Source organism: Vibrio sp. G-C-1, assembly GCF_021728015.1.
Classification (GTDB): domain Bacteria; phylum Pseudomonadota; class Gammaproteobacteria; order Enterobacterales; family Vibrionaceae; genus Vibrio; species Vibrio splendidus.
The window spans coordinates 57242-114912 of record NZ_JAKKCR010000017.1; the positions used below are offsets into that span (position 1 = coordinate 57242).

General features: G+C 44.0%; 51 protein-coding genes and 1 pseudogene (2 of these 52 running past the window's edge). 25 read left to right on the plus strand and 27 right to left on the minus strand.

Features of this window, described 5'->3' with window-relative positions:
- Positions 1 to 621: the 3' portion of a methyl-accepting chemotaxis protein gene (locus L3V36_RS20895; RefSeq protein WP_102452655.1), read on the plus strand. It extends 1425 nt beyond the left edge of the window; the window shows 621 of its 2046 coding nt (coding positions 1426-2046); the start codon falls outside the window, past its left edge; the stop codon is at positions 619 to 621.
- Between the two features lie 240 nt (positions 622 to 861).
- On the opposite strand, the gene L3V36_RS20900 is transcribed toward L3V36_RS20895, so the two are convergent.
- Positions 862 to 1665 (minus strand): sterol desaturase family protein, encoded by an 804-nt coding sequence (locus L3V36_RS20900; protein WP_017093012.1) that lies wholly within the window; start codon positions 1663 to 1665, stop codon positions 862 to 864.
- Positions 1666 to 1733: 68 nt separating this feature from the next.
- On the opposite strand from L3V36_RS20900, the gene L3V36_RS20905 reads away from it, so the two are divergent.
- Together L3V36_RS20905 and nagK are read left to right on the plus strand one after the other, a co-directional pair.
- Positions 1734 to 2480, plus strand: a complete 747-nt coding sequence (locus L3V36_RS20905) for a tRNA-uridine aminocarboxypropyltransferase (protein WP_017080483.1) — start codon at positions 1734 to 1736, stop codon at positions 2478 to 2480.
- Positions 2481 to 2643: 163 nt separating this feature from the next.
- A complete protein-coding gene (gene nagK / locus L3V36_RS20910; RefSeq protein ID WP_004733781.1) occupies positions 2644 to 3552 on the plus strand; it encodes an N-acetylglucosamine kinase in 909 nt (302 codons plus the stop codon).
- A 194-nt stretch (positions 3553 to 3746) separates the two neighbouring features.
- Here the strand turns inward: nagK and L3V36_RS20915 are convergent, their stop codons facing one another.
- From L3V36_RS20915 to L3V36_RS20940, 6 genes are all read right to left on the minus strand, one after another.
- Positions 3747 to 4013 carry a DUF2960 family protein gene (locus L3V36_RS20915; RefSeq protein WP_004733780.1) on the minus strand — a complete coding sequence of 89 codons (267 nt, stop codon included), beginning with the start codon at positions 4011 to 4013 and terminating at the stop codon, positions 3747 to 3749.
- Positions 4014 to 4293: 280 nt separating this feature from the next.
- On the minus strand, positions 4294 to 6111 hold the full coding sequence (locus L3V36_RS20920) for a bifunctional molybdopterin-guanine dinucleotide biosynthesis adaptor protein MobB/molybdopterin molybdotransferase MoeA (protein ID WP_208775471.1): 1818 nt from the start codon (positions 6109 to 6111) through the stop codon (positions 4294 to 4296).
- Positions 6111 to 6695 (minus strand): molybdenum cofactor guanylyltransferase MobA, encoded by a 585-nt coding sequence (gene mobA, locus L3V36_RS20925; protein ID WP_004733776.1) that lies wholly within the window; start codon positions 6693 to 6695, stop codon positions 6111 to 6113. Before mobA ends, L3V36_RS20920 begins: the two co-directional genes overlap by 1 nt.
- Positions 6673 to 7392: an energy-coupling factor ABC transporter ATP-binding protein gene (locus tag L3V36_RS20930; protein ID WP_004733775.1), complete on the minus strand. Its 720-nt coding sequence runs from the start codon at positions 7390 to 7392 to the stop codon at positions 6673 to 6675. Before L3V36_RS20930 ends, mobA begins: the two co-directional genes overlap by 23 nt.
- A 10-nt stretch (positions 7393 to 7402) precedes the next feature.
- Positions 7403 to 8101, minus strand: coding sequence for an ABC transporter permease (locus L3V36_RS20935; protein ID WP_017068184.1), 699 nt, complete (start codon positions 8099 to 8101; stop codon positions 7403 to 7405).
- Between the two features lie 189 nt (positions 8102 to 8290).
- Positions 8291 to 9097, minus strand: a complete 807-nt coding sequence (locus L3V36_RS20940; RefSeq protein ID WP_017077255.1) for a substrate-binding domain-containing protein — start codon at positions 9095 to 9097, stop codon at positions 8291 to 8293.
- Between the two features lie 303 nt (positions 9098 to 9400).
- On the opposite strand from L3V36_RS20940, the gene L3V36_RS20945 reads away from it, so the two are divergent.
- From L3V36_RS20945 to L3V36_RS20955, 3 genes are all read left to right on the plus strand, one after another.
- Positions 9401 to 10864, plus strand: a complete 1464-nt coding sequence (locus tag L3V36_RS20945) for a sigma-54 dependent transcriptional regulator (protein WP_208775469.1) — start codon at positions 9401 to 9403, stop codon at positions 10862 to 10864.
- Positions 10854 to 12881, plus strand: a complete 2028-nt coding sequence (locus L3V36_RS20950) for a cache domain-containing protein (RefSeq protein WP_004733766.1) — start codon at positions 10854 to 10856, stop codon at positions 12879 to 12881. The genes L3V36_RS20945 and L3V36_RS20950 overlap by 11 nt, the downstream gene beginning before the upstream one ends.
- A 286-nt stretch (positions 12882 to 13167) precedes the next feature.
- On the plus strand, positions 13168 to 14787 hold the full coding sequence (locus tag L3V36_RS20955; RefSeq protein ID WP_065682421.1) for a methyl-accepting chemotaxis protein: 1620 nt from the start codon (positions 13168 to 13170) through the stop codon (positions 14785 to 14787).
- A gap of 178 nt (positions 14788 to 14965) precedes the next feature.
- Here the strand turns inward: L3V36_RS20955 and L3V36_RS20960 are convergent, their stop codons facing one another.
- Together L3V36_RS20960 and L3V36_RS20965 are read right to left on the minus strand one after the other, a co-directional pair.
- Complete coding sequence (locus L3V36_RS20960; protein ID WP_004733762.1) at positions 14966 to 15853, minus strand: mechanosensitive ion channel domain-containing protein; 888 nt, start codon at positions 15851 to 15853, stop codon at positions 14966 to 14968.
- A gap of 1 nt (position 15854) precedes the next feature.
- Positions 15855 to 18200 carry an AAA family ATPase gene (locus tag L3V36_RS20965; RefSeq protein WP_208775467.1) on the minus strand — a complete coding sequence of 782 codons (2346 nt, stop codon included), beginning with the start codon at positions 18198 to 18200 and terminating at the stop codon, positions 15855 to 15857.
- A gap of 451 nt (positions 18201 to 18651) precedes the next feature.
- Between L3V36_RS20965 and L3V36_RS20970 the strand changes: the two genes are divergently transcribed.
- The gene (locus L3V36_RS20970) at positions 18652 to 20235 is read left to right on the plus strand and encodes an ABC-F family ATPase (RefSeq protein ID WP_017077249.1); all 1584 of its coding nucleotides are present in this window, start codon (positions 18652 to 18654) and stop codon (positions 20233 to 20235) included.
- A 187-nt stretch (positions 20236 to 20422) separates the two neighbouring features.
- Here the strand turns inward: L3V36_RS20970 and L3V36_RS20975 are convergent, their stop codons facing one another.
- Entirely contained in the window at positions 20423 to 22312 is a 1890-nt protein-coding gene (locus tag L3V36_RS20975; RefSeq protein ID WP_102502754.1) for a methyl-accepting chemotaxis protein, read from the minus strand.
- A 336-nt stretch (positions 22313 to 22648) separates the two neighbouring features.
- Entirely contained in the window at positions 22649 to 23488 is an 840-nt protein-coding gene (fdhD, locus tag L3V36_RS20980) for a formate dehydrogenase accessory sulfurtransferase FdhD (protein ID WP_017091083.1), read from the minus strand.
- Positions 23489 to 23858: 370 nt separating this feature from the next.
- Here fdhD and L3V36_RS20985 point away from each other — a divergent pair, with 370 nt between their 5' ends.
- From L3V36_RS20985 to cobB, 11 genes and pseudogenes are all read left to right on the plus strand, one after another.
- Positions 23859 to 24323: a DUF3305 domain-containing protein gene (locus tag L3V36_RS20985; protein ID WP_004733736.1), complete on the plus strand. Its 465-nt coding sequence runs from the start codon at positions 23859 to 23861 to the stop codon at positions 24321 to 24323.
- Positions 24313 to 24984: pseudogene (locus tag L3V36_RS20990) on the plus strand (DUF3306 domain-containing protein). Before L3V36_RS20985 ends, L3V36_RS20990 begins: the two are co-directional and overlap by 11 nt.
- A 299-nt stretch (positions 24985 to 25283) precedes the next feature.
- A complete protein-coding gene (locus L3V36_RS20995) occupies positions 25284 to 26945 on the plus strand; it encodes a 4Fe-4S dicluster domain-containing protein (protein ID WP_017094054.1) in 1662 nt (553 codons plus the stop codon).
- Between the two features lie 3 nt (positions 26946 to 26948).
- Positions 26949 to 27623 carry a molecular chaperone TorD family protein gene (locus L3V36_RS21000; RefSeq protein ID WP_017077244.1) on the plus strand — a complete coding sequence of 225 codons (675 nt, stop codon included), beginning with the start codon at positions 26949 to 26951 and terminating at the stop codon, positions 27621 to 27623.
- A gap of 76 nt (positions 27624 to 27699) precedes the next feature.
- Entirely contained in the window at positions 27700 to 27900 is a 201-nt protein-coding gene (locus L3V36_RS21005; protein ID WP_004733728.1) for a twin-arginine translocation signal domain-containing protein, read from the plus strand.
- Positions 27901 to 27910: 10 nt separating this feature from the next.
- Entirely contained in the window at positions 27911 to 30766 is a 2856-nt protein-coding gene (locus L3V36_RS21010; protein ID WP_004733725.1) for a formate dehydrogenase subunit alpha, read from the plus strand.
- A gap of 11 nt (positions 30767 to 30777) precedes the next feature.
- The gene (gene fdh3B / locus L3V36_RS21015) at positions 30778 to 31386 is read left to right on the plus strand and encodes a formate dehydrogenase FDH3 subunit beta (RefSeq protein WP_010440854.1); all 609 of its coding nucleotides are present in this window, start codon (positions 30778 to 30780) and stop codon (positions 31384 to 31386) included.
- A 13-nt stretch (positions 31387 to 31399) separates the two neighbouring features.
- Positions 31400 to 32473, plus strand: a complete 1074-nt coding sequence (locus tag L3V36_RS21020) for a formate dehydrogenase subunit gamma (RefSeq protein ID WP_102448265.1) — start codon at positions 31400 to 31402, stop codon at positions 32471 to 32473.
- Entirely contained in the window at positions 32457 to 32873 is a 417-nt protein-coding gene (locus L3V36_RS21025) for a hypothetical protein (protein ID WP_017077240.1), read from the plus strand. The genes L3V36_RS21020 and L3V36_RS21025 overlap by 17 nt, the downstream gene beginning before the upstream one ends.
- A 453-nt stretch (positions 32874 to 33326) precedes the next feature.
- On the plus strand, positions 33327 to 34547 hold the full coding sequence (locus tag L3V36_RS21030; RefSeq protein ID WP_004733716.1) for an ammonium transporter: 1221 nt from the start codon (positions 33327 to 33329) through the stop codon (positions 34545 to 34547).
- A 204-nt stretch (positions 34548 to 34751) separates the two neighbouring features.
- On the plus strand, positions 34752 to 35486 hold the full coding sequence (gene cobB, locus L3V36_RS21035; RefSeq protein ID WP_017087790.1) for a Sir2 family NAD+-dependent deacetylase: 735 nt from the start codon (positions 34752 to 34754) through the stop codon (positions 35484 to 35486).
- A 132-nt stretch (positions 35487 to 35618) separates the two neighbouring features.
- Here the strand turns inward: cobB and L3V36_RS21040 are convergent, their stop codons facing one another.
- From L3V36_RS21040 to potA, 6 genes are all read right to left on the minus strand, one after another.
- Positions 35619 to 36416 (minus strand): GGDEF domain-containing protein, encoded by a 798-nt coding sequence (locus tag L3V36_RS21040; RefSeq protein WP_208775465.1) that lies wholly within the window; start codon positions 36414 to 36416, stop codon positions 35619 to 35621.
- 84 nt (positions 36417 to 36500) lie between these two features.
- Entirely contained in the window at positions 36501 to 37538 is a 1038-nt protein-coding gene (locus L3V36_RS21045) for an extracellular solute-binding protein (protein WP_102445321.1), read from the minus strand.
- A gap of 227 nt (positions 37539 to 37765) precedes the next feature.
- Positions 37766 to 38800, minus strand: coding sequence for an extracellular solute-binding protein (locus L3V36_RS21050; protein WP_017080468.1), 1035 nt, complete (start codon positions 38798 to 38800; stop codon positions 37766 to 37768).
- Positions 38801 to 38948: 148 nt separating this feature from the next.
- The gene (gene potC / locus L3V36_RS21055; protein WP_004733706.1) at positions 38949 to 39719 is read right to left on the minus strand and encodes a spermidine/putrescine ABC transporter permease PotC; all 771 of its coding nucleotides are present in this window, start codon (positions 39717 to 39719) and stop codon (positions 38949 to 38951) included.
- Positions 39719 to 40576: a spermidine/putrescine ABC transporter permease PotB gene (gene potB, locus L3V36_RS21060; protein WP_004733704.1), complete on the minus strand. Its 858-nt coding sequence runs from the start codon at positions 40574 to 40576 to the stop codon at positions 39719 to 39721. The genes potC and potB overlap by 1 nt, the downstream gene beginning before the upstream one ends.
- Positions 40560 to 41675, minus strand: coding sequence for a spermidine/putrescine ABC transporter ATP-binding protein PotA (potA, locus tag L3V36_RS21065; protein WP_102448266.1), 1116 nt, complete (start codon positions 41673 to 41675; stop codon positions 40560 to 40562). Before potA ends, potB begins: the two co-directional genes overlap by 17 nt.
- Before the next feature lie 329 nt (positions 41676 to 42004).
- Here potA and L3V36_RS21070 point away from each other — a divergent pair, with 329 nt between their 5' ends.
- The 4 genes from L3V36_RS21070 to ttcA all read left to right on the plus strand — a co-directional run bounded on the left by L3V36_RS21070 (position 42005) and on the right by ttcA (position 45716).
- The gene (locus L3V36_RS21070) at positions 42005 to 42859 is read left to right on the plus strand and encodes a membrane protein (RefSeq protein ID WP_004733700.1); all 855 of its coding nucleotides are present in this window, start codon (positions 42005 to 42007) and stop codon (positions 42857 to 42859) included.
- On the plus strand, positions 42852 to 43700 hold the full coding sequence (locus L3V36_RS21075; protein WP_102448267.1) for a glucosaminidase domain-containing protein: 849 nt from the start codon (positions 42852 to 42854) through the stop codon (positions 43698 to 43700). The genes L3V36_RS21070 and L3V36_RS21075 overlap by 8 nt, the downstream gene beginning before the upstream one ends.
- Before the next feature lie 123 nt (positions 43701 to 43823).
- Positions 43824 to 44474: a DUF2987 domain-containing protein gene (locus tag L3V36_RS21080; protein ID WP_102448268.1), complete on the plus strand. Its 651-nt coding sequence runs from the start codon at positions 43824 to 43826 to the stop codon at positions 44472 to 44474.
- Between the two features lie 348 nt (positions 44475 to 44822).
- Positions 44823 to 45716, plus strand: a complete 894-nt coding sequence (gene ttcA, locus L3V36_RS21085) for a tRNA 2-thiocytidine(32) synthetase TtcA (protein WP_004733695.1) — start codon at positions 44823 to 44825, stop codon at positions 45714 to 45716.
- Positions 45717 to 45815: 99 nt separating this feature from the next.
- Here ttcA and uspE read toward each other — a convergent pair whose 3' ends face one another.
- From uspE to ccoN, 10 genes are all read right to left on the minus strand, one after another.
- Positions 45816 to 46763, minus strand: a complete 948-nt coding sequence (gene uspE / locus L3V36_RS21090) for a universal stress protein UspE (protein ID WP_004733693.1) — start codon at positions 46761 to 46763, stop codon at positions 45816 to 45818.
- A gap of 132 nt (positions 46764 to 46895) precedes the next feature.
- Positions 46896 to 47642: an FNR family transcription factor gene (locus tag L3V36_RS21095; protein WP_004733691.1), complete on the minus strand. Its 747-nt coding sequence runs from the start codon at positions 47640 to 47642 to the stop codon at positions 46896 to 46898.
- A gap of 86 nt (positions 47643 to 47728) precedes the next feature.
- Entirely contained in the window at positions 47729 to 48403 is a 675-nt protein-coding gene (locus L3V36_RS21100; RefSeq protein WP_102448269.1) for a sulfite exporter TauE/SafE family protein, read from the minus strand.
- On the minus strand, positions 48393 to 48629 hold the full coding sequence (gene ccoS / locus L3V36_RS21105; RefSeq protein WP_017087782.1) for a cbb3-type cytochrome oxidase assembly protein CcoS: 237 nt from the start codon (positions 48627 to 48629) through the stop codon (positions 48393 to 48395). The genes L3V36_RS21100 and ccoS overlap by 11 nt, the downstream gene beginning before the upstream one ends.
- Positions 48629 to 51001, minus strand: coding sequence for a heavy metal translocating P-type ATPase metal-binding domain-containing protein (locus tag L3V36_RS21110; protein ID WP_208775463.1), 2373 nt, complete (start codon positions 50999 to 51001; stop codon positions 48629 to 48631). Before L3V36_RS21110 ends, ccoS begins: the two co-directional genes overlap by 1 nt.
- Positions 51002 to 51006: 5 nt before the next feature.
- Positions 51007 to 51486 (minus strand): FixH family protein, encoded by a 480-nt coding sequence (locus tag L3V36_RS21115; RefSeq protein WP_004733683.1) that lies wholly within the window; start codon positions 51484 to 51486, stop codon positions 51007 to 51009.
- A gap of 108 nt (positions 51487 to 51594) precedes the next feature.
- A complete protein-coding gene (ccoP, locus tag L3V36_RS21120) occupies positions 51595 to 52569 on the minus strand; it encodes a cytochrome-c oxidase, cbb3-type subunit III (protein WP_004733681.1) in 975 nt (324 codons plus the stop codon).
- On the minus strand, positions 52569 to 52742 hold the full coding sequence (locus tag L3V36_RS21125) for a CcoQ/FixQ family Cbb3-type cytochrome c oxidase assembly chaperone (RefSeq protein WP_004733679.1): 174 nt from the start codon (positions 52740 to 52742) through the stop codon (positions 52569 to 52571). The genes ccoP and L3V36_RS21125 overlap by 1 nt, the downstream gene beginning before the upstream one ends.
- Positions 52743 to 52751: 9 nt before the next feature.
- Positions 52752 to 53372 (minus strand): cytochrome-c oxidase, cbb3-type subunit II, encoded by a 621-nt coding sequence (ccoO, locus tag L3V36_RS21130; protein ID WP_004733677.1) that lies wholly within the window; start codon positions 53370 to 53372, stop codon positions 52752 to 52754.
- Positions 53373 to 53383: 11 nt separating this feature from the next.
- Positions 53384 to 54811 (minus strand): cytochrome-c oxidase, cbb3-type subunit I, encoded by a 1428-nt coding sequence (gene ccoN / locus L3V36_RS21135; protein WP_032497766.1) that lies wholly within the window; start codon positions 54809 to 54811, stop codon positions 53384 to 53386.
- Positions 54812 to 55069: 258 nt separating this feature from the next.
- On the opposite strand from ccoN, the gene L3V36_RS21140 reads away from it, so the two are divergent.
- The 3 genes from L3V36_RS21140 to L3V36_RS21150 all read left to right on the plus strand — a co-directional run.
- The gene (locus L3V36_RS21140; RefSeq protein WP_004733675.1) at positions 55070 to 55435 is read left to right on the plus strand and encodes a hypothetical protein; all 366 of its coding nucleotides are present in this window, start codon (positions 55070 to 55072) and stop codon (positions 55433 to 55435) included.
- Positions 55436 to 55550: 115 nt separating this feature from the next.
- On the plus strand, positions 55551 to 56735 hold the full coding sequence (locus L3V36_RS21145; RefSeq protein ID WP_017088518.1) for an FIST N-terminal domain-containing protein: 1185 nt from the start codon (positions 55551 to 55553) through the stop codon (positions 56733 to 56735).
- Positions 56735 to 57671 carry the 5' portion of an ATP-binding protein gene (locus L3V36_RS21150; RefSeq protein ID WP_017080463.1) on the plus strand. Its footprint extends 788 nt past the window's final position, so the window shows 937 of its 1725 coding nt (coding positions 1-937); it begins with the start codon at positions 56735 to 56737; its stop codon lies off the right edge, out of view. The genes L3V36_RS21145 and L3V36_RS21150 overlap by 1 nt, the downstream gene beginning before the upstream one ends.

Below are 57671 nucleotides of genomic sequence, written 5' to 3' on the forward strand. Positions count from 1 at the left end.
AGCCAAGTAGTCGGCCTTAATCAGAAGCGATTACAAGCACTCGAGCAATCTCTTAGCCTGAATCAAGAATCGATGACGGACTTGGATATTCGCGTTAAACAGATTCGTGAAATGGTTGACGTGATCAGTGGTATTGCTGAAAACACCAACTTACTCGCATTGAATGCCGCAATAGAAGCAGCGCGAGCAGGGGACCAAGGTCGCGGGTTTGCCGTGGTTGCCGATGAAGTACGAAAACTGGCGAGTGGTACCTCCCAGCAAACCACTAATATTCGTAATATGATGAACGAGCTAGTAGCGGCAGCTGATCGCTCACGTGCTTCTGTAACAGAATCGAGAAGCGAAATGGCGAATGCACTGGAAACCAGTGGCGATGTAAAACAAGCCTTCGAGAAAATCGAATTCGCGGTTAACCAGATCAAAGGACGTGTTGAGCAAATCATGGTGGCAACCGAACAACAAGCCCGTGCGACTGTCGATGTAACGCATTCTATCACTCGCGTGTCTGAGCAGGGTGAGAACACTAAACTGCAACTTGAATCCATGATCGAGAGTTCAGAGCAAGTTGGTGAGATAGCAGGGCACCAACAAGCTATGCTTCATAAATACGTACTGAAATAAACGAGCGTGCTGAAATAAACAAGCGTGAGAGGTAAGCTAGATAACGCAAGAGTTTAAGCACTAGCAGCACTTAATCACTAACTACGCTTATAACAACTATCGACACAGAAACGCCCTTAAATTCTCACAAGAATCTAAGGGCGTTTGCTTTCGGATTCAGATAACTTTGTTATTAAGATAAGTTTGACTTTAAGGTAATTTTGGCCTCAAGATAAGCTTGAGCCTCAAACGGCTTCAAACCTAGTTTTTCGTCGTCGGGAATTGAGTAAATGGCTGACGTAGCATCAGATCTAACCGTTGTTCTTTACCATCTTGAATCTCTGGAACGCCAATATGCACCTTATCGTGGCCAAGCTTTGGTTGAGCGCGGTAAGTCTTAAACCAGATGTCCCACACAGATAAAAAGAAGCCGAAGTTAGAGTGGGTTTCTTTCACAATGACCGAGTGATGAACGCGGTGCATGTCTGGGGTCACAATCACTTTTCTCAATCGCTTATCCACCCATAGCGGAAGACGTCCATTACTGTGGTTAAACATCGCACTCGCATTAAGAACAATTTCAAATATCACGACTGCGATAACAGGGACACCAAGTGCGATCACCAAACTCACTTTGATGAGCATTGAAAGAATCATCTCAATAGGGTGAAAGCGCGTTCCGGTTGTGACATCGATATCTAGGTCCGCATGGTGAACTCGATGTAGCTTCCACAACCAAGGAACACGGTGAAACACCAAGTGCTGCAGGTAAATGGCGCAATCTAACAGTAATACGCAGACCAGAATGGTGAGTTCTTTCGGAAGTGACAGGGTATTGAACAGACCCCATTGGTTTTCTTGTGCAATGACCGCCGCTTGGAATGCTGCGATAGGAATTAGAGTGGCTAATAGAAAGCTGTTCAAAGCAACCAACGCAAAGTTATTCCCCCAACGAAACCATTTGCTTTGAGTCAGTGTTTTACGCGGAAAACGGTATTCCCAAAGCGCACACAATCCAAAAACGACAATAAAACAAACAAGGCGAAGCAGTGATGGGTCTTGCATGGGAATTCCTTCTATCATTCTAAGGACACTGTAAGTACAATCGTGCCACTTTTCTAGAGTTATCGTTATTGTCCATGAGAATCCACGCTTTTCACCGTTTATATCAACATCGTTTATCCATTGCTACCAAACCGTTTAATGCGCGCGGGTGTAAAGTCGTGCGATGTGAATTCTGTAAAATCAAACAAGACAGCTGTATCTGTGAACATCAACCTAACGTTGATACGAACGTCGCGACTATGTTGATCTTGTCAGACAACGAAATCTTAAAGCCAAGTAACACTGGTCGTTTGATTGTTGATACGGTTAAAGACAGTTACGCCTACCTTTGGCATCGTACTGAGCCAAATCAAGAGATGTTGGATGTCCTCAAAGATGACAAATACCAACCTGTGATCGTATTCCCTGAAGACTATACCGACGACAAAACGCGTGTTGTTCAAGATCTGCCACAAATGCGTGACCCAAACAAAACACTATTGCTGATTTTCATTGATGGCAGTTGGCGCGAAGCACGACGTATCTTCCGTCGTTCAGAGTATCTGCAAGATTTACCGGTGTTGTCGATTGAACCGGAATCGGTTTCTCAATACATGATGCGTAAGTCAGACAACGAACAACATCTATCAACAGCCGAAGTAGCGAGCTTAGTTTTGAAACAAGCCGGTGAAGAGCAGGGCGCTAAGACTTTACAGCTATGGTTTGAAGCATTTCGTGAAAGCTACATGTTGAGTAAGACACGTTATAAATCGGATCCAACCAAACCAAGCCTGAATGCTTTCATAGAGCATACTAAAAGTGAGACGTCACTCTAACCTTTAACCGCTTTGTGCTGACTTGTTGTTCAAACAGATTCGAACACAAGATAAGTTTGTTATCTATCACGGTTTGTAGGGGGAGTGTTATGGATAATGCTTCCTAGTTGTTTAATTTAAAAATTTTATTTGCCCGAATTTAGGGAAAAATTGGAGAGATTTCATGTATTACGGCTTTGATGTTGGCGGCACAAAAATTGAGTTTGGTGCGTTCAATGAAAAACTTGAGCGAGTAGCAACCGAACGCGTACCAACGCCTACTGAAGATTATCAACTGCTACTTGATACGATTGCCGGTTTGGTAAAAAAATACGATAGCGAATTCTCTTGCGAAGGCAAAATTGGCCTTGGTCTTCCTGGTATGGAAGATGCGGACGACGGCACTATGCTTGTTGTTAACGTACCGGCTTCAACAGGTAAGCCATTACGCAAAGACTTAGAAGCGCTGATTGGTCGTAGTGTTAAAATCGAGAACGATGCGAACTGTTTTGCGCTGTCTGAAGCGTGGGATGATGAATTGAAAGATGAACCATCAGTAGCGGGCCTAATTTTAGGTACTGGTTTTGGTGGTGGTTTGGTTTTTGATGGCAAAGTATTCTCAGGACGTAACCACGTTGCTGGCGAGCTCGGCCATATGCGTCTTCCTATTGATGCATGGTTCCACCTTGGCGACAACGCACCGTTACTAGGCTGTGGTTGTGGCAAGAAAGGTTGTTTAGACAGCTACCTATCTGGTCGCGGCTTTGAACTGATTTATGAGCACTACTTCGGTGAGAAAAAGAAAGCGATTGAAATCATCCAAGCGTACAACGAAGGCGAAGCAAAAGCAGCTGAGCACGTTGACCGTTTCATGGAACTATTGGCTATCTGTTTCGCAAACCTATTTACTGCACTTGACCCGCATGTTGTAGCACTAGGTGGTGGACTTTCAAACTTCGAACTTATCTACGAAGAGATGCCAAAGCGTGTTCCTAAATACCTATTGTCTGTAGCGAAATGTCCAAAGATCATCAAAGCGAAGCACGGTGATTCAGGCGGCGTTCGTGGTGCTGCATTCCTTAACATTAAGTAATCGTCACTTACCGTTAAGCTAATTAAGGTTAGATAGTTAAAAGCATAAATAAAAATGCCGCAATCTCTAAAGAGGTTGCGGCATTTTTTATTGTTCAGTGTTTTCGTTTCTTTAGCTCTTAATTCTTAGCTCTCAAGTGCAAACGAAAAGCTAGAAGCTAGAAGCTACAGATCGAGAAAAAGAAGCCAGAGGGCTTACTTCTTCTTTTTACCAACACCAAGGTTGTCTTTTTGCTTCAACGTAAGCTTAGTAAAGCCTAGCTTACGGAAATAGTTGTCTTGGTAGTTACGAACCGCTTTAGTATCAGAAATAAACTCAAGCTGTTGCTCAGTTTTTAGATACTCAGTGATGTCGATACCTTCAGCTGCAGCGACAGCTTCTTGGATCGTGCGGTGTTCTTGTTTCGAAAACAGTAACTCTTTGTCTTCGTCTTTGTAAGTGTACAGAATGGTACGAGCCATGATGCTCTCCAATAGAATTATTACTCTGCGCGCACTCTACATAAAAACAGTACGTGGCTCAAGGTTATGATAAAAAATCTTAAGATTATCGTTCTAAACGTTTGGCGTCATTTAAGCTTTTGTCTTTAAGGAAACGAACAGGTTGTCTTTCACGAAACAAACACAAAAGAAAACCCCTTAACATCGAAAGCTCGATAGAAGGGGCTTCATCTATTCATGACAAAGGTCCGCTAAGTCAATTAAAGATCTGGTAAGTCAACTTAGCTGATTAAGCTGTGAATTAAACGCGCCCCTGCAGAGGTATGATCGTCACTGTTTCGCCAACTTTCACGGTATCAACTGCTGGTGAGATTTCGATTAAACAGTTTGCTTCGCTCATTGAACGCAGGATCCCTGAACCTTGCTTGCCGGTTGTTTTCACTTCAAGCACACCCGATTCATTCATCGAGAACACACCACGGCTGAACTCAGTACGACCTTGGCGTGAACGCAATTGTTCAGTCGCTACGGCATTTGCTTTCACTGGCGTCCAGTTCGTTTGACCTTGAAGCTTGCGGATCGCTGGCTCTACAAAGTTAATGAACGACACCATCACAGCAACTGGGTTACCCGGTAAACCGAAGAAAGGTTTGTCTTCAATTTTGCCGTAAGCCAGTGGGCGACCCGGACGCATATTGATACGCCAGAAGTTGATTTCACCTAGCTTATCTAACGCAAGCTTGATGTAATCCGCATCACCAACAGATACGCCACCAGAAGTCAGAACCATGTCGGTCTCTAACGACGCAGAGTGCAGCACGTCCATCATCTTCTGCTCATCATCTTCAATGATGCCGTAATCTACGATGTCACAGCCAAGCTTTTGAAGCATGCCGATAATAGTAAAACGATTTGAGTCATAGATAGAGTTTGGTTTTTGCTCGCTGCCCGGTGCTTGAACTTCATCACCCGTGGAGAACACACCCACTTTAACTTTACGCAGGACAGGGCAGGTACCAAAACCTAACGACGCCATCATGCCCATTTCAGGTGCTTCGATGCGTGTACCACGAGTAAAGACAGGTTGGCCGATTTCTAAATCTTCACCCGCCATACGGACATTTTGTCCAACCGAGATTTTAGCATCAGGGAAGCTAACCTTATCGCCATCTTGAACGGCTTGTTCGCGCATCACAACAACATCAACGCCTTCAGGTATTGGTGCACCCGTCATGATCTTAACGGCTTCACCTTGTTGAACAGTTTGCTCGTAGCTGTGACCAGCCATAACTTCAGCAACCAGTTGGTAACTATCCAGTTCTAAATCATCACTACGAATTGCGTAGCCGTCCATTGCTGAGTTGGTGTTTTGAGGCACATTGATTGGCGAGATTACATCTTCAGCCAAAACACGACCGTAGCCCTGCAATAGTTCAACACTCTCTGTGAGATCGAGCGCGTCAATGCTATCAACAATCTTTTGTTGGCCTTGAGTAACGGTTAAACCTGCAGGAGAGAACGAATCACAACACACTGCGGGCGCAGCGTCTTTTGAAGATGAGCATGACACGGCTTTGCCTGCTGTTGAGGAAAGGTCAAAGGACTGTGCGTAATTGATGATGAAATCACGAATCGCTTCTAAGTCGCTGATCGCCATTTGTGGCAGCTCTGATTCAACTTGGATGTCTGCCGCGATAGCAATAATGTTGTTATCGTTCGGGTACAACCAAGGTTTACCGACTTCATCTCTGTGCAATTCAATTTTAGGGAAGGCGATGTTTTTACAGCCTTCAACCAGAATCAAGTCCAGCGTGTTGGTATCGAAACGTGTCAGAAGGTAATCAAAATCAGCTTCGGCTTCTGGCGTTTCTGTCATCATCACGTGACGATTACGCGATGCAATCAACATTTGATTCGCGCCCGCTTTACGTAAGCGGTAGCTGTCTTTACCCGGCTTATCGACATCAAAATCGTGGTGAGCATGTTTAAGAACACCCACTTTTAAACCCGCATTAGTCAGCAGAGGCAGTAACGCTTCAAGTACCGTTGTTTTGCCTGTACCGCTATAAGCAGCAAAGCCCAATAGAGGAAGGTTAGGGCGTTGTTTTGAATCTTTCATTATTGAAGCGTTCCGAATTGGGTGAGTTCTTCTGGCGTGTTCAGATTAACAAAGCAGTTAGGAGAATCGCTGAAATCAACGTATTCGGTAACACATTCTTTGTATAGCAAGATGATTTTACGATCACCACGTTCCAAAAACGCTTCTAGCTTTGGCAGAACACGTTTGTGGAATAGGGTGAATACAGGTTGCTTAAATTCGCCATCATGCGCGACAAGAATGTCACTGTCTTCTTTAACTGCAGAACAAAAACGCTCAACAAGGTCGTCACTGATTTGTGGGCTGTCGCAAGGGACAAAGCCGACCCAGTCTGTACTCGCGTTTTTAAGGCCAGCATGAATGCCGCCCAATGGACCTGGATAGTCAGGGAAGGAATCGGAAACAACCGGAGCAAATGCTTGGTAACTGTCTAAGTTACGGTTGGCATTGATGGTGATGCTGACATCTTGTTGTGACAGCTTGTTTATAACGTATTGAATAAGCGGAGAACCGTTGAGCTCAACAAGTCCTTTATCTTTTCCGCCCATGCGGCTGGCCTGTCCGCCAGCCAAAATAACCCAACTAGTTTGCGTTGGAAGCAGCATAAATATTCTCTTGTGCTTTATCTTTCTGAATAACTTGCAGAAGCGGCGATTCGGTCAAAGTATTGTCTTTGATCCACCATTGCTTCTTACATAAGTCGGTTAACGCGTTAGTTTGGTGACTAGTGATGACTAAACTCGCGCCTCTTTGAAGAAGATCTTCGGCCATTATCACCAATCTTTCAATAGATTCTTTGTCTAAAGAGGCACTTGGTTCATCCATAAGCAAGATTGACGGCTTAAGAATCCAGGCTCGTGCCATTGCAACGCGTTGACGCTCACCACCAGACAACACAGAAATGTGTTCATCTGCCAAGGTTTCTAAACCTACCATTCTCAGCGCATTAATTATTTGAGCTCGCTTATCTTTTTGGCTCTCTTTGTTAAAGCGAATGCCATAAGCGACATTTTGGTACACCGAACCATCAAAAAGATAGGGGGTTTGATGCAGGTAGATAATGTCTTTGAACTTGAGCCTAGGGAATAAGATCTGCTGCCAGCTTTGTGTCGGAGACTGAATGCGGCCAGAGCTTGGCTGAATCAGTCCAGACAATATTTTAAGTAGGGTCGTTTTACCCACACCATTATCTCCTTTGAGATAAATGGCATCGTTGGGACCGATCGACAATTCAGGGATATGGAACAAAACACGCTCTTTGTAGCGCATTGAAATTTGCTGCGTTGTTATTTTTATACTCATGACAGCGTTCCTAAGTTCTTAAATAGCCTTTTCCTCTCACACTGGAAAGGAAAAAGTTAAGGGCTAATGCCAATGCTAATAACACCATACCGAGGGCGACGCCTTGAGCGAATGCGCCTTTGTGGCTTTCCATAGCGATAGCTGTTGGGATGTTTCTTGTCATCCCCATAATGTTGCCACCAACCATCATTGAACAACCAACCTCAGTGACGATACGAGAGAAGGCAGCGATAGTTGCAGCTAGAAGAGGGAAGCGCGTTTCCCAAATTAAGGTACATGCCACACGTGTGGTTGATACGCCAAGCGTGCGCGCTGTTTCAACCGCTCGGCGGTCACTGGCTTGGAGAGCGCCGTGCATCATCGCGACTAGGATTGGGAAACAGATCAGCATCTGACCTAGAATCATCGCCTTTTGGGTGAACAGTAATTCCCAATCACCGAGTGGGCCAGAACGAGAGAGCATCATGTACATCAACAAACCGATAACCACGGTTGGGATAGCTTGCAGGGTATTGATCACCGATAACAATGCCCACTTCCCGGGGAACTCGGTATAAGCCAATAAGAAAGCCATAAGGATTGCAGGAACAATCACTAATGAGATGGCGGACAAAGATACGCTGAAAGATACTGCGACGATTTTCCACAATTCGTGGTCAAAACTCACTAGTAGGTTCATTGCATCAATCGTTGTTTGCCATAGGGTCATGAAGTATCTCGTGTGAATCGATAATAGGTCTTTATCGGTAATGACTGATGTTAATCATAGCTGACACAAACTATTTGAGCTTGAATTGGCCAGCTATTGTTTTTAAGAGTGCTTCGTTAACTGTTTAGCTAAGTGTAGTGCTTGTTGGTTTTGACTACACCTTCAACGCTACGCTTTACTTACAACCAACTATTCTGCGCTCGCAACAAACAGCTGTTTGCCGTGCAGTTTAAAGTCGTTAATCAGTTTCTGACCTTTAGGGTTAACCAGCCAATCACTGAATACTTTCGCAGCTTGGTAGTTGATGCTCGGGTAGCGTTCTGGGTTAACAAGAATCACTTGGTAAGGGTTAAATAGGTTTTTGTCACCTTGGAAAAGGATTTTAAGATCCAATTTGTTTTGGTAAGCCAACCAAGTACCACGGTCTGTCATGGTGTAGCCTTGCATCTCTGACGCCATGTTCAAAGTAGGGCCCATGCCTTGACCAACACTGCGATAACCACCGAAGTTTGGTTCCATTTTAGTTTGTGCCCAAATACCCATCTCTTTCTTATGAGTACCAGAGTCGTCACCACGAGAAACAAAGGTCACGTTATTGTTCGCGATTGCTTTGAACACATCAGTCACTGCTTTTTGAGATTCAATCTTCGCTGGATCGCTTTGAGGACCAACAATGACAAAGTCGTTGTACATCAGCTTGCGAGGTAGAACCCCGTAACCTTGCTCAACGAAATTCGCTTCAGCCTTTGGTGCGTGAGTCATCACTAGGTCTACATCGCCATTCTCACCCATGCGAAGTGATTTACCTGTACCCGCCGCTAGAACATCAACTTTGATACCAGAATCTTTTTCGAACTCAGGTAATAAGTAGTCAAGTAGACCTGAGTGGTAGGTACTTGTGGTTGTCGCCAATTTGATATGGGTGGTGTCTTCCGCGCTGCTAGCCGTGTAACTGACGATAGATAGAGCTGCAATAGTTAGGGGAATTGCTTTCATTATTATTATGTCCATTCTGTTATAAATGAATGACATGCCTTCAGTTTTAAAGGGCTCAAAAAAGGGCATGTGCATAAGACGCTAATTGTTGTAATTAGAAATCTACACCTTATAAGCAATCTTAATGCCAATAAATCATGCATCAGATCTCATTAAATTGCTGTTATTTCGGACAAAACTGCGTCATTTAGCCCTCTAAAATGAATCAAAACATGAGCTAGGACAAAATGTCGCACATTGTCCCTGTTGCACAAAAGGTTAATTGGTACACTCTGTCCCAACTTTCCCCACCGGCTAATCATTATGTCTTCACCTAGTTCATCTGCACCTAACCTCAATCCGAACACATTGACTCAATATCAAGCGTTTTCCGTCTTGGTTGTGGATGATGAAATGGGTATGCAGGCTATTTTAAAGAAAGCTCTGGGTAAGTTCTTTGGCAAGGTATCGAGTGCAGGGTCGGTTGAAGAAGCCGAAATACTGCGTTCGAGCGAACATTTTGATCTGATTGTTCTTGATATCAACCTGCCAGGTCGGTCTGGTATTGAGTGGGAAGAGGCGTTTAACGACAACGACAAACGTGCCGATGTGATTTTCATGACAGGTTATGCTGATTTAGAGATGACGATATCTGCGCTTAAGCTTGGTGCTTCAGATTTTATTCTTAAGCCGTTCAACCTCGAACAAATGATACAAGCGGTTCTGCGTTGTATGGACAAGCGCCTTGACCAAAGAATGCAGTACGCGTTGAAGCGCGATGTTAGCCGTCATATCAAGACCGAATTGATCGGCAATTCAGACAAGACTAAACAGCTCAAATTGCTGATCAGTCAATTTGCACCGTCAAGAGCATCAGTTCTTATAGAAGGTGAGTCGGGTACGGGTAAAGAGTTAGTTGCTCGTGGTGTACATGAAGCCAGCAAGCGTAGCGGCCCATTTGTACCAATCAACTGTGGTGCAATTGCACCTGAACTTCTGGAAAGTGAGCTATTCGGGCATACCTCTGGCGCATTTACCGGCGCGAAGAAAAACCGTGAAGGTCTATTCAGAGTCGCAAGTGGTGGCACCTTGTTCCTTGATGAGATCGGTGAAATGCCACTGCCAATGCAAGCAGCGCTGTTACGTGTGTTAGAGCAACGTACTATTCGTCCAGTTGGCAGTGAGAAAGAGATCGCTGTCGATGTACGTGTCGTCGCAGCAACAAACCGAAACCTTCAAGAAGAGGTCGATAAAGGCCACTTCCGTCGCGATCTGTTCTACCGACTCAATGTACTTAAGATTGATGTTGTGCCATTGAGAGAACGACCGTCTGATCTGATAGAGCTTGTTCCATACTTCACTCGTCTTTTATCTAGTGAACTGGGTATGCCGGTTCCAAACTGGGCACATGAAGATATCTTGGCAATGAATGAATACGAATGGCCGGGCAATATCCGCGAACTTAAGAACTTAGTCGAAAGATGCATTCTTTTAGACAAGCCACCAGCACACTATTGGCGAGAAGTGAATGGTGATCCAGCCCCAACCAGCATTTCAGTGACGGTGTCACATGGGGCGGAAATACCAAACTTGAATAATGTAGACGCAGCTGAGGGTTACCCGAACACTTGGACACTCAAAGAAGTCGAGAAATCTCACATAGAACAACTGGTGAGTTTTCATGATGGCAATAAATCTGCAGCAGCGAGAGATCTCGGTGTGGCGCGTAAAACACTAGAGCGTAAGTACAAAGAATGGAACACAGAAGGCTCTGAACATGCCGATTAGACGTCATTGGTGGACAAAGTGGGCGTTCCGGTTCAAAACCATGGTGCGTTATCGCCTGCTATTTCTAACATCCGCTCCCATCATTCTTACCTTATGTGCGCTTGTCGCTATAACACTGTATTGGTCAGTACATTACACGTGGCAGGGGGCTCTGATTGATGTCGATGAGCGTTTGGATGTTGCCGACAACAGTATCCATCTAATTCAGAACCAACAGGCCTATAACGTTCAAGCATTTGCTGAGTCTTACAACTTCCGAATCAAACTCACGAGCGATATTTCGAAAGAAGAGCTCACACGTTGGGTTTCTGAAAACAAATCTCGCTATGAACTCGATTTTCTACGCTGGCGCAGCGTCGAGAGCATGGAGAAAAAGCTTGAATACCTCAACCTGACACACAAAGAATCGTTCTTTAGTGTATTGAGCCAAAACGAACTCAACGATTTAGACCAAAACCTTGCCAGGCAAGCCGAAGTCCCAATGCTCAATAGTCAAAATGTTGAAACTCGGGGGTTAGTTAGCCGCACCGTTGTGTCGATTCGTGACAAGAATGATCACGTGATTGGTTTTCTTGACGGCGGGATCCTCCTTAATAACAGCACACAGTTGGTTGATCAGATCAGCAATCTCATTTATCCGCAACGCGAGGGCTTTAATCGCCGCATTGGTACCGTCACTGTGTTCCTTGATGACCTACGTGTCAGCACTAATGTACCGTTGAGCAGCGAAGAAAGTGCAGGGCGCGCAATTGGTACTCGTGTTTCTCACGAGGTTCATTCTAAAGTATTGAATGAAGGCAAAGAGTGGCTAGATAGAGCGTATGTTTACGACGCTTGGTACATCACCGCGTATCAACCGATTCATGACCAATTCGATAACGTCATCGGCATGCTTTATACCGGTTATCTGATTTGGCCATTAGTGGAAACATACTTGACTAACCTTGGTGAAATCAGCATTACGATTGTGTTGTTGTTACTGGCTTCTGGTTTGATCGTTCACCGTGGTGCGCGTGATCTTTTTAATCCTATTGAACGCATCCATAAAGTCGTCAAGCTAGTGCAGATGGGGCAAGACAAGCGAATTGGCACTCTTGGTTTGAACGATCAACACGAGCTGACTTTGCTCGCTAAACAATTCGATAAGATGTTGGATTTGCTGCACGAACGTAATCAAGAGATCCAACAAGCCGCTTCAGAACTCGAATGTAAGGTTCATTCTCGTACTGCTAGCTTGAAAGAGAAAACCGAAGAACTCGAACTGCATATCAAACTATTAAACCAAGCTCGAGACAAGCTGGTGGTCAATGAAAAACTAGCCGCGTTAGGTGAATTAACCGCGGGTATTGCCCATGAGATTAATAACCCGACGGCGGTGATTCTTGGCAATGTCGAATTGATGAAGTTTGAACTCGGTGACGAAGTCGCTCGTGTAGACGAAGAAGTCCACGCGATCATGGAACAGATTGACCGAATCCGAAATATCACGCGAAGCCTGCTTCAATATAGCCGTCATGGTGGCGTACAAGACGAAATTACGTGGCAACATATCAATCCAATAGTGGATGAGAGTATTACGCTTGTAAAAACAGGCGCGAAAAAGAAAGGCATTGTCTACGTATCACAACTGCATGCTAAAACGTCTGTGGAAGTTAACCGAAACCAACTTTTGCAGATTTTGGTTAACCTACAGATGAACGCGATTCATGCCATGGACGGACAGGGCACATTGACTATCTCAAGTGAAGACTGGGTGGAGAATGGCGTGTCTCATGGTGCAATCGTTCATGTTCAAGATGAAGGGTGTGGTATCAAAGAAGAACAATTGAAACGCATCTTTTCACCTTTCTACACCACCAAACGTGACGGTACAGGCTTAGGCTTATCAGTATCTCAAAGTATCTTGAGCCAAACGGGTGGCGAGATCCGAGTTGAATCTGAGGTAGGCAAGGGAAGCCGCTTTAGTATCTACCTTCAGCAAAAAGCGACACCACAGTTATTGGTCTCAAACCTATAATTTTTTTAGCTTTAAGCTCGAATCGAATCCAACCATATTATCACCTGATAATATTTCTACTGCGCTTGGGCTGTTACATGAACGTTTCAGCCCAAGCACGAAAATCCTGCACTACTAAACTATCGCCAACTAAATCTCAACCTCTGACTGTTTGACGAGCACCTCTTTTTGAATATGTAACACAGTGTATATCTTTTGATCTTGATGCATATCATCTGAACTGTACGGATTTTTGATACATTGACCCCAAATTCATAATCAAAAAATATAATAAAGTCAGTCAGCTATGAAATTAAGTAATCTATCTATTAAATCAAAACTTATCTCCATCGTCATTTTATCGGTTGTTCTATTGGTAATGGCGTCATCTTTCAACCTAATGCAACAACGTGAAAGCTCAATGCAAGAGCGCCAAGATAAACTCAGTGCTCAAGTCGAAACCGCGGTCAGCTTAGCGAGTTACTATTACAGCCAACGTAACGTGCTCGGTGAAGAAGTAGCAAAGAAACAAGCGCTGCAAGCAATTGAAACGCTTCGTTACGACACCACCAATTATTTCTGGATCTTAAACCAACAACTCAACGTTGTTATCCATCCATTAAAACCTGAACTCAATGGCAAGAACGCAGGTAACTTTAAAGATGGTGCAGGTAAACACCACTGGCGTGAGATGGTCACCATTTCACGTACCCCAGAGGAGAAAGGGTTTCTTGATTATCAATGGATGAGCCCGCAAGGTGAACTCAAAGACAAGATCTCATATGTACAGCTATTCCCTGAGTGGAATTGGATTGTTGGCTCGGGAATCTTAGTTGCGGATATTCAAGACGCCTTCTATGCACTAGCGCTCAAAGAAGGGCTGGTCGCGGTTGTATTATCAGGCCTGTTGTTTGCTATGGGCTACGCGATTTCTAACAATATCCTTGTGCCACTTAACAAGCTTATCGACAACACCCATAAGATTGCCGATGGGGATCTTCGTGTACGCATGAACATGACACGTAAAGATGAACTGGGCGATATGAGTAATCAAATTGATACCATGCTCAACAAGTTACAAAGCACGCTTCGTACAGCGAATGAATCAGCAGGTTTATCCAGCAACATGGCGAGTCACATTGCACAAGCCAGTGAAGAGGCTGCGACCAGTGTTAACTCACAACATGCACAGCTTGAGTTGCTATCGACGGCAATGACAGAAATGAGTGCCACCATTTCTGATGTCGCTGTTAATGCTGAAAATACTGCCGCAAGCACCAATAAGGTTGTCGAGCACGCAAATCAGAACGACCAGAACATGCAAGTAACGTCTAAAACCATATCTCAAGTTTCAGAAAATATTTCGACGGCGAACGATCTCGTCAGAGACTTACAATCTGGTGTCACAGAGATAAGCCAAGTGGTGAGCGTGATACGTGATGTCTCTGAGCAAACGAACTTGTTAGCACTTAATGCGGCAATAGAAGCAGCCCGAGCAGGTGAGCAAGGAAGAGGGTTCGCGGTAGTCGCAGATGAAGTACGTAACCTCGCAAGCCGCACTCAAAACTCAACCAATGAAGTTCAATCGACGATTGAAAAACTGACTCAGCAAGCCGAGCGTACCTTTAAAGCAATGCAAAGCAGCAATGAGAAAGTCGATCACAGTGTTGTCGCGTCTAACGAAACACGCCAACAACTCGATGTGATTGTAAATGAACTGCACAACGCCAACGACATGGTCGCGCAAATCGCCGCCGCCTCGGAGCAACAAAGCACGGTAGCAACCGAAATGAGTGAAAGTGTCACTGGGATTCATCTGGCGGCTAACGAAGTATTGCAAGCTTCACAGTCGTTAGCTGAGGATAGCCAGAAAATGGCCAACACTACAGAACACCTTACTGATCAGTTAAAGTACTTTAAGGTTTAACCGCTAAGGTTTTTCATAACGAACTATGCCAGTCACAGGTTTCTTATCTTCAAGAGATGAATCCGAGAAGCCCATAACAAAACACCTCCGCACTTGAGATAAGTTCGGAGGTGTTTTCGTTTGTAGATGACTGGATCATTAGCTCGCTCAACAAAAGGAGCGCGTTAAGCCAATCTTGTTAATGTGCAGTTACTGAAATCTTCGGAGGGTTGATATTGTGCTTTCTAAACTCTTTCATCACACGCAAGGTAATATCGGTTTCAAACAGCTTCTCATACGCCGTGTCGACCACATAGGCCTTACAAGTTAACTGTATCGCCAAGTAATTATCCGTGATCGTCTGTTTGACCAGAACCGTAACAGGCTTCGGCAAGTGGATGTAACGACTTGAAGACGCCGCTTCTTGAATCAAGTCTCGAGCTAGGGTGATGTCTTCATTCATACCGACATAAAATGGAATCACCACCTGCATATCCAGCGCGCCATAGTTACCACTGGTCGTTACTTCGTTTAAGAACTTGTTGTTCGGGATCGTGATGATGTCATCGTTCAGGGTTCTCATTCGAACAGAACGCAAACCAATGGTAATGATGTCGCCATAGTTACCTTCAAACGTGACGCGGTCACCAACTTGAAAAGGTCTGTCAATCATCACAGTGATACCGGCGATGAATGATGCTGCCAAGTCTTTAAGCGCAAAGCCGACCGACACGGCGAGGGTACCACCAATCAAAGCTAAGATTTGATCGTTGATTCTAAAGCTCATCATGAACACGATAAGACCGGTGCTCACGTAAATAAAGAACTGAGTAAACGACTGCAGTTTCTGTAGCAACATTCGATATTGCACGAACTGACTACCAAAGCTGGTCACCAACGAATTGATGAACTTCAGTAACAACCACATTGCGGCAATAACGATCATGGAGAAGAACACACCGCTCCAACGCACCAAACTCGCAATCTTTGAGATGTTTTCTACGTTAGCTAACTCTTCCGTCGCAAAGGTCGGGAAACTGACAGCACTTGCCAAGCCAACAAATAGTAGGATAAATAACTTCTTCATTTTACTTCACCAGTAGATGTTGACGGTCGAGAACGTTTGTAATGTGGCGGAACCAATGCTCAGAAATTCGAGCCTTTTCTTCATGCCAACCAATATAACCACGGCTTTCAAAATAACGTAGAATCCCGGTTATCTCTGCAATGCTCAGTTGAGTACATTCAGACAACACCTCCGGAGAAGCTATTTCCAGTTGCACGATAGAGCGAAGTACAGCCAGCATAGGTTTTGGCATATTCTCGAGTTCCTGTGCTTCAGGAACATGGAACAAACGCACCACGGCTTGATCTGTCTCTTTATTTCGGTTCAAAGAGAGTCGGAAGAAACGCAGCGCAACGGTAGGGTTGCCATCAGAGTAGTGCCACAAGATTCGATAGAAGCCTTGGCGTGCGCGTTCTTCTTCACTCATATCATCTTGGTCCCACTGTTTAGGGACAACTAAACCATCAAACGATAACGGCTTTTCAAGTTCCGTATTGATACGGCTATTAAGAAGATCACCGACTTGTTTTTCTGTCCAACGTGGTAGGAAACACACCAAATCAAACAGCAAACGTTCGCCACGCGCTCGATCGACAAATCGCCAGCTCGACTTAGCAATCGAAATCACGATACGGTGGTTCTTTTTAGAGCGACGCAGTAGGTTGGTTAAACGGATCAAATCAGACAGGCCGCCAACCATAGGCTTAACTAATCGCTGTGCATTGTCGATCGCAATCAAGTACGTGGTCTTGCTTTTACGAAGGTGCGCCAAGATCTGAATCTCAGTCGCTTTTTCTTCCAAGCCGATGCTCACGGCTAGATGCGCTAACAACTCTTGGTAACCCGCGTAAGGGCAACTTACGTAAACAGGCTCTGCGTTGGATACTTTATGCAGCAAGGTATAAAGCAGCGTTGTAGCGCCCACTCCACGTTCGCCTGAAACAATACAAATAGCAGGGCTGTCCGACATCAAATAACGAGAGAGTTGCTTAACCTCATCGCCCGCGTAATCAATTAAGGTGCTATCGATATTACCCGGCAGAATGTACTCATAGGTTTTGTCTCCTTTGATTCGAACCAAGTTTTGTTGGTTTTTATCAAGATCGGACTGTTTAGCCACTTCGATTCGAAAGAGATAGGCTAAGGCCTGACTAAACAACGTGTAACTAGAAAGCAATGCCATGATTCGATGTTGGAAGTTGTAAACACTCAACCAGACGATTCCAATTGCCGTCGCCAGTATATTAAGTAAGAAGGTTTCCTTACGGTTTACCGCCCAGTTAACCCACACCGGACGATCGGAGATGTGTTGCAGCGTATCGAAGACTTTCGCTCTCCATAATCTAAGTACCGATATCGTGACCAGCACGAACCAGAAAAACAGCGCACTGTAGATCCAGCTGTAAATGGTGCCTTTACCCAGTGTGATGCTCGATATCTGCAAAGTCAGACCTGCAACAATAATACTCCAAACATAGCGACGAATAGTCGATAGTCTCAGCGCGATGACTTCTTGATTTGATGTGCGACCCAAGCGATACGCAAATTCAAGAATAAAGCTGATAGCAATCGAACCACCTAGAATCCACCACGTGAATATTTCTAGGAAAATCAGGTGCTGCAGGCTAGGGATGCTAGAAAGCACTCTCAAAGAAAGTGTGATGGCGATTAACCAAGCAATCGCACGCTCAGCGCGGCTGATATACCAAATCACACGAACCAAAAAAGGAGGGTTCGTTTTCGCTTCGAGAAAGTTAACTCTAAACAACTCAATCAAGCGAGTGCTGTTGGCAAGCCACCATACTAAACCGAAGTAAATAAACAGCACCTTTAGAGAAGCCCAAATGACAGGCACTGGAGAAATGAAAATGTCTTTAACTAATGCTTTAAAGCTACGAATTTGGAAGTAAACAAGATACTCAATATTGAGCTTGGTTAATTCCCACTCTTGTTTAAATTGAGTCACGCCGTATGGGCCAAAACCGGTTAAGCGCTCTTTATTCGCGGAGTTTGTCTGCTCTAAAAGATGCTGTTTACTTGCGTTCAAGCTATTCAAAGTGACGTAGCTGGTCTGCACGGCAAACCATTGATCGGCGTCGTTGTTATCTCTATAGGCTTTTACCTGTTGCTCGAAGGTTTTTATTTCCAGCTTTTGAACTCGCAGAACTTCAGCAAGTAAAATGTTGACTTGGCGTCTGTCCGACTGCTCCATAAAGAGTGGGTCAGGTAGGGAATCAATACGCTTATCCAGATCTACAGCACTATTAGATACCTGAGGCTGAGATTGTAAGTCATATTCCAAGTTGGCATGACTAGGCCAAGAGAGAATGGCCAAAGTGAAGATTAAGAAGCGCGAAAGTGAACGCATAAAAGTCTCTTAGAATTATGAGGTTAGGATTACTATAGTTAGTTAATCTTACTTTGTGAAATCCAACCCCGTATCGGGGGCGAGTACTTTATTCCCGTTTCCGCTGATTTTGTCATGAAACTGTCAGAGATTAGGCTAGTCTTGCCTATGTCTGTTGTTGCTTTGATCGGGTTAGTTTTACTGTGACCAATCAGCATACGATATATTCAATGGTTGGCATGATTTGGGACGTTATATACCGCCCATTATGGGGCGCTGTTCGATATTTTGTTTTTCCTGAAAGTAGATGGTTTTTTAACGACAAATAGAAAATCAAAAATGTGAGTCAGCTCAAACTATGATTTGGCTAGGTTATCACTCACTTAATGGCGAGTAATTGCAATCAAGACTTGCAGTTAAAGCCCCGAAGAAGTAACGTTGCGGCGTTTTTCACATTAAAAAGGTAACGGCATTGATCTCCACAGCAAATATCACCCAACAATTCGGCGCTAAGCCACTTTTCGAAAATATTTCAGTTAAGTTCGGCGAAGGCAACCGCTACGGTTTAATCGGCGCGAATGGCTGTGGTAAATCGACGTTCATGAAGATCCTATCTGGTGAACTTGAGCCAAGTGCAGGTAACGTAAGCTACGATCCAAATGAGCGCGTTGCTAAGCTAAACCAAGACCAGTTTGCTTATGAAGAATTCACGGTAATCGACACGGTTATCATGGGTCACAAAGAGCTTTGGGCGATCAAGCAAGAGCGAGACCGCATTTACTCTTTGCCTGAAATGAGCGAAGAAGACGGCATGAAAGTGGCTGATCTTGAAGTTCAGTTCGCTGAAATGGACGGTTACATGGCAGAAGCGAAAGCAGGTGAGCTTCTTCTTGCGGTAGGTATTGAAGAATCACTGCACTTCGGTCTAATGAGCGAAGTAGCACCGGGTTGGAAACTTCGTGTTCTATTGTCTCAAGTACTGTTTGCAGACCCGCATATCATGCTTCTTGACGAACCAACTAACAACCTGGACATGGACACCATCAAGTGGTTGGAAGATACGCTTAACCAACGTAACTGCACAATGATCATCATTTCGCATGACCGTCACTTCCTAAACTCAGTTTGTACACATATGGCTGACCTTGATTACGGCGCACTTCGTCTGTTCCCTGGTAACTACGATGAGTACATGACAGCAGCGACACAAGCTCGTGAACGTCTACTTTCTGATAACGCGAAGAAGAAAGCACAAATTGCTGAACTTCAAACGTTCGTTTCTCGTTTCTCTGCTAACGCATCTAAAGCGAAACAAGCGACATCTCGTGCTAAACAGATCGACAAGATTCAACTAGATGAAGTAAAAGCGTCTAGCCGTCAAAACCCATTCATCCGTTTCGAACAGTCTAAAGAGCTATTCCGTAACGCGCTTGTGGTTGAAAACCTATCTCAAGGTTTTGAAGAAGACCTATACAACAAGTTCGATGCGATTTTCGAAGTAGGTGAGCGTGTTGCTATCATCGGCGAGAACGGTGTGGGTAAAACAACACTACTTAACACTCTAGCGGGTGCCCTAGAAGCGCGTACTGGTGAATATAAGTGGTCTGAAAACTCAAACATCGGTTACTACGCTCAAGATCACGCACATGATTTTGAAGAAGATCTAAACCTGTTTGACTGGATGAGCCAATGGCGTCAAGAAGGCGAAGACGAGCAAGTTGTTCGTAGCTTCCTTGGTCGTATGCTATTTGGTCAAGACGACATCAAGAAATCTGTAAAGGTTATCTCTGGTGGTGAGCAAGGTCGTATGCTTCTTGGCAAGATCATGATGCACAAGCCAAACATCCTGCTAATGGATGAACCAACAAACCACATGGATATGGAATCTATCGAAGCGCTTAACTTGGCTCTTGAGAACTACAAAGGCACATTGTTCTTCGTATCTCACGACCGTGTATTCGTAGACTCTCTAGCGACTCGTGTTCTTGAAATCAAAGACGGCAAGATCAACGACTTCCGCGGTACTTACGCTGAGTTCTTGAAAGCACGCGCTTAGCACGCATTAAACATGAATACGTAATACAACGTTAGTACGTATCCCTGATTAAAAAGGCCTCTATCTTTATGAATAAGATAGAGGCCTTTTGTTTTTCATATCCGTTTTTTATATCAGTCTCTTTGTATTAAAAAACGTCGAGTGGTTGGTCGCAAATACCTTTACTCATCAATACTTACACTGCTCATTAATACTTAAACTGCGCCACAATCTTCTCAAGCTTCACACTCACGTTCGATACTTGTTCACTACAACGAACTGACCCTGAAACCACGGTATGAGTATCACTGGCTAAATGAGCGATATCGGTAATGTTCCGATCGATGTCCGCTGAAACCATGGATTGCTCTTCAGACGCCGTGGCAATCTGGCTGTTTAAGTCGAACATCTCTCCAACTTGAAAGTGTATCCCTTCAATCGCATTTACCACATCTTTGGTTTGGTGTTTAACTAACCCCGTTTGTTCTAGGCTTACCGACATCTTAGCGACCGTTTTTGCTATTCCAGACGTTAGGCCATGAATGGTCGATTCAATTTGATGGGTTGAATCGTTGGTCATTAGCGAAAGCTCTCTGACTTCAGAGGCCACGACTGCAAACCCACGACCATGGTCACCAGCACGTGCAGCTTCTATCGCCGCATTTAGCGCGAGTAGGTTAGTTTGTTCCGCAATGCCTTGAATGGTAGTGACGACTTGGTTGATTTCACGACTCTGGTCTTCGAGCTGAACAATTAGGTTTTGAGACTCTGCAATATTCTCGGCCAGCACATTAATGCTGTCATTGGTTGCGTGGGTTTCTTGTAACGCCTGATGTGCATTGTCTTTGATCTTCTCAGCGTTCATCGCTGCGTTTTCTATGTTCGCCGTCACCTCATTACTGGTCATCACCAGCTCATTAACTGCCGTCGCTACTGATTCAGATTGTTGCTTCTGCTTTTCAGCATTACTCATACTTTTGATTGCCGCTTCTTCAGAGCTACACGAACTATCGGTCAACACCGTCATCACGCCGGATAGCTCTTTGATGTTACCGTGCAGTTTATTGATGAAGGTATCGAACGAGTGGGCAAGTTGGGCCAGTTCGTCATTGCCTTTTGCGTTCATGCGAACGGTTAAGTCACCATCTCCACTGGCGATTGATTCCATCATCACGTTTATCGCTTTGATTCGCGCAAGTATGTTGCGACCAATGAACACCAACAATAAAGAAAGCAGAGCGACGATGGCGGCACCAAATAGATGCAATGTATTTTTGGTATGTGTACTCGCCGCTGTGATGGCTTGGCTTATCTCGGTTTGTACCGTTTCAATAGCTTGTTCTGTTTTGTGGACGTTGCTACGTAAGGCGCCTCTAAGACCGAGTTCTGCCGACAAGCCTAAATTGGTGTTAGCCAGCAGAAGCGTTTCAACCGCAGCTTTGTAATCCGAATAGGCTTGCTCTGTCGCAACCGACGTTTGAGAATAGGGTTCAAACTCTTTAAGAGCATCAGCTAACGCCATATGTGTTTGGTCATTAATATGAGCGAGATAGTGGAAGTCTTTTTCAATCAACTCTAACAGCGCAAGCTCTAGAGCCAAACTCGATTCAGATTCGATCGCTGATTTTAACGCGGTTCTTTTGCCATCTAACGCAGCGACAAAACCTAAAGGTGCGGTCGTACGTTCAATGTTATTTACTTGTTCGACGATTTGGTGAAACTGTTTTTGATATTGATGAAGAGTGTCCGAAATCCTTGTCATTTGGTCAGACAGGTGCAGCTCGTGCGAGGTGAGAGTCTGGTTCAACGTCACCAATCTTTGATTCAATGTGTCGGCGGTTTTATCGAAACGTTCTGCGTATTTTTGATCGTGGCGAGACAAGAAATCTTTTTCGTGTCGCCTCAGGGTTAGTAGGTCAACAGAGCTCCTCAGGTTTTCAGTCGCAGCGCGCTCCAATGACTCCAATTTGTCTAAGCTAAACTGTTCGTAGATGGCGTATATGAAGACTGAAACAAACAAGGTGAGGTTGATTAGAATAAATTTACTACGTATTGAAAGAGACAGCGAACGACGCTGAGGTTCCGATGGATTACTCATGGTTAATTCCCTTTAAGCCAGTGACGTTGATATTCATATTTATTTTGTAATTAATAGAAATATTTAAATGATGAATATGTAACTAATAGCCTATTAGGTTGTTAAAGCAAGATTCGTTTACGACTAAGGTCGAGGGAGCCGTTATTTATCTACAAGCAAAAATCAGTGGGCACCGTTGATAGAAACCTCCAAGCTATATAGCTTATTAGGCATATCTTGAAATAAACTTTGAACAAATAAAAAATGCCGCTCATCAAGGTTATGAGCGGCATTGTTGTTTAGCTATATCGTTCGCCTAAAATCAGCTTTAATTAGGCATGAACAGAGCTTTTGAACCTAGCTTTCAGATAAAGCTTGTTCACCTTTTACATCGAATTCAATCTTCTCTGCGCCAGTGAACACTTGGAATCGCAGGCCTTTAGCGCGAGCAATGGTCGTGATACCAAATTGCTGAGCCAAGTCTAAGCCCATTTGCGTTACACCAGAGCGTGATAGCAGAACAGGAATACCCATCTGCGCTACTTTGATGACCATTTCAGAGGTAAGGCGACCTGTGGTGTAGAAAATCTTGTCTGTGCCGTCTTCTTTGTTAAGCCACATCTCACCGGCCAAAGTATCAACCGCGTTATGTCGGCCAACATCTTCAACAAACGATAGAACCTTGTCGTCTTTGCAAACAGCGCAACCATGTACCGCGCCAGCTTTCTTGTACGTGTCGTTGTAATGAGTCAGTGCTTCTAAAGCCGTGTAAATTTCAGATTGCTTAATTTTGGTCTGAGGCACTTGGTAATCTTCCAACTGCTTCATCACGTTACCAAACATGGTGCCCTGACCGCAGCCAGAGGTCACCGTCTTCTTCTTAAGCGCTTGCTCAAGTTGGCTAGTATCTTCTTTGGTGATAACCGCTGCAGAGCTGGTTTCCCAATCGATGATGATAGATTCAACCGCTTCAGGGTCAGAAAGGAAACTTTGATTCTTTAAATAACCCAAGACTAAAGATTCAGGGCGCGAGCCAAGCGTCATCAGGGTTACGATCTCTTTCCAGTTCAACATAACGGTAAGAGGGCGTTCGCAAGCGATCTGTTTGGTTAGCTTCTCACCATATTCATCAAACACTTCAACTTCGATTGTTTGAAGTGGGTTTTCACTAGTTTTTATTATGTTTGGTTTTACCACAGTCACGTCCTACTTAATGAGATAGCGATTTTAAGAGATAAGAAGTTAACAAGAGGGTCTAACGCCGTTCTTGTTCATCGATTCTTTAACTCATGCTTAAAGCAAATCTTATTCCAAAATAACGGGTATTCAGGAAAACATGAAGCATTCGATTAAAATAGCGCAAAATATGAGAGTTCACCGGGTGGAGTTGTCTGAAATAACCAGTATCGACTAACGTTATAATGACAACTTGATAACGAACGCTATAGATACGCTCTCGTAGGTAATCCGTATTGGCGTGTTTATTGCTTTATGGGGTGTATATGATTGCGCACAGTACAAAATGTCCTAAGTGCATTCAGACCAAAGAAAATCAATTGGGTGAAGTATGTCTGAGATAAAAGAATTCAAAGAACAATATGAAAAAACAGAAGCAGCTTGGCCAATCGGTGTCCAAAGAATAGAGAAAGAGATCAAAACAGGTATTTGGGTAACGACGCAATGGGAATTGACTGGGTTTGAACTGTCGCCAGAAGATGATGCCCAAGACGTTTGTTTACTCCAATTACATAAAGACGAGCGTACAGACTATCGTTTCAACCTAAGCTCTCAGCAACCTAAGCTTTTCTTAGTGATGGATAATGTCGATTCTGGTGTTAAGCCCGTCATTCAGTTACTTACAGCATCACAAACCGTTGCAGGGCAATACATGGACGGTGACAACCAAGTCCTTTCATACGACATTCCTTTGCCCGTACAGGCTTGGATGGAAGCATTCATCGGCCGTCATGGTGAGTTGCTAGAAGCAAGACGTAAGAAACGTAAAGGTGCGGGTCGATCAAATGGCAACTAACTTTTTCAGCCGCTGGTCTCAGAGAAAGCTTGATGAATCGACCGACGAACCATTAGAAGCACAACAAACGCTTGAGGAAACTGAGCTTACTTCCTCAGATTCTTCTTCTGAGGTTTCACCTGAAATGGAAGCAGCAGCGCCTCAGTCTTTAGAGAGTGATGCTTTAGAAACCAATGAAGAAGTTAATGCTTCTGACGTTCAAGATCCCGCACCAGAAGCCACTGAAGACTTGTCTGTTGCTCAATTATTAGTATCAGAAGCTTCAGAAAGCGTAAAAAAAGCCGCATTGCGTAAATTATTTCTATCCGAAGAGTTTAACGTTCGTGATGGTTTAGATGATTACGACGACGATTACAGTAATCTTAAGTCTCTTTCTGAAGGGGTTGCGGAAACCTTGCGTGATTGGGTTAAAGAAAAAACGGAAGAAGAAACTGCGCCAGAAGAAGAGCAACTCATTGATAATAAAGACGAAGGTGAAGTTTTAGAAAATTCTGAAAGCGATCTTGAGGGAGCTGATAATGAATTTGAGACGTCAGAAAGTGCCGAAATAACCGAACAAGAAAAATAACTGTATAAAAACACAGTTGCAGATAATAACGCTACAATGTCAGACGAAGCTGACCTGAAAGAGATGGGACAAAATATACCACACAAAGAATAGGTACATTTTGACTAAATACTCAATGAACCGCTTGAGACAAAATGTCCCAAGCGGTTTTTTTATACGCACAATAAACGCTATAAAAGATTAAATTATTGATATATAAGGCTTATTAAATTGGCATGGCATTTGCTAAATAACGTTTATTATCAACTTTTTTGTAGATAGACGAATTCATAGTCTGACGAGCGGGACACTGGCTAAAGGGTTAGTTGTTAACGGATTACTCAGCAAGTTCTCTATCGCTTACTACAATGAAGGTTGAACAGATTATCCATGTCCAAAGATGGAACTGAGCAATGCTTAAACAATTATTAGAACAAGCAACTTCAAATAACGCTAAAGCAAGACTGTATGCATTTGAAAATACAGTTGAGTTAACAAATCTGATTCCACCTACTGTTAGCTACGAAAGCGGCGGTAATACTCTTATTATTGGTCCAACTGCGATCATTGAAAGTGCTGCGGCTCAATTACCTCAATTGACGAGCTTAACCTTATTGTCGACAGACGGCGAAAAGGGCAAAAACCCAGAACTGTACTTCGCGAATTCGGTTCAAGTATCCGGTTTCCTTGGCACGTTTGAAGTTGTGATTGAGAGTAAAGGCACATCAAGCAACTTGGCGAAAATCGCGATTAATCACGATTGTTTCGATGTTGTTCTAGACCTATGTCTGAATAGCTGCATGACAGAAGAAGTGCCTGTACCGGGTTATTACCCAGTGGGCCGAGGCTATCCAAAACTGGCCGAAGCACTGGAAGAGATTCCAACGCTAATGGGTACATTTGATAAGCCTAAATTCTTCCGTTTAGACACTGACCTTTGTGCACACAGTTCTCGTGGCGTAAAAGGGTGTGAACGTTGTGTTGATGCTTGTCCTGCTGGCGCACTATCAAGTGAAGGCTCAGACAAAACAGGTCACAAGATCGAGATTAACCCTTATCTATGTCAAGGCGTCGGAACTTGTGCAACAAGCTGTCCTACAGAAGCGATTACCTATGCGCTTCCAAACCCTGACGATACTCAAAAATTCATTGAACGTACGCTAGCTAACTATGAACATGCGGGCGGTCTGGATCCAATCGTACTTATCTGTAGCTCTCGTCATGAGACTTACAATGTAATGGCGCTAAAAGCACTGCCAGATAACGTTATTCCAATCGTGGTTGAAGAACTGCCTTCTATTGGTATTGATACTTGGTTTGCAGCGCTAGTGAATGGCGCAACTCAGGTTCTGTTTGCTGCTTCTCGTTTTATGCCAGAGACGATCATTCGTGTTCTGAATAACGAAGTCGGGATTGCTCAAGAGCTACTAGACCAAATCGGTGTTCCAAAAGAAACCATCGATATCCTGTATTTAGAATCTCTACGTGAAGGGCCTCCAACACTGTGCGTTGATTCTTTCGACCTTGCACTTGGCGATCTTCAAGGCAATAAACGTCAACGTCTATTCACTGCACTCGATGCTATGTCTTCATCTCGCATTCCTGTCGAGAATATCGTTGAACTTCCTTCGAATGCACCATACGGCACGGTTTCGTGTGAAAGCAAAGATTGTACGTTATGCATGAGTTGTGTTGCGGTTTGTCCTACACGTGCTCTTCATACCGACGGTGCTTCTCCATCACTTAAGTTTGTAGAACAAGACTGTATTCAATGTGGTCTGTGTGAAAAGGCATGCCCTGAGAATGTTCTCACTCTGACACCTCGTATGAATTGGGTGAAAGAAGAACGTCAACAAGCAGTTGTGATTCATGAAGAGAAAGCGGCGGAATGTTTACGCTGCCATAAGCCATTCGCTCCACAGTCTATGATTGACATGTTACAGAACAAGTTACGCGGTCACTCTCATTTTTCAGATGAAACTGCGATTAATCGTATTGCGATGTGTGAAGACTGTCGTGTAGTGGACATGTTCGACTCAATGGCTCAAGACCCATTGAATCAATTGAAATACTAGGAGTTGGCATTGGATACTAATTTGGATCAGGCACAAGAGCCTGAGCTCGCAAAAGAATTAAAGCAAGAACAGACACTAAGAACTGAAATCTATTTGGTTCTTTCTGCATTGTTCCGTAGCGCACCTTCTGAAGAGGTCATTGATTTCCTAAAGACGTTAGACATTGAAGCGTCTGAAAGTGCAATGCAAAAAGCTTGGATTGCCATTCAACAAGCGGCAACGGAATCAAATCGCGAAGCGTTAGAAGACGAATATCAAGATCTGTTCATTGGCATTGGCCGTGGAGAGATTGTTCCATTTGGTTCTTGGCATAGAACTGGCGCCATGATGGAAAAACCACTGGCAGAGATTCGTCATGATTTAGAGCTTTTAGGCATTGAGCGTGATGATCAAGTGAAAGAGCCAGAAGATCATATTGCTGCATTGTGTGAAGTAATGGCAATGCTGACCGGTGAAGAAGAAGCACTTCAACAAGCCGTTTTCAATAAGCACCTTGGTCCTTGGTTCAACTCTTTTACGCGTCAGCTTGAAAGTGCAGAAAGTGCGAACTTCTACAAATCAGCAGCTCAGCTGTGTGAAGCATTCCTAACGTTAGAGCAAGTGCGTTTTAGCGTTAATACAAAAAGCAGTAAACATAAATTAAAGATTGATGTGAAAAACGTCACTGATTACGAGTAATCGAGCAGTACGCGATTATATCGATAGAGGGGCATTAAGCCTCCAAAAAGATCTACCGCAAGGTAAGGAAGCAATGATGAAAGATAATAAAGAAATAAACACAAGCCGTAGGGACTTACTCAAAGGCTTAACAACTGCAGCCGTAGCGGGTGCCGTTGTCGCTGGAACAACGAAGGTGGCAACTGCTTCAGAAACGGTTGAAATGCCGAAAGAAGACATGAAGAAGACGGGCTATCGTGAAACGCAACACATTCGCGATTACTACGACACGCTTTAGGAGATAACGGATGAAACTTGTCAAACGCTCCGATAGTGTGAGCAAAGAAACCAATCAACTGGGTGTGTCTAGACGTGCCTTCATGAAAAACACCTCTCTAGCGGCTGGTGGTGCTGTAGTAGGCGCTGGTCTATTCGCTCCGGGTATGATGAAAAAGGCGCAAGCTAAGTCAGTCGACCCTGAAGCGAAAACAGAAGTGAAACGCACTATCTGTTCTCACTGTTCTGTGGGTTGTGGTATTTACGCTGAAGTTCAAAACGGTGTTTGGACGGGTCAAGAGCCTGCATTCGATCACCCATTCAACGCTGGTGGACATTGTGCGAAAGGCGCAGCTCTGCGTGAGCATGGCCACGGTGAGCGTCGCCTTAAGTACCCAATGAAATTGGAAGGCGGTAAGTGGAAGAAGCTTTCTTGGGAACAAGCGATTGAAGAGATCGGTAATAAAGCGCTAGAACTTCGTAAAGAGTCTGGTCCTGATTCCGTTTACTTCCTAGGTAGTGCGAAACACAGTAACGAGCAAGCTTACGCATTCCGTAAGATGGCGTCGCTTTGGGGCACCAACAACGTTGACCACCAAGCGCGTATTTGTCACTCAACCACAGTAGCCGGTGTTGCAAACACTTGGGGTTACGGCGCGATGACAAACTCGTTCAATGACATGCATAACTGTAAGTCGATGCTGTTCATTGGTTCGAACCCTGCAGAAGCTCACCCGGTTGCGATGCAACACATCCTAATCGCGAAAGAGAAGAACAACTGTAAGATCGTTGTTGCGGATCCTCGTCGTACGCGTACTGCTGCGAAATCTGATCACTATGTTTCTCTGCGCCCGGGGTCAGATGTTGCGTTTATCTGGGGTCTGTTATGGCATGTCTTTGCTAACAAATGGGAAGACCAAGAATTCATCCGCCAACGTGTATTCGGCATGGACGAGATCCGTGAAGAAGTGGCGAAGTGGAACCCAGCAGAAGTTGAGCGTGTAACAGGCGTTAGCGAAGAAGACGTTTACCACACAGCAAAACTGCTTTCAGAAAACCGTCCGGGTTGTATCGTTTGGTGTATGGGTGGTACTCAACATACTACGGGTAACAACAACACACGTGCTTACTGTGTACTTGAGCTTGCGCTCGGTAACATCGGTAAGTCAGGTGGCGGTGCAAACATTTTCCGTGGTCACGATAACGTACAAGGCGCAACTGACCTTGGCGTACTATCAGACACACTACCGGGTTACTACGGCTTGTCTGAAGGTTCTTGGCGCCATTGGTCTAAAGTTTGGGATATCGACTTTGACTGGGTCAAAGGACGTTTTGACGACAACGCATACGGTGGTCAAAAACCAATGAACAGTGCAGGTATTCCTGTCTCTCGTTGGGTTGATGGCGTGCTTGAAGACAAAGACAAGATTCGTCAACGCGAAAACATCCGCGCCATGTTCTACTGGGGTCACGCGGTGAACTCTCAGACTCGTGGTCCAGAGATGAAGAAGGCGATGCAGAAGCTGGATATGATGGTTATCGTTGACCCGTACCCAACAGTCGCGGCAGTAATGAACGATCGCACCGACGGCGTTTACTTGCTTCCAGCAACCACTCAATTTGAAACCTACGGCAGTGTAACGGCATCAAACCGTTCTCTACAATGGCGTGACAAGGTTGTTGATCCTCTGTTCGAATCTAAGCCTGACCACGAAATCATGTACCTTCTTTCTAAGAAGCTTGGTTTCTCTGATCAACTGTTCAAAAACATCCGTGTTGAGAACAACCAACCATTGATTGAAGACATCACTCGTGAATTCAACAAAGGTATGTGGACGATCGGCTATACAGGTCAAAGCCCAGAGCGTTTGAAAGAACACCAACAAAACTGGCATACGTTCCACAAAACAACGCTTGCTGCAGAAGGCGGCCCAGCGAATGGCGAGACTTACGGTCTACCTTGGCCATGTTGGGGCAACCCTGAAATGAAACACCCAGGTACACATATCCTTTACGATACGTCTAAACCAGTTGCTGAGGGCGGCGGTAACTTCCGTACTCGTTTCGGTGTCGAATTTGAAGGTCAAAGCCTATTGGCTGAAGACAGCTACTCAAAAGGCAGCGAAATCAAAGATGGTTACCCAGAGTTCAGTGACAAACTGCTGAAACAACTGGGTTGGTGGGACGACCTAACAGCAGAAGAAAAAGCCTCTGCTGAAGGTAAAAACTGGAAAACCGACGTTTCTGGTGGCATCCAACGTGTTGCTATCAAGCATGGTTGTATTCCGTTTGGTAATGCGAAAGCGCGTGCGATTGTTTGGACATTCCCAGACAGAGTGCCACTGCACCGTGAGCCACTTTACACACCACGTCGTGATCTAGTCGCTGACTACCCAACGTGGGACGACAAAGAAGCGATTTTCCGTGTTCCTACGCTGTACAAATCCATTCAAGACCAAGATAAGTCTGGTGAATACCCGATTATTCTTACGTCTGGTCGTCTGGTTGAGTACGAAGGTGGTGGTGAAGAGACACGTTCTAATCCTTGGCTAGCTGAGCTACAACAAGAGATGTTTGTTGAAGTGAACCCTAAAGATGCAAACGACATTGGCTTCAAAGATGGCGATGATGTTTGGGTTGAGGGTGCAGAGAAAGGCCGTATCAAGGTGAAAGCGATGGTCACTCGTCGTGTGAAACCGGGTTTAGCGTTCTTGCCGTTCCACTTCGGTGGTAAGTTTGAAGGCGAAGATTTGCGTTCTAAATACCCTGAAGGCACTGATCCTTACGTTATTGGCGAAGCAGCCAATACAGCAACCACATATGGTTACGACCCTGTCACGTTGATGCAGGAAACGAAAGTAACCCTTTGTAATATTCGTAAAGCGTAAGGAGTCTTAAAATGGCTAGAATGAAATTTCTTTGTGACACCAAACGTTGTATCGAATGTAACGGTTGTGTCACTGCATGTAAGAATGAAAATGATGATGCTCTGGAATGGGGTATTCAACGTCGCCGCGTTGTCACACTGAACGATGGTGAACCGGGTGAAAACTCTATCTCTGTAGCATGTATGCACTGTACTGATGCGCCATGTATGGCAGTTTGTCCTGCAGACTGTTTTGAACATACAGAAGACGGCATCGTACTTCACAATAAAGATCTATGTATCGGTTGTGGTTACTGCTTGTTTGCTTGTCCGTTTGGCGCACCTCAATTCCCTAAACAGGAAGCCTTTGGTGAGCGCGGTAAAATGGACAAATGTACCTTCTGTGCTGGCGGCCCAGAAACAGAGCCAGGTTCTGTGGAAGAGCGTCAGAAATACGGTGCGAACCGTATTGCTGAAGGCAAGCTACCTATGTGTGCTTCACTTTGTTCGACAAAAGCGCTGCTTGCAGGTGATGCTGAACAAGTCTCTGATATCTTCCGTCAGCGTGTTGTAGAACGTGGTGCGAAAGGTGCTGGTTGGACAGACGGCAACGACCTTTCTTACGATGCGATGAAGAGCTAGTTAGGAGAGACATATGCTTACAATGTTTAAGCGTCTCTTCCTTGTTGTGCTGCCAATGTTGGCAGCACTAACAATGCTGTCTCCTTTGAGTCATGCATCTGAGACGAACTCATCACAAACTCAATCGAGCTCTGCTGAAAGAGAAATCACACAACTTGCTGGCGCTGATTTTTGGCGACAAGTAAGAAACGGTGAAGAAGGTTACACCACATCTCAATCGGCTGAGCACGGTGTGTTGATCAGTACCCCAGGTCAAACGTGGTACATATTGAAAGAGAAGTGGATGTCACCAGCCGGTGCTGTCGCTATCTTTGGCAGTATTGCTTTCGTTACTCTAATGTACGTTGTGATTGGCCCATTAATGCTGAGTGCACCAAGAACGGGCCGTAAGATCAAACGTTGGTCGCGACTGGACCGCGCACTGCACTGGAGCATGGCGTTTACCTTCTTAACACTGGCGTTCAGTGGTTTGATGTTGGTTTACGGTAAACACTTCTTGAAACCTTATATCCCAACCGATTTATGGGGCTTCATCGTTCTATTGGCGAAGCAATACCACAACTACATCGGCCCGATTTTCTATGTGCTGTTGATGGCTGTTCTAATCAAGTGGTGGCGCAAGTCGATCTTCAAAATGGTCGATATCCAGTGGTTTATAAAACTGGGTGGTATGGTCGGGAAACATAAAGGTTCTCATCCATCTGCAGAGTTTTCGAACGCGGGTGAAAAAGCGCTATTTTGGCTGCTTATCGTTATGGGCAGTGTCGCAGCGATCAGTGGCTTGGTGTTAGATTTCCCAATCTTTGGCCAAACACGACGTGATATGGAGCTTTCAAACCTAGTCCACATGTTGGCTGCTCTGATCCTTATCTGTGGCTTTGTGTTCCACATCTACATCGGCTTGTTCGGTATGGAAGGTGCACTTGAGGGTATGGTAACAGGCGAAGTTGATGAAACTTGGGCTAAAGAGCACCATGACCTTTGGTACAAAGAAGTGATGGAACAAGAGAAAAGCGGCGCTGAACAAAGCGCAAACGTAGCAATAGAGAAAACCGAAGAGGTGAATAAGAATGAACAAACCTCATAAAGGTATTTGGGTCGCTTACATCCTAAGCTGCTTTACACCATTTACTTGTCTTCTCTCTGGTGTGGTCGCGATTATCTACGCAGGCTATCGTTTAGATAAAGGTGAAGACGGCGAAGTCGTGGATACGCATTACTACGGCTTGATTCGCTCTTTCTTCTTGAACCTGACGTTCTTTGTTGTGCTTATCGTCACGGTAGCGACCTCTAATGGCGTGTTGATCGGTGTGAACGATTACTGGTATCAAAACCATATTATCGATGACATCGCTTACTACATCCCATACGTAGGCATGTTGTTTGGTGGTGTGGCGATTGTGGTTTGGTTTATTCGTATGTATCAAGGCATGCAGCGCTTAAGTCAAAACCTACCGCAAAGCCCGACAACAGGACCAAACCTGTAGTGAGTATCAGACGAACTAGATAACAAATTATCTAGAGCGATTTACTCAAAACAACCATCGTATAGAAAGCCCAGTGATTCAAGTCACTGGGCTTTTTTTGTCCACCCTGAACAAGGTTCTAGTCAACTTAGAAGAAGATTTTTAGCTAATTCTTCAAAATATTTGGGGTAGTTCTAAAACAGAACCAAGCCTGATATTGACCGCGCCAATATGGTGCAACTCCCTTAATTGGTGCAATTAATTTTAAGCATCTCTCCATCTCAAATATCCAAAAAAGTGCAGTAGTAATTTTAACCCCGTAAAATCAAAGCCTTAGAATGAAAACTTGTTGCACGAAAATTACGTTAGCGTGTTGGAACGCATCTTGCGTTTACTGTTGAGTCTTTAATTAATTACGACATCAATTCGCACGGTTCTAGTGCAATTGAGACAAAGCTAAGGGAGAGAGCTTTAATGAGTCAAACGGTTACCCAAGTTCATAGCGCAGTAGAGAGCTTGACGCAGAGTTCAGACACTCTATTTCTATTATTAGGCGCCATCATGGTCTTCTTAATGCACGCAGGCTTTGCATTTTTGGAAGTCGGTACAGTAAGAAAGAAAAACCAAGTGAACGCGCTGGTTAAGATCCTCTCGGATTTCGGCGTTTCTGCCATTGCCTATTTCTTTATTGGTTACTGGGTGGCTTACGGTGCGCATTTCTTTGCAGATGCAGAAACCTTATCGCAAGGTAATGGTTACGAGCTGGTGAAGTTTTTCTTCTTGATGACGTTTGCTGCGGCGATTCCAGCGATCGTTTCTGGTGGTATCGCTGAGCGTGCACGTTTCTATCCAATACTCATCGCAACACTGTTCACCGTAGGCTTTGTTTACCCATTCTTTGAAGGGATCATCTGGAATGGTAATTTTGGTTTCCAAGATTGGCTTGAAGCGCAATTCGGTTATGGATTCCATGACTTCGCAGGCTCTGTAGTAGTTCACGGCGTTGGCGGTTGGATTGCTTTGGTCGCGGTTTACTTCTTAGGTATGCGCAAAGGTCGTATTCGTGCAGGCAAACACACTAACTTCGCACCATCTAACATCCCATTCTTAGCACTAGGTTCTTGGATCTTATGTGTGGGTTGGTTTGGCTTCAACGTGATGTCAGCTCAAGCTATCAATGGCATAAGCGGCCTAGTAGCCATGAACTCACTTATGGCGATGGTCGGCGGCATTCTAGCGGCTTTAGTCGCAGGTAAAAATGACCCAGGCTTCATCCACAATGGTCCTTTGGCTGGTCTCGTAGCGATTTGTGCAGGTTCAGACTTAATGCACCCACTTGGCGCTCTCGTTACAGGTGGTGTAGCGGGCGCATTGTTCGTTTACCTGTTTACTTACATGCAGAACAAAACACAGATTGATGATGTGCTGGGTGTATGGCCATTGCACGGCGTGTGTGGCGCTTGGGGTGGCATTGCAGCTGGCATCTTCGGCCAGCAAGCACTCTGGGGACTAGGTGGCGTGAGCTTTGGTGCGCAAGTAATGGGAACACTTGCAGGTATTATCGTCGCTCTAGCCGGTGCATTGGTTGTATACGGTGTTCTAAGTAAAGTGACTGGCCTACGTTTAAGTGAAGAAGACGAGTTCAACGGTGCGGATCTTGCCATCCACAAGATCTCATCAATAAACGAAGACTGATCACAGTTCAATAGATAAACAATAAGCGGCTTCGGTCGCTTTTTTTGTACCTATTTCACTTTTGAACAGGAGATATCGAGCGAGTTATGTCACAAATAACCAATGAATTCAGTTGGCTAAGACTATGGTCTAATCCCTAAAACTATTGTTGGAATTTGAACAGTGCTAAGCTGTTACAAAGTGACATATCTAAAAGGACGTTATATGCATTTCCCATACAGAAATATCGTAATTCTTACTGGTGCCGGAATCTCAGCGGAGTCGGGGATACAAACATTTCGAGCGCAAGACGGATTATGGGAAAACCATAAAATCGAAGATGTCGCGACACCTGAAGGTTTTGCAAAAGATCCAGACTTGGTGCAAGAGTTCTACAATAAGCGTCGCCATGGCTTACAGAACGAAAGTATTCTGCCAAACTCTGCCCATAAGGCGCTAGGTGAGCTCGAAGAGAAGCTAGACGGCAAAGTAACGATCATCACTCAAAACATCGACAACCTGCACGAGAGAGGCGGTAGCAACAATATTATTCACATGCATGGTGAACTTCTTAAGGCACGTTGCAGCGAATCAAACCAAGTTCTAGAGCACAAAGACGACATCCATACCGGCGAATTGTGCCATTGTTGCCAGATACCAGCTCAAATGCGTCCTCATATTGTTTGGTTTGGCGAAATGCCATTAAGAATGGGCGACATCTATTCAGCGTTAGAAGAAGCGGATCTGTTCATCTCGATCGGCACGTCAGGTGTGGTTTATCCAGCCGCAGGTTTTGTACATGACGCTAGAATGCATGGTGCGCATACCATAGAGATAAATCTCGAACCTAGTGCGGTTGAAAGTGAGTTTGAAGAGAAACGCTACGGTAAAGCCAGTATTGAAGTGCCGAAATTAGTGGGTGAGCTGTTGTGTTCAGAGAAGGGCTCTTTAACGGCTTAACTAATCTTTATCCACCATATATGGCAAATGTACATTGACCTAAAGAGAATTAGAGTCGTATGTATGTTTGCCTTTTTTGTCTCTATTTTTTACCTGTCTTACGGCCAAATCAGCCACTAAATAATGGAGTAATTAAGCTCGTTGATCTGTTCGCTGCGCTTTTTTCATTTCGTACATCGCTTTATCTGACTCATCAAGCGCCTGTTTAAAGTTCTCTCGACTCGTTACTTCAATACCGTAAGAGAAGCCGATGTTCTCTCCATGTAATAGGTTCGTCACTTGGGTTACAAACTCGCCACCACGGCCAAGTTGTGCAGTCGCGACAAACTCATCACCGCCAACACGAAATACCATTTCATCTTCTAGGGCGGCTTGGCTGAGCGCTTGAGAGAAGCGAACGATCATTAGATCGCCAACTTTATGGCCTTTACGGTCATTGACTCGCTTTAACCCGTCCAAATCGAAATATATGAGTTCGAATTCTTTCAGCGTGATTGCGTCAAATTTCTTACGATTATACAAGCCTGTCAGCTCATCTTGCTTGCTTTGATCTTTCAATTTGGTTGTAAGTTCAGTAATACCGTAAGCAATAAGTAGGAAGGCTATTTGCAACAATCCATCTTCAAGAAAGGTGTCGAGTAACTCGTTTCGGTCGGCCCATTCATCGAGGTATTTGAGCTCTGTGATCACATCATAAAGCAAGTTAAAAATAAGTAGTAGAGCACCATAGCGAAGGGCTTTATGAGGGCGAATAGCATGACGAGCAACGTAGTAGATGTACATTATAATCACGAGCGTGTTCGTTTCAAAAAACAGATCGTAATTGGAATCTATGTGAATAAAAGAACTCAGCCCAAGCATCAAGAATGACGCAAGCAGCATCAGAGTCACAACCAATAATATAGGGTTCGCGGGCATATTAAATCGCACTTCATTTGGTTTAATATCATCCTATATAAAGTGTAGATAAAAATAAAGCGGCTTACGCCGCTTTATTAACCTGTCAGTAACAATCTAGTTGTTTACTTTAAGTTTTTGGAAGTACTCGTCATAAATAACGCTCGCTTCGCCAACTTCATCCTGCCATACGCCGTTATCCATCACAGATTGCGGTGGGAAAACGTTCTTATCTTCAGAAAATTCTTTAGGTAGAAGAGGGTAAGCCGTTTTAACTGGCGTCGGGTAACCGATCTCTAAAGCAATCTTAGCGGCATTTTCAGGACGAAGAAGGAAGTCGATCATCTTATGTGCCGCTTCAACATTTTTAGCACCTGATGGGATCGCTAAGCTGTCCATCCAGAAGATAGCGCCTTTCTCTGGCCAGATGATGTCAATTGTCGCGCCTTCTTGGCGTGCCATGTAAGCAGAGCCATTCCAAAGCATACCAAGAGACACTTCACCCGCTAGATAAGGGTTTGCTGGGAAATCTGAGTTAAATACCAATACGTTTGGCATCAGCTTACGAAGTTCTTCGTACGCTTCTTTGATTTCTTCAGGGTTCGTTGTGTTTGGAGAGTAACCCAGTTTAGACAGTGCGATATGGAAAACCTCACGAGAGTCATCCATCATCATCAGTTGACCTTCCCACTGTGTATCCCACAGATCGCCCCAGTTTTTAACTGAAGACTTGTCTAGCATATCTGAGTTGATACCAATACCCGTTGCGCCCCAGATGTATGGGATCGAGTAGTTGTTGTTTGGGTCAAATGGCTTATCTAAGTAATTTGGATCCAAATCTGCAAAGTGGCTTAGCTTAGCTTTATCAAGCTCTTGAAGCATGCCTTCTTTACGCATCTTAGAAACGAAGTAAGTAGAAGGAACCACTAAGTCGTAACCCGTACCTTGAGTTTTTAACTTAGCGTACATGCTTTCGTTAGACTCATAAGTTGAGTAATAGACTTTAATGCCAGTTTCTTCTGTGAAGTCTTCTAGTACTTCATTTGGAATATATTCAGACCAGTTGTAAAAATACAGTTCTTGGTCAGCTGCGAAAGAGGGTGTAGAAAGTAAAGTAGCAGCACACAATGCGCCGGTATACAGTGTTTTTTTCATTACTGTTCCGTTCATTTGTTTGATTTGGAGCTGGGTAGTGAACCCAAAGTAAATGGATTTCTAAAAATCGCGCTAGATTATAGCAGTGATATAACAAAATAGGCAGCCTAAGCTGCCTATTCATTGATATTCTTATTTTTAACGTGTTGATTACCTAACTCAGGTTGTTAAGTAAACCAGTTACTTATCAGCGTCTGTTGACCGGAGCAATGAGATAACGAACTCGCTTACTGACCCGCTTTAAGCTTCATGAAGTAATCTTCGTACTTCACTGTCTTATCGCCAACCGCGGCTTGCCATTCAACACGGTCAAGATCTTCTTGCGACGGGAACAGAGCAGGGCTGTCTTTGAACTTCTCATTAGACGCTTTAACTGCCGTTAGGTAACCGGTGTCACGAGAGATTTGCTCTGCGATTTCTGGGCGAAGTAGAAAGTCGATCATCTTATGAGCCGCTTCTACGTTGATTGCACCAGAACTGATAGCAAAGTTATCAACCCAACCAATGCCGCCTTCTTTAGGAAAAACCAGTTTAATCGGTAGCCCTTCATTTTGCGCTGCAGCGGCAGAACCGTTCCAAAGCATACCCAGTCCAACTTCGCCAGACATGTATGGCGCACCTGGGTTATCTGAGTTAAACACAAGAACGTTCGGCATCAGCTTACGCAGTTCAGCGTAGGCTTCGTCGATTTCTTTTTCGTTAGTCGTGTTACCTGAGTAACCTAACTTACGCAGTGCGATGTGGAACACTTCACGCGTGTCGTCCATCATCATCAGCTGACCTTCAAGCTCAGGGTTCCATAGGTCAGCCCAGCTTTGGAAATCTTCTGGATCGTACATGTCTGTGTTAACAGCTAGGCCCGTAATAGCAACAACATGTGGAATCGAGTAGTCGTTGTTCGGATCATATGGCTTATCTAGGTAGTTCGTATCTAGATTCGCAAAATTGTTTAGCTTGGTTTTGTCGATCTTTTGAAGCATGCCTTCGTCCCGCATTTTAGACACGAAGTAGGTCGAAGGAACCACAAGGTCGTAACCTTTATTGTGCGTTTTCAATTTTGCGTACAAAGTTTCATTCGATTCGTAAGTCGAATAAATAACTTTGATGCCAGTTTCATCAGTGAACTGTTCTAAGATCTCACTATTGATGTAAGGTCCCCAGTTCATGAATACCAATTCTTTGTTATCTTTTGCAAATGATGGTGCAGATAACATTGAAAGCGCACATGCACTACCAGCTAATAGAGTAGCCCATTTTTTCATTGACGTTAGCTCCAAACTAAACGTTGCCCAAAGGCAGTAGATAGAAAAACAGAATGGCAATTTACCATTCTGTTTATGAATAACACTTTTGTTAAACTTGAAGTATTTTAACTTCTTATCAAGTTAGTCTCACTACAGAGTAGGAGACTTACTTGATTTTCTCTCTCGCTAATAACTGAGAAATAATCACCAGTATTAACGACACCACTAACATCACTGTTGCTAGGGCGTTGACCTCTGGAGATATACCGACTTTAACCATCGAGTAAATCTTCAGTGGCAATATTTCATACGTTGGGCCCGTTACGAAAGAGCTGATGATCACATCGTCCAAAGACAGAGTGAAGCTCAATAACCAACCCGCAGCAACCGCTGGCTTAGCAAGAGGCAGGATGATCTGTTTTAGAATCGTCCATTCACTTGCCCCTAAATCTTTTGCAGCTTCTAGCATCTTCACATCAAAGCCATTCAAGCGACTGTAAACCGTAACAACAACGAACGGCAGACAGAAAGTAATGTGCGCCGCAAGTAGGGTAAAGAACCCAAGTTGTACACCCATAACTAAGAATAGCGCAAGAAGCGAAATCGCCATTACGATATCTGGAGACATCATCACGATGAACAACATGCCATTGACGATGCCTTTACCTTTAAATTGGTAACGGAATAGGGCAACGGCAGTCAGGCTTCCGACAATCGTTGCGGCAGTTGCAGAGAACACCGCTACGTTGATCGAGTGCCACGCAGCCTGCATTAGGCTGTCGTTGTTAATCAACGCGTCATACCACTTGGTGGTAAAGCCACCCCATTTCATACCGAATTTATTGGCATTAAATGAGTTCGCAATCAATACGATAATAGGTAGGTATAGAAAAGCGTATACCAGCGCCATAAAGCTGAACTTAACTGTGCGACCCATTAGTCTAGCTCCACTTTCTTATTCAATAACTTGCCTGCACGGTAGTAGGCATAAAGCATCACGGCCATAGCAGTAGTCAGTGCAATACTGGTTGCGGCGCCAAACGGCCAATCACGGGCATTAAGCACTTGGCTCTTAATGACGTTACCGATCAACAGGTTCTTAGCACCGCCCAACAAGTCTGAAATGTAGAACATTCCAAGCGCAGGGAGCAATACAAGTAAACAACCACCGATAATGCCTGGCATCGTTAGGGGTAAAACAACCTTCAATAGCGTTTGAAGTTTGTTCGCACCTAAGTCTTTAGCCGCTTCTAAATAAGTATCGTCTAGCTTTTCAATCGCTGAGTACAACGGCAAAATCATGAAAGGCAATAGGATATACACTAACCCGATCATTACTGCCGTTTCTGAATACATGATACGAAGTGGCTTATCGATAATGTCTAACGCCAACAAACCTTTGTTCAACACACCTTGTGTACCTAAAACCACTTTTAACCCGTAAGTACGAATCAAAGAGTTGGTCCAGAATGGCACAATCACTAAGAACAACATGATTGGGCGCCATTTCGTAGGCATTTTTGCCACGATATAGGCAAATGGGTAACCAATAATTAAACAAAGTAGGGTTGCGACAATCGCCATATAGAAAGAGTGCATCAGCACTTTAAAATACAGCGGATCAGCCAAACGCAAGTAGTTATCGAGAGTGAAGGTCATCTCGATCAAGTTCGCTTCATCACGAGTTAGAAAGCTAGTGCCGATGATCATGATGTTTGGAATCATCACGAACAGCACTAACCAACCTGTGATTAAAGCAACAATCGCGTTTTGTAAATTAAACTTCTTGCTCATCTTCTAACACCACTTCCCAGCTCTCAACCCAAGTTACTGCAACTTTTTGGCCCAGTGAGTGATCAACATCAGGGTCATCTTCGTTGAAGAATTCGCTAACCATGACACGCATACCTGATTCAAGTTCTACGACTGAATCTAATGTCATGCCTTTATAGGTTCGCTCGACAATGTAGCCGACAATACCACTTTGATCCGACTCTTTAATTTCTTCGATACGAAGATCTTCAGGGCGAAGTAGTACTTGCAGTTTTTGGCCCGGTGCTACGTCTTTATCATGATAGATAATTGACTCTTCACCTTCGATTGTCGCAACAATGCGCTTTTCATCTTGACGAGATTTCGCTGTCGCTTCGAATACGTTAATTTCACCAATGAAACGAGCAACAAATAAGTTCTTAGGCTCTTCGTAGATTTCTCTTGGTGTTCCGTCTTGTTCAATCACGCCATCACGCATAACAATAATACGATCAGACATGGACAATGCTTCTTCTTGGTCATGCGTTACAAAAATGAACGTGATACCAAGTTGGCGTTGCAGTTGTTTAAGCTCGATTTGCATCTGTTTACGTAGTTTGTAATCTAGAGCAGAGAGAGACTCATCCAACAAAAGAACTTTAGGCTTATTAACGACAGCACGAGCGATTGCGATACGTTGCTGTTGGCCACCGGATAGCTGGTGTGGCTTTCGTTGTGCCATTTGTTCTAGGCGCACCATTTTTAAAGCATCCATGACACGAGGTTCAATCTCGGTGTTTGGCACTTTTTGCATGCGTAAACCAAATGCCACATTGTCGAAAACGGTCATATGGGGGAATAGGGCATAGCTTTGGAATACAGTGTTAACATGCCTTTGTTCAGCAGGAACTTGGGTTACATTCTGTTGAGCTAATAGTATTTCACCACTATCTGCCGTTTCAAACCCTGCAATCATCCTTAGTACCGTGGTTTTACCGCAACCGGACGGGCCTAATATCGTGAGAAACTCACCATGATTTACGTTTAGATCAAGATTGCCGATGACTTCCTTACCATCGAAACTTTTACTAATGCCAGTTAACTGTACGACTGGCTTTCCTACTGATTTTTTAGCGTTCAACGTCTGTTTTTCTCCACCTTGGTTCTATTTGAGACCTGTTGCTATACACCTTTAAGGCGCGCATCATAATCACCAAAAACGTGAATTCAAAGCATTTTTTACCATTCATAGATAAAAAAATTCACAGGTAAAAGTAAACATCCTTTACCATACTGTTATTTATTGGGTTTACACCCTAACAAGTGTCTAATTATTAACCATTAAGACGCAAAAGCAAGCCTTGTTACAGATTCATATTTTAGTTTGCAGCCGACATATGGGTATAATGAAGGCAATTTTTTATCAATAAGTTAGGTGGCTTCGTTTAGTTGGCGCACCTAGGTATCAATATGAACAACGACATCGAAAAAGATTTTAATTTGGGCGGTAGTATCGACCGTGCACTTTCCGGCGATTATGAGCTCAAAGCAACGGCTGTATTCCAAGAAGCTTGGAAACATACGATAAGTCACTTTCTTTCGTTTTCCCCTGCGATTGTTGCGCTAATGTTCGTGCAATTGGCTATCTTTTATATCGCACTAAAACTGCAGCTTGGTGACCCCGCGATTATCTTAGACGCGGTTATCGACCCAGAGGCATTTACACCACAGGTCGTTGAATCCATTTTTATTGCTAACTTTAGCTACGAAGTAATCAGCGCGCCTATCTATGCTGGCATCTGTTTAATGGCAATGAGCCACGTCGCAGGCTTACAAACCAAAGTGCGTCATATCGGAAAAGGTTTACAGTTCACGGTTCCAGTCATTCTCGTTACTTTGTTCAGCCTCATGCTTCAAGGCATCGCAGGTATGCTATTGCCATTTTTGTCTATCTACTTCTCACTAGCATTCAGCAATTCAATTCTGCTGATTTGTGATAAGAAAGTACCGCCAATGCAATCGTTGCTGCTTTCTCTAAGAGCGGTAAATAAGAAAATCTTCGTCGTCGCATCTATCTACTTAATGGTTATGCTGATGTTCATTGTGGCAGCAATGATGTACGGCATTGGCTTGATATTCGTTCTTCCGTTCTTCTTTCATGTGAAAGGCATCATCTACCGTGAAATGTTTGGTATCAAACTGAAGGTTATTGCGTCAGATCGACCTAATAGTGATGACGACAACAGCAACGGCGACAGTAATAACGACGGCAACAACAGTAACGATGGTAACAAAAACAAAAACCCTCAGGTGTTCGATGCGTAATAATGTCAAAGGCAGCGCAAGTAAATCACTTGCGCTAAAGGTAACTGCACTAGCGATTGTAGGGTCTATCTCACTGGTTGGTCCATACATTTACCAAGAAGAAGAGCGCCGACGTTCGGCAGACCAAAGTTCAAATACATCAAGTGAGTTTGGTGATTTGACCGTGGCTTCAGAACGACCAAATTTTGCTGCTATCGAAGATGTGAACGTGAAAAAAGACACATTCTTTTCGTTCCTTCGCCCAAGCATCAATATTGAAAACAAACGTATCACCAAAGAACGCGCGTTTTTAACTAAGCTATCTGAATCTGGTTTGAGCAATATTGACTCTGAAGACGCGTCTTATGCGAAAAGGCTAGGGAAGTTGTACAGCTTACCAGTACCTAGTGAAGGTTTAAATCAGGCATGGCTGACAGAGATGCTGAGCCGTGTCAACATACTGCCAGAGGCGCTGGTACTGACACAGGCTGCTAATGAATCGGCTTGGGGGACATCGCGTTTCGCCACCAAAGCCAACAACTATTTCGGACACTGGTGTTACACCAAAGGTTGTGGACTTGTTCCGCTACAACGTAACGAAGGTAGCTCGCATGAAGTAGCAACATTCTCTTCAAGCCAAGAATCGGTGCATCGTTACTTCATGAACCTTAACCGCAACCGTGCTTACTCTGATTTAAGAGCCATTCGCGCAAAACTTGCTGCACAAGGTGATGACCTTTTAACAACCGAAACAGCGACAGAGCTCACTAACGGCTTGTTAAAATATTCTGAGCGAGGTTCAGACTATGTGACTGATTTACAAGCTATGATCCGTCACAACAAGGTATACTGGAAAAAGTAACTCATTTTGATACCAACTTGGTTGCCTTCGAAAGTCGGCTTACACCAAGTAACATCACAAAAAGAGCAGCTCATTGGCTGCTCTTTCTATTTATAAACGCTCAACTTCGACAAGATTATAATAATGAAAAAGACAGTACTCGCTCTATTAGCCACTTTAAGCCTTGGCGTTTCTCTTCCTGCTTCGGCGCAAGAATACATGTTCACGTATTCTAAACTCTATACTCAGCTGAAAAACAACACCAAAGAAGGGCACGATGATGTCAAAGTTGCGGTCTTCTTTGTTGACCAACAAGCACAGAAAACCTGTCACATCAGCAAAGCTTGGATGGAGAAAGAAGAGCATTACGAAGAGTTAAAAGTGTCTCCTGCGAATGAGCTGCTTCTACCAGTAGATAAAAACCTACGCTCAGCAAACCCTCTTATCTTTGTACAAACCCAAGAACAAGAATGTGCGTATTCGCTCGTCGTAATGACTCAGGAACCTTTGGCTGGAACGGTTGAGGTTGCACAGTTAGAAAGCCTATTACCACAGATGCAAGCGATGCTAGAAGACGTCAGCGGCATGTTCTCTAGTTGGTTCACTCCTGATATTCAAGGTTTGACGCTAGAATTTGATAGTAAACTTGAAGGCAATATTGCCCTGTCTAATGGTAAGCAAATCCCAATCAAAGAAGGGCGTGCGAAATTCACGCTGGACGAACTGAACGGAAGTGACAGCATCACGTTACCAGAAGCCACAGTTCGTGTTTTGCCTTACATCCCTGCGCAATAATAACTACCGGCCAGAAGCTGTTTGCTCAGTTTAAGATCTTAACGAAACAGCCTGTTCTCCGTTGAACAGGCTGTTTTCGTTTAAAGTCTTAAACCTAAACCTAAACCTTTAAATCTTGCCAAATCACATATCTCAACGGCCTTTCACCTTTGATTCTTACCTCTTATTGCGACATGTTTTTCTCACCGCTAGAGGACAGATCGTATGATAAGGCGGAATCTTTCTCCTGCTTGGCTTGTTTATCCTGTCGTTGCTGTTCCAACCTGAAATAAAAATCCGTATAATCCACGCCCTAAAACAGTCCCACTAGCAATCTACAGTCGGTAATACGACGGTGTGAGAGTCGCAATGAACCAAAACGAAAATAAAAAAGATACACTTGAATTCAACAAGCTTCAGAAACTTCTAAGAAGAAATGTTGGGAATGCCATCGTCGACTACAACATGATCGAAGAGAATGACGTAGTAATGGCGTGCATTAGTGGCGGTAAAGATTCATTTGCGATGCTAGACATTTTGCTACGTTTGCGTGAAGCAGCACCCATCAAATTTGATGTTGTTGCCGTAAACCTAGACCAAAAACAACCGGGGTTCCCTGAGCATATTCTTCCTGAGTACTTTGAAACTCTGAACATTCCTTACTACATCGTAGATAAAGATACGTACTCAGTGGTAAAAGAAAAAGTGCCAGAGGGTAAAACAACGTGTGGTCTATGTTCTCGTCTTCGTCGTGGTACTTTGTACTCGTTTGCAGAGAAGATTGGCGCAACGAAGATTGCTCTAGGTCACCACCTAGACGACATTGTTGAGACTATGTTCCTGAACATGTTCCACGGTGCTCGCCTTAAGGCTATGCCACCTAAGCTTCGCTCTGACGATGGTCGTAACGTTGTAATCCGTCCTCTGACTTACTGTCGCGAAACGGACCTAATCAAATACGCAGAGCATAAAGAGTTTCCGATCATTCCATGTAACCTGTGTGGTTCTCAAGAAAATCTGCAACGTCAAAACATCAAAGCGATGCTAATTGATTGGGATAAACAGACTCCAGGCCGTGTTGAGAAGGTCTTCAAGTCAATTCAGAACGTGAGCCCAAGCCAATTGGCTGACCGTGAGTTGTTTGATTTCATTAACCTTCCACTGGATCGTAGCGAAGATCGCAAAGCATACGAATTCGAAGAAGCTGAAATCTCGTCTTCAAACATTGATGAGTCAATGTTCATCGACGTAACTAACGTATAACGCGATATAAACGATTCTGTTGTTGGAATCGCGCAAGCTTTAGATAAACAAAAACGCCTCAAGCATTGCTTGAGGCGTTTTTTTATAATTAAAAATCAGCTATTTAGACAGGTTCGGATCGAGAGGGCTAACGTAACCTGACGGTTTAAGAGCCAGTACATCGCAGTTAATCTTGTCGATGACATGTTCCGCAGTATTGCCGATAAACACGGCAGACAAGCCAGTACGACCTGTTGTACCAAGGATAACCATAGCAGCATTGTGTTCAGACGCTACACGAGGAATAACATCTTCAGGCAAGCCTTGCTCAACCACGGTTTGCTCTTCACACATACCGTGTTTCTGGCGTAGTGCTTTCATCGCGGTTAAGTGATGGCCGCGAACTGCATCAGTATAAGAGGTTGGGTCAAACTCTGGCAATTCGATTGTGATATTCGCAGGTGTCACCGGGTAGGCGTTCACCAAGAACGGTTCAGCATCCAAACGACCAGTGATCTCAAGTAATCTGTCGACCATCGTATCATTGAGCTCTAAGTGAGCTTCTGTTTCAGAGCCAACATGAACGGAAGCGTAGATCTTCGCGTGTTCTGGCCAGAAATCATTTTTAACCAACAGTACTGGGCTAGGGCACTTTCTTAATAGATGCCAGTCGGTTGGAGTAAATATGACCGATTCTAAGGTATCGTGCTTACGCGTGCCTTTGATCAAAATGTCATGCTCACCACTGTAAACCTCAGCAATGATCGCTTCATACGGGCGATTATGCCAAACCACTTGTACGTTAAATTCAATAGAATCGTCAAGGTAAGGAGCAGCAACCTTATTCATCCAAATTTCACGCTGATGAATTACGCCTTTGCGCATTGCGTCTCTCTCATCGACAGAGAGCATAGATGTCATTTCATACGAGAAGTCGTAGATCGACAAAAAGAAAGTGATGTGGCTTGTTGAGGTGCTTTTCTTGGCAAGTTGGATAGCACGAACTAGAGCAGGTTGCTCATCGTGATTAATGTCTGCGACAACTAAAATTTTGTTATAGATACTCATAACTAAGCCTACTTTTCAGACCGAACATATAAATAATGTAGCGTAGTTATGGAGAGAATAAGAGAAATATAAGAGGTTTTAAGAGAGAAACATGATGTAGCTCATTATTGAACTACATCATTGATATCTAGACTATTCTTTTGAAACGCCAGCAAGTTCCATCAACGCATCGTGATCTTCGATAGTGATGTATTTGCCTTTAACGCTCAAGATGTCCGCTTTTTGGAAACGACCTAACAGACGGCTGATTGTTTCAACAGTCAAGCCAAGGTAGTTACCAATATCGCCACGAGTCATCGTTAAGCGAAACTCACGAGGGCTGAAACCACGCTGAGAGAAGCGAGTTGAAAGGTTGTAAAGGAATGCCGCAAGGCGCTCTTCCGCGTTCTTTTTAGAAAGAAGCAGAATCATTTCCTGGTCACCTTTAATCTCATTACTCATCAAACGCATAATCTGCTGACGCAATTTAGGCATTTTCCCTGATAAGTCATCGAGAATCTCATATGGAATTTCACATACCATAGAAGTTTCCAAAGCTTGAGCGAAACTAGGGTGTTCATCACCCGTGATCGCGTCAAAGCCAACAAGATCGCCCGCTAAGTGGAATGCAGTAATCTGCTCATCACCTTGCTCGGTAATCGTATAGCTTTTAATCGTTCCAGAGCGAATAGCATAAAGAGACTTAAGTTCGTCTCCCGCTTTAAATAGCTCTTGGCCTTTTTGAATAGGTTTCTTTCTTTCAATGATCTGATCAAGTTGATCTAGCTCAGATTCATTCAAAGTAAATGGGATACAGAGTTGGCTAATACTACAATCTTGGCAGTGGATCGCACAGCCACCAGACTGAACTCGTTTCGTCACAGGCTTTTCAGAAATCATAACAATCTTTCACTATTTGATATACGTCAATATTTTAGCATTCCTTAATCCTAAAGGGTAGTAAAAAAACCGGATTAAAGACACCACTATACGGTATAAATAATGAGCTGTAGCGCCATATAACCGGTATAGAAGCCGTAAATGAGGATTAAAATTGCGCCAAACTGGCGAAATAAGTCAGCTTGTTGCAGTTTTTTGAGGAAATTGGCACCCATTCCAACCGTGAGCATCGCTGGAAGAGTACCTAAACCGAAAGCAAGCATGATACCCGCTCCGTTATACCAACTTCCTGATACGGCCGCCCACGTTAGCATTGAGTAAACAAGACCACATGGAAGCCAACCCCAGATAAAACCAAAAGGTAAAGCATGACTAGGGTGCTTCAATGGTAGAAATGATTTGCCTAAAGGAGAGATATAACACCATAACTTCTGTCCGACTTTTTCAAAGAACAACAAGCCAAACCACCATTTACCAATATACAAACCTAAGACGATCATAAAACCAGCAGCAAACAAACGCAGCCAGCCCAGCAGAGCATTAAAATCGCTCAGCTGACCTATCGAAGAGATTGCACCACCAATCACACCGCCAATCACAGCATAGCTTAGCAAGCGCCCTAAGTTATAAAGCAAGGGAATGACAGGGGAAGGTTTACTGTTGCCAATCGAAAGAAGCGACGCAATACCACCACACATTCCCATGCAATGGCCTGCGCCGATCAATCCAACAACAAAAGCGCCAATCCAATCAGGCGTCATCGTTATTTTTGTCTAAGTTAGTTTGGCTTTCTACGTTAGCTTTCTCATTCTTGACAGGTTTACTATCAGAATGATGATGAACATTAGTATCTTCATCAAACAGAATGTTATGGCCTTGGCGTTCAAGGTCTTCAAACTGCTCGCTCTTCACTGCCCATAGAAAGATTCCAACCGCGATACATACAAGTACGATCGCAATTGGAATGAGTATGTATAAACTTTCCATTATTTACCTTGCTCTTTTAAAAGCCTTAACGAGTTAGATACTACAATAATAGAGCTGGCAGACATGCCAACAACGGCAATGTATGGAGCAACCAAACCTGCGACAGCCAATGGAAGAATAAGTAAGTTATATCCTAGTGACCAAGCTAGGTTTTCACGGATTATCCTACGCGTTTTTAGCGCCAAAGTACGGGACTTAAGTAATCTATCGAGCTTATCACCCAATAGCACCATATCCGCAGAGGCTTTCGCCACATCAGTACCGCCGCCCATAGCAACAGACAGGTGAGCACCGGCCAGAATAGGGGCGTCATTGATACCGTCACCAACCATCATGGTGATGTCACTTGCGTCTCTAGAGTTTAAATAAGCCAGCTTGTCTTCCGGCTTCGCGTTAGCAACAATGTCAGTAATACCAATCTCTGCTGCAACAGGCTTCGCATTAATCAAAGAGTCGCCAGTCAGCAGCGTGGTTTTGATTCCCGCTTCTTTGAATTGCTTAATGAACTCGATACTTTCTTTACGAATCGGATCTTCATAAGTGAATGTTGCAATATGACGACCAGACATCGACAAGTAAATACCGTTACTTTCAGATGGCTGAGCTTCACCTAGAATGAACTCGCTGCTACCAATCGCCACTTCTCGCCCATTCAACTCGCCAGTAATGCCCGAGCCAATCACGTTGTTTACCGACTCCACTTCGATATCATCAGAAATATAAGTTTTGAACGCTTTAGCGATAGGGTGGTTAGCGTGTTGCTCTAGGCTTGCTGCAACTTGCAAACAAGTGTCTTTATCAAGGTCAGCAAACGTCTCAACTTTACTGATACGAATATCACCTTCAGTCAGAGTGCCCGTTTTATCGATGATTAAGTGGTTTACCTTGCATAAGGTTTCAAATACGTGACCTTTGCGCAGCAAGATACCGAAGTTACCCATGCGAGAAGTTGAGCAAGTAATCGCGGTCGGCGTCGCAAGAGACAGAGCGCAAGGGCAGGTCGCCACTAATACTGAAAGCATGACCCAGAAAGCGTCCTCTGGTCGTGTTTGATGCCAGTAGAACCAAGTCCCGAATGAAATGATTAAGATAACCGCGACAAAGTATCGAGCCACCACATCGGCGATTTCAGCAATTCGGGGTTTAGACAATTGAGCTTCATCTTGAAGACGAACGATATTAGAAATAACCGAATCCGCTTTAGAGGTCATCACTTCCGATTCAAACGATTCATCACCATTCAATGTGCCAGCAAAGACCGTATCACCTTCATTCTTGACCACATGGATAGATTCGCCAGTCAGCATGGATTCATCGATATGAATTCTGCCAGACAATACTTTGCCATCTGCGGGAATATGTTCCCCCGGTAGAACGCGAATCTGGTCGCCAACTTTTAAGGTTTTTACCGGTACTTGCTCACCGTCTAGCGTTGTCGCCATCGCAGGAACGAGCTTAAGCAGGTTACCGCTAGCTGCTGCAGCTTTACGACGCGCGCGCATCTCAAGGAAACGACCAAGCAACAAGAAGAAGGTGAACATCGAGATAGATTCAAAGAACACTTCACCTTGCTCTGTCACTGTTGCCACTAAACTCGCAACGTAAGCAAATAGCAGAGCGATCGAAACGGGTACATCCATACCCAATGTTCGGCCTTTAATACTGCGCCACGCATTAATATAAAAAGGCAACGCAGAGTATAGGAGAACAGGTGTTGCGAAGATCAAACTTACCCAACGGAAGTAACTTTTGAATTCAGGTTCAAGGCTGCCAAATACTTCGAGGTAGAGCGCTACAGCTAACATCATGACTTGCATGGTCGCTAAACCAGCAATACCAAGACGATAGAGATAATTCTTCATCGATCGATGATAGGCGGCTTCTTGTTGATCAGCCTCAAATGGAGCGGCTTTGTAGCCTAGGGTATGGATTGCAGACAACAGCTCGCTCAGTTTAGCCTGAGTGTTGTCCCAGCTGAGCAGGGCGCGGTTAGTCGTGGTATTAACACGAATACTAACAACCCCTAACTTTGAAGAGACTTTCTTCTCAATAAGCCATGCACAAGCAGCACAAGAGACACCTTCTAGTGACAACGTCACTTCGGAAGTATTTTCAGAGTTACGGACGAACTCCAATTGAACATCTTCGTTGTCGTAATGACTGAGTGCCAGAAGTTGCTCTGGAACTAGATCCGCTTTTTCAGCCGGAGCGGTACGATATTGGTAATAAGAGACCAAACCGCTATCAACGATTGTCTGGGCTACGGTTTCGCAACCTGGACAACACATCGGTCGAACCGATCCTAAGATTTCTACTTTAAAATCCGTTTCCGCTGGTACATCTTCACCGCAGTGATAACAGGATTCACACATAAGCTTTAGTTCGTTAGTTGAGTAGGAGTATCAATTGGGAAGTTCATGCGACCTTGCACTAACCATTCAGAATCATGCGGAGAAAGCTCGATAAACCATGGACCTTGCATTTCATGGTCCAGAGTCAACGTGTAGTTGCCGCTCGCATCAGCGGTCAGTAGCTGAGTAAAATCACGGTCAGGGAGCGTTCGGTGCACGAACATTGCGCTAATAGCAGGGAAGTGGTCTAGCTTGCCTTTGTCTAGGGTAATGATAACTGAGTTACCTTTCTCGCTAACTGAAGCTGATAGGCCAAGCTTTTTAGCAACGTTTACTTTTGAAATGTCGACATTAATACCTTTACCTTTTTTATAGTAATCTTCAGTGACAACGTTAACTGAATGGTTGGTAAGTATCGCGACTCGAACCAATGTTAGCATGGAAACGCCAACGGTTAGGAAGATCAAAAACCACGGCCAAAACTGCTTATACCAAGGTTGTACCATATTATTATTCTCAATATATCCAATGAAATAAAACTAATTTTTACAAACACTTAAGGTTATAACTGTAAAAGAAAGACAGCCCCTTAAGAAGGGGCTGTTATTATTATGTTACTCTTTATCTGAGTTGCTGAGGCTCCAGACGTAGGCAGCGACGAGCTGTACCTTATCCTCACCGAGGATGTCCTTCCAAGCCGGCATTACACCAGAACGACCGTTCATTACTGTTTCAGTTACATCAGCACGAGAATCGCCAAACAACCAATCGCGGTCTGTTAGGTCAGGAGCACCAACAGCAGGGTTACCCTTACCATCTGTACCATGACACGCAGCACACACTACGAAACGTGCTTTACCAGCTTCTGCTTCACGTACGTTCACGCTACGACCAGAAAGGCTAAGAGTGTAGCTAACCACTTCTTTAACGCCTTCTTCGCCAAGTGCATCTTTCCACGCTGGCATTTGACCGACACGACCATGCATGATGGTAGTAACGATCGCTTGTGGTTCACCGCCATATAGCCATGCATCGTCAGTCAAGTTAGGGAAGCCCTTTTGACCACGAGCATCAGAACCATGACACTGAGAACAGTTTTGCAGGAACAAGCGTTGACCAACTTTGATTGCGTCAGCATCTGATGCAATGTCAGGAACAGAACGAAGACCGTTCTCATCATGAGCTAGCTTTTTAAATGCTTCGCCAAAGTAAGTGTTCGCGTCATCAAGCTCTTTTGCGTACTCATCTAACTGTTTGTTAGCTTGAGCTGCAGCGATTGCAGAGCGAGACTCTTCTACGCTACGAACTGTTTGGTTTGAACTCGTCCAACCTAGTAGACCTTTAAAGTTGCCAAGGCCCGGGTATAGAGCAAGATAAACAGCTGCAAACACAATTGTGCTAACGAAAAGGTATGTCCACCATTTAGGTAGTGGGTTATTAAGCTCACGAATACCATCGTACTCATGGCCCATGTCATGACCTTCTTCTACACCTGTTTTATCGTTGGAACACCAACGAAGTAAGGCTGCACAGCCAATCAGCGTACCGATTGTGATGACTGTTACCCAAATACTCCAGAATGTACTCATTACTTCGTCACTCCTTGATTTTTATCTTTCGCAGGTGCTTCATCAGCGAACACTAGGTTTGCATCTTCGTCGAAGCGCGACTTACGATTTTTACCGAAAGCCCACCAAACGATGCCGATGAAACAAGCAAAAACAGTAACAGTCCAAACACTTTGAAATGTAATAATGTCCATAATTATTCCTTATTTCATTGCGTGGCCAAGCGATTGAAGGTAAGCGATGATTGCATCCATCTCTGTTTTTCCTTCAACATCTTGTTTAGCGTTAGCAATTTGTTCGTCTGTGTAAGGAACACCAAATTGATTACGGAAGATTTCAAGCTTCTGCTTAGTCAATTTGCCATCAAGTACATTCTCAGCAAGCCATGGGAAACCAGGCATGTTTGATTCAGGAACAAGTTCGCGAGGGTCGAGAAGGTGAACACGGTGCCACTCATCAGAGTAACGATCACCAACACGCGCTAGATCTGGGCCAGTACGCTTAGAACCCCATAGGAATGGATGTTCCCAAACACTTTCGCCAGCTACAGAGTAGTGACCGTAACGTTCAGTTTCAGAGCGGAAAGGACGAATCATTTGGCTGTGACATACGTTACAACCTTCACGAATGTAAATATCACGACCTTCCATTTCCAGAGCAGAGTAAACGCGTAGGTTTTCTACAGGTTCAGTCGTTTGCTTTTGGAAAATAAGCGGGGTGATTTCTACTAAAGCACCAAAGCTGATTGCGATAACAATTAAGATCGCGAGTAGACCAACGTTTTTCTCGACCAACTCATGGCGATTATTTGAATTTGAGCTCATTCTAAATCTCCTTAAGCCGGTTGAGGGATAGCTTTAAGGCTATCTTTAGGTGCAGAAACAGTTTTGTACGTGTTGTATGCCAGTAAGAACATACCAGATAGGAAGATGAGACCACCTAAGAAACGTACAAAGTAGAACGGGTAAGAAGCTTCTACAGACTCTACGAAGCTGTAAGTCAATGTACCGTCAGAGTTAACTGCGCGCCACATCAGACCTTGCATCACACCAGAAATCCACATTGCAACAATGTAGAAAACCGTACCAATCGTTGCTAACCAGAAGTGAACATTGATTAGGGATACAGAGTACATACGCTCTTGACCAAATAGTTTAGGAACTAAGTGGTAAACCGAACCGATAGAAACCATAGCAACCCAACCTAACGCACCAGAGTGAACGTGACCGATAGTCCAGTCCGTGTAGTGAGATAGTGCGTTAACCGTTTTAATTGCCATCATAGGGCCTTCGAAAGTCGACATGCCGTAGAATGATAGAGAAACGATAAGGAAACGTAGGATTGGGTCGTAACGTAGCTTATGCCACGCACCAGATAGAGTCATAATACCGTTGATCATGCCACCCCAAGATGGAGCAAACAGAACCAAAGACATAACCATACCTAGAGACTGAGTCCAGTCTGGAAGTGCAGTGTAGTGTAGGTGGTGTGGACCAGCCCAGATATACAATGACACAAGAGCCCAGAAGTGAACAATCGACAAACGGTAAGAGTAAACAGGGCGACCAGCTTGTTTAGGAACGAAGTAATACATCATACCTAGGAAACCAGCTGTCAATAGGAAGCCTACCGCATTGTGTCCGTACCACCATTGCACCATTGCATCAATTGCACCTGCATAAATCGAGTAAGATTTAAACGCAGATACAGGAACAGCTAAGCTGTTAACTATGTGCAACACGGCAACCGTGATGATGAAGGCTCCGAAGAACCAGTTTGCTACATAAATGTGCGATGTCCTACGTTTAATCATGGTTCCAAAGAACACGACTGCGTAAGCTACCCACACAAGAGTAATAGCAATATCGATTGGCCATTCAAGTTCTGCATATTCTTTACCAGAGGTTAAACCTAACGGTAAAGTAATTGCAGCGGACAGGATAATCGCTTGCCAACCCCAAAAGGTAAAGGCTACGAGAGGGCCACCAAAGAGACGCGTCTGACAGGTACGTTGCACAACATAATATGATGTTGCAAACAGCGCACTTGTACCGAACGCAAAAATAACCGCATTAGTATGCAGGGGACGTAAACGACTGTACGTCAACCACGGCGTATCAAAGTTTAGCTGTGGCCAAACTAATTGAGCGGCAATCAAAACACCAACGCCCATACCGACAATACCCCACAAAATTGTAACGAGGGTAAATTGACGGACGACCGTATAGTTGTAGTTTTGTTCAAGCTGCTTTTCTTGGCTCATTTGCATGCTTCCAATTTCTTATTTACTACACTTTACTTCCAACACGACTCACGTCGTAATGCCACCCAAATTAGAAAAGGAAATTCAGCCTATTCAGGGCTTTATTTCCACTTGCTGATTTTGAAAAAAAGTGGCATTTTCAACGCGACACTATACTTGAATTAACAAATCAATGACAGAGTAGTAACCTTACGCTTGGTCTGGAATTGGATTTTTATTTAAAAACTTTGAACTTTGTAACAAGGAGTAAAGATTATAATGGCGGCACAAAAGCTAACAAAGGGCAGGCTCGTACAAATTATCGGCATGTTGGTTATTTTAATAGCGGCATTTACTTGGAGAACAGTAACATACGACAATAACGAAACAGTAAGCTGTATAATTTCAAAACCGTGTGAATTTGGTATTGATAATCATAATGTTTTAATTTCGGGCGATAGTTCAGGGTATTCAATCGAAACATCTAAAACTGGCAAATTTATCATTAGCTACAATGAGAGCGGAATTCTAGAAGAAAAAGGGCCTTCGAATTGGCTGTTACAAACTAATGATAAGACCTCCTCAATAACAGTTACATTTCCACAACAGATAAGCACGTTTTCCGTAAACCTTTCTAAAGAGTAATAGAGGGAAAACTGAGTCACGCCTCGGTTCTTTTGATAGAAATATGTACCAAATCAGTGAAACACCATGCATTAAAGTGTTATAAAGAGGACATTAATAAAGTTTCCCGGAATCTATGAAATTTCTATCAAAAGTCTCTTATTCCCTAGACGATAAAATCGCAGTAGATGAGTTGCTCAATGGGGTAGAAAACCCTGAAGATATTGCCTGTCTTATTTGCTACTGCACAGAAGAGTACTCAACACTCGCTGTGCAGAGATATTTCGTAGATGCTCTCCCTAACACCCCAATACATGGCTGCACCACTTGTCACGGTATTATGACCGAAACTGGGTTCCACTCCGGCCCAGTGATAGGCGTACTCATCATCTATGACTCTGGGATCAACGCCTATGGTACGGGTATCGAGCACTTTAGCGACTCCATAAACCAAAGCACGTTCAGCGCCATCGATAAAGCACTTAAGAACGCCAACCGAGAAGGTGAAATCCCTGATCTTATCTTACTGCATTCCACTCCTGGCAATGAAGAGAAGGTCATGGCGGCTATCGATAAGAAGTTTGGTACTGAGGTACCTGTTATTGGTGGCAGCGCGGCGGACAATCAGGTTTCTGGAAACTGGAGTATCTTTACCGAAGAGTCACTCTCTATCAATGGCGTGTCTTTAACTGTGGTATTTGCTTCTCAGTCCATCTATTCGTCTTTTAGTGCAGGCCATACGCCCACTCGCTATTCTGGGACCGTGACTAAAGTAAGAAACCGAATATTGTTGGAGATTGACCATAGACCAGCCGTCACCGTTTATAACGAATGGACCAATTTCCATCTAGGTGGTAGTGATGATGGCTATATATTCGAAAAGTCGTCCGTGTATCCGCTAGGGCGAAAAGTTGGCTCTTCATACGACTACCCATATTTCAAATTGTCCCACTCAATCAGAGAAACAGAGTGCAATGGAATCGAGCTGTTCACAGATATCAGTGAAGGCGACACCATTTATTTGATGCAGGGCTCTAAACAGCAATTGATAAGCCGTGCCGCTAATATTATTCACTCTTCTTACTACAACGACATGGATTTAGAAGAGAAACTAGGTGCGATCAACATCTTCTGTGCAGGTCCAATGTTGAACCTTAAGCAAGATATGGACGAAGTATGCGATCAAATAAATCAAGCACTTAACGGACTCCCATACATATGCCCATTCACCTTTGGTGAACAAGGAAGGTTATCTGGCGGTGAAAGTGCGCACGGAAATTTAATGGTATCGTCTGCAACGTTTTATAGGTTGAAAAAATAATGGGGTCTGAAGGTCAAGAAGCGCTGCAAGAAGCACGTATTGAACTGCAAAAACTAAAAGCCCGTGAGCGAAAACTGGCTGAAGAGAACAGGGTGATCTTATCAACCATATCTGCGATCAGTAAGGCAAGTAACATATCTGAGATATTTTATAGTCTTGAATTTGTGCTCAAAAAATACATTAAGTTTGATGACTTTATCGTAATATCTAGGGTAGGGAACGAGGGCAATTTCAAAACCCTACTAACCAATAACAAAGTCTTCGAACAAATGAATTGGAGTGATTGTGGCAAGCTATCTCGAGTGATCAATGGAGAATGCGCCATCCTTTTTGAACCCAAGTCTCTAGGTGAATTCAATTCCTTACATCCTATTATCCTCGATCAAATCAACTCTGTTCTAATTACTGGTATCGATAGCGGGCTAACACAATCCGTCATCATCTTTATCCACTCCAATACCAAGCACTTTAGTGTTGAAACCAAAGCAACCCTAAACCGCTTTAGACCACTGATTGAGCGTGCTGTTTTCGATATTGAAAACAAAGAAAAGCTCGAAGCAACGGTTCGAGAACGAACAGCAGAACTCGTCACAGCAAGGAAAGATGCAGAGAGAGCCAACAAGGCCAAGTCTGAATTCTTAGCAATGATGAGTCATGAGTTAAGAACCCCGTTAAATGCCATCATTGGCTTGATAGACGCCCTAAAATCCACACCTCTGAACGACGAACAACAGTCTATACTGCTTAATATGAGCACATCATCTGAGCTTCTACTGGCAATTATCAGTGATGTATTGGACTTTTCTAAGATCGAGTCAGGATGTTTTTCGCTTGCGCCTCAATGGAGCAACGTAAGAGACACTGTAACGTTTGTATTGTCTGAACAAAAGAAGACAGCAGACGATAAAGGGTTGGCGCTAACGGTAACCAGCGATA

Coding starts and splice junctions, on each gene's coding strand:
- L3V36_RS20945 (WP_208775469.1), top strand. CDS start 9,401: ATGTCTTCACCTAGTTCATCTGCACCTAACCTCAATCCGAACACATTG.
- mobA (WP_004733776.1), bottom strand. CDS start 6,695: ATGCTGCTTCCAACGCAAACTAGTTGGGTTATTTTGGCTGGCGGACAG.
- L3V36_RS20940 (WP_017077255.1), bottom strand. CDS start 9,097: ATGAAAGCAATTCCCCTAACTATTGCAGCTCTATCTATCGTCAGTTAC.
- L3V36_RS20930 (WP_004733775.1), bottom strand. CDS start 7,392: ATGAGTATAAAAATAACAACGCAGCAAATTTCAATGCGCTACAAAGAG.
- L3V36_RS21045 (WP_102445321.1), bottom strand. CDS start 37,538: ATGAAAAAAACACTGTATACCGGCGCATTGTGTGCTGCTACTTTACTT.
- L3V36_RS21070 (WP_004733700.1), top strand. CDS start 42,005: ATGAACAACGACATCGAAAAAGATTTTAATTTGGGCGGTAGTATCGAC.
- L3V36_RS21005 (WP_004733728.1), top strand. CDS start 27,700: ATGAAAGATAATAAAGAAATAAACACAAGCCGTAGGGACTTACTCAAA.
- uspE (WP_004733693.1), bottom strand. CDS start 46,763: ATGAGTATCTATAACAAAATTTTAGTTGTCGCAGACATTAATCACGAT.
- L3V36_RS20975 (WP_102502754.1), bottom strand. CDS start 22,312: ATGAGTAATCCATCGGAACCTCAGCGTCGTTCGCTGTCTCTTTCAATA.
- L3V36_RS20955 (WP_065682421.1), top strand. CDS start 13,168: ATGAAATTAAGTAATCTATCTATTAAATCAAAACTTATCTCCATCGTC.
- L3V36_RS20960 (WP_004733762.1), bottom strand. CDS start 15,853: ATGAAGAAGTTATTTATCCTACTATTTGTTGGCTTGGCAAGTGCTGTC.
- L3V36_RS21050 (WP_017080468.1), bottom strand. CDS start 38,800: ATGAAAAAATGGGCTACTCTATTAGCTGGTAGTGCATGTGCGCTTTCA.
- L3V36_RS21115 (WP_004733683.1), bottom strand. CDS start 51,486: ATGGTACAACCTTGGTATAAGCAGTTTTGGCCGTGGTTTTTGATCTTC.
- L3V36_RS20985 (WP_004733736.1), top strand. CDS start 23,859: ATGTCTGAGATAAAAGAATTCAAAGAACAATATGAAAAAACAGAAGCA.
- L3V36_RS20915 (WP_004733780.1), bottom strand. CDS start 4,013: ATGGCTCGTACCATTCTGTACACTTACAAAGACGAAGACAAAGAGTTA.
- L3V36_RS20900 (WP_017093012.1), bottom strand. CDS start 1,665: ATGCAAGACCCATCACTGCTTCGCCTTGTTTGTTTTATTGTCGTTTTT.
- fdh3B (WP_010440854.1), top strand. CDS start 30,778: ATGGCTAGAATGAAATTTCTTTGTGACACCAAACGTTGTATCGAATGT.
- cobB (WP_017087790.1), top strand. CDS start 34,752: ATGCATTTCCCATACAGAAATATCGTAATTCTTACTGGTGCCGGAATC.
- ccoP (WP_004733681.1), bottom strand. CDS start 52,569: ATGAGTACATTCTGGAGTATTTGGGTAACAGTCATCACAATCGGTACG.
- L3V36_RS21100 (WP_102448269.1), bottom strand. CDS start 48,403: ATGACGCCTGATTGGATTGGCGCTTTTGTTGTTGGATTGATCGGCGCA.
- L3V36_RS21145 (WP_017088518.1), top strand. CDS start 55,551: ATGAAATTTCTATCAAAAGTCTCTTATTCCCTAGACGATAAAATCGCA.
- ttcA (WP_004733695.1), top strand. CDS start 44,823: ATGAACCAAAACGAAAATAAAAAAGATACACTTGAATTCAACAAGCTT.
- L3V36_RS21125 (WP_004733679.1), bottom strand. CDS start 52,742: ATGGACATTATTACATTTCAAAGTGTTTGGACTGTTACTGTTTTTGCT.
- L3V36_RS20920 (WP_208775471.1), bottom strand. CDS start 6,111: ATGAAAGATTCAAAACAACGCCCTAACCTTCCTCTATTGGGCTTTGCT.
- L3V36_RS21140 (WP_004733675.1), top strand. CDS start 55,070: ATGGCGGCACAAAAGCTAACAAAGGGCAGGCTCGTACAAATTATCGGC.
- L3V36_RS21095 (WP_004733691.1), bottom strand. CDS start 47,642: ATGATTTCTGAAAAGCCTGTGACGAAACGAGTTCAGTCTGGTGGCTGT.
- ccoN (WP_032497766.1), bottom strand. CDS start 54,811: ATGAGCCAAGAAAAGCAGCTTGAACAAAACTACAACTATACGGTCGTC.
- ccoO (WP_004733677.1), bottom strand. CDS start 53,372: ATGAGCTCAAATTCAAATAATCGCCATGAGTTGGTCGAGAAAAACGTT.
- L3V36_RS21010 (WP_004733725.1), top strand. CDS start 27,911: ATGAAACTTGTCAAACGCTCCGATAGTGTGAGCAAAGAAACCAATCAA.
- potB (WP_004733704.1), bottom strand. CDS start 40,576: ATGAGCAAGAAGTTTAATTTACAAAACGCGATTGTTGCTTTAATCACA.
- L3V36_RS20950 (WP_004733766.1), top strand. CDS start 10,854: ATGCCGATTAGACGTCATTGGTGGACAAAGTGGGCGTTCCGGTTCAAA.
- L3V36_RS21030 (WP_004733716.1), top strand. CDS start 33,327: ATGAGTCAAACGGTTACCCAAGTTCATAGCGCAGTAGAGAGCTTGACG.
- L3V36_RS20995 (WP_017094054.1), top strand. CDS start 25,284: ATGCTTAAACAATTATTAGAACAAGCAACTTCAAATAACGCTAAAGCA.
- L3V36_RS21080 (WP_102448268.1), top strand. CDS start 43,824: ATGAAAAAGACAGTACTCGCTCTATTAGCCACTTTAAGCCTTGGCGTT.
- L3V36_RS20935 (WP_017068184.1), bottom strand. CDS start 8,101: ATGACCCTATGGCAAACAACGATTGATGCAATGAACCTACTAGTGAGT.
- potC (WP_004733706.1), bottom strand. CDS start 39,719: ATGGGTCGCACAGTTAAGTTCAGCTTTATGGCGCTGGTATACGCTTTT.
- L3V36_RS21075 (WP_102448267.1), top strand. CDS start 42,852: ATGCGTAATAATGTCAAAGGCAGCGCAAGTAAATCACTTGCGCTAAAG.
- ccoS (WP_017087782.1), bottom strand. CDS start 48,629: ATGGAAAGTTTATACATACTCATTCCAATTGCGATCGTACTTGTATGT.
- L3V36_RS21020 (WP_102448265.1), top strand. CDS start 31,400: ATGCTTACAATGTTTAAGCGTCTCTTCCTTGTTGTGCTGCCAATGTTG.
- nagK (WP_004733781.1), top strand. CDS start 2,644: ATGTATTACGGCTTTGATGTTGGCGGCACAAAAATTGAGTTTGGTGCG.
- L3V36_RS21110 (WP_208775463.1), bottom strand. CDS start 51,001: ATGTGTGAATCCTGTTATCACTGCGGTGAAGATGTACCAGCGGAAACG.
- L3V36_RS20965 (WP_208775467.1), bottom strand. CDS start 18,200: ATGCGTTCACTTTCGCGCTTCTTAATCTTCACTTTGGCCATTCTCTCT.
- L3V36_RS21025 (WP_017077240.1), top strand. CDS start 32,457: ATGAACAAACCTCATAAAGGTATTTGGGTCGCTTACATCCTAAGCTGC.